49 protein-coding genes and 1 tRNA gene (1 of these 50 only partly in view) are annotated in these 57,111 nt (G+C 65.7%); 18 read left to right on the top strand and 32 right to left on the bottom strand.

Annotated features, from left to right (window positions below; translation table 11 throughout):
* Window positions 1-5,643 carry the 3' portion of a glucoamylase family protein gene (locus Q8P46_06360; protein ID MDP2619785.1) on the top strand. Its footprint begins 2,775 nt before the window's first position, so 5,643 of the gene's 8,418 nt are visible here — the last part of the coding sequence; the start codon falls outside the window, past its left edge; its stop codon occupies window positions 5,641-5,643.
* Between the two features lie 367 nt (window positions 5,644-6,010).
* On the opposite strand, the gene Q8P46_06355 is transcribed toward Q8P46_06360, so the two are convergent.
* The 3 genes from Q8P46_06355 to Q8P46_06345 form a co-directional block, all read right to left on the bottom strand.
* Complete coding sequence (locus tag Q8P46_06355; GenBank protein MDP2619784.1) at window positions 6,011-7,261, bottom strand: IS256 family transposase; 1,251 nt, start codon at window positions 7,259-7,261, stop codon at window positions 6,011-6,013.
* Window positions 7,262-7,998: 737 nt separating this feature from the next.
* Complete coding sequence (locus Q8P46_06350; protein ID MDP2619783.1) at window positions 7,999-9,279, bottom strand: integrase arm-type DNA-binding domain-containing protein; 1,281 nt, start codon at window positions 9,277-9,279, stop codon at window positions 7,999-8,001.
* Between the two features lie 210 nt (window positions 9,280-9,489).
* Window positions 9,490-9,579: transfer RNA gene (locus Q8P46_06345), tRNA-Ser, on the bottom strand.
* A 214-nt stretch (window positions 9,580-9,793) separates the two neighbouring features.
* Here Q8P46_06345 and Q8P46_06340 point away from each other — a divergent pair.
* Entirely contained in the window at window positions 9,794-10,105 is a 312-nt protein-coding gene (locus tag Q8P46_06340; protein MDP2619782.1) for a hypothetical protein, read from the top strand.
* Here Q8P46_06340 and Q8P46_06335 read toward each other — a convergent pair.
* The 8 genes from Q8P46_06335 to Q8P46_06300 form a co-directional block, all read right to left on the bottom strand.
* Complete coding sequence (locus Q8P46_06335) at window positions 10,098-10,622, bottom strand: hypothetical protein (protein MDP2619781.1); 525 nt, start codon at window positions 10,620-10,622, stop codon at window positions 10,098-10,100. The two genes, Q8P46_06340 and Q8P46_06335, sit on opposite strands and share 8 nt — an antisense overlap.
* Entirely contained in the window at window positions 10,619-11,815 is a 1,197-nt protein-coding gene (gene rlmN / locus Q8P46_06330) for a 23S rRNA (adenine(2503)-C(2))-methyltransferase RlmN (protein MDP2619780.1), read from the bottom strand. The genes Q8P46_06335 and rlmN overlap by 4 nt, the downstream gene beginning before the upstream one ends.
* 96 nt (window positions 11,816-11,911) lie before the next feature.
* Complete coding sequence (locus Q8P46_06325) at window positions 11,912-12,445, bottom strand: invasion associated locus B family protein (GenBank protein ID MDP2619779.1); 534 nt, start codon at window positions 12,443-12,445, stop codon at window positions 11,912-11,914.
* A 147-nt stretch (window positions 12,446-12,592) separates the two neighbouring features.
* Window positions 12,593-13,099: a TrmH family RNA methyltransferase gene (locus tag Q8P46_06320; GenBank protein MDP2619778.1), complete on the bottom strand. Its 507-nt coding sequence runs from the start codon at window positions 13,097-13,099 to the stop codon at window positions 12,593-12,595.
* Between the two features lie 45 nt (window positions 13,100-13,144).
* Window positions 13,145-13,561 carry a YkvA family protein gene (locus tag Q8P46_06315; protein MDP2619777.1) on the bottom strand — a complete coding sequence of 139 codons (417 nt, stop codon included), beginning with the start codon at window positions 13,559-13,561 and terminating at the stop codon, window positions 13,145-13,147.
* Between the two features lie 69 nt (window positions 13,562-13,630).
* Complete coding sequence (locus tag Q8P46_06310) at window positions 13,631-13,969, bottom strand: 4a-hydroxytetrahydrobiopterin dehydratase (GenBank protein MDP2619776.1); 339 nt, start codon at window positions 13,967-13,969, stop codon at window positions 13,631-13,633.
* Window positions 13,970-13,981: 12 nt separating this feature from the next.
* Window positions 13,982-14,518, bottom strand: coding sequence for an RNA 2',3'-cyclic phosphodiesterase (thpR, locus tag Q8P46_06305; protein ID MDP2619775.1), 537 nt, complete (start codon window positions 14,516-14,518; stop codon window positions 13,982-13,984).
* A gap of 32 nt (window positions 14,519-14,550) precedes the next feature.
* Complete coding sequence (locus Q8P46_06300; protein MDP2619774.1) at window positions 14,551-15,174, bottom strand: arylesterase; 624 nt, start codon at window positions 15,172-15,174, stop codon at window positions 14,551-14,553.
* A 138-nt stretch (window positions 15,175-15,312) separates the two neighbouring features.
* On the opposite strand from Q8P46_06300, the gene Q8P46_06295 reads away from it, so the two are divergent.
* From Q8P46_06295 to Q8P46_06280, 4 genes are all read left to right on the top strand, one after another.
* Complete coding sequence (locus Q8P46_06295) at window positions 15,313-16,005, top strand: ABC transporter ATP-binding protein (GenBank protein ID MDP2619773.1); 693 nt, start codon at window positions 15,313-15,315, stop codon at window positions 16,003-16,005.
* Entirely contained in the window at window positions 15,992-18,574 is a 2,583-nt protein-coding gene (locus Q8P46_06290; protein ID MDP2619772.1) for an FtsX-like permease family protein, read from the top strand. Before Q8P46_06295 ends, Q8P46_06290 begins: the two co-directional genes overlap by 14 nt.
* A gap of 127 nt (window positions 18,575-18,701) precedes the next feature.
* On the top strand, window positions 18,702-19,433 hold the full coding sequence (locus Q8P46_06285) for a Bax inhibitor-1/YccA family protein (protein MDP2619771.1): 732 nt from the start codon (window positions 18,702-18,704) through the stop codon (window positions 19,431-19,433).
* Between the two features lie 113 nt (window positions 19,434-19,546).
* Window positions 19,547-20,074 (top strand): N-acetyltransferase family protein, encoded by a 528-nt coding sequence (locus tag Q8P46_06280; GenBank protein MDP2619770.1) that lies wholly within the window; start codon window positions 19,547-19,549, stop codon window positions 20,072-20,074.
* Window positions 20,075-20,091: 17 nt separating this feature from the next.
* Here Q8P46_06280 and Q8P46_06275 read toward each other — a convergent pair whose 3' ends face one another.
* A complete protein-coding gene (locus tag Q8P46_06275) occupies window positions 20,092-20,472 on the bottom strand; it encodes a DUF2794 domain-containing protein (protein ID MDP2619769.1) in 381 nt (126 codons plus the stop codon).
* 570 nt (window positions 20,473-21,042) lie between these two features.
* Here Q8P46_06275 and htpG point away from each other — a divergent pair.
* On the top strand, window positions 21,043-23,007 hold the full coding sequence (htpG, locus tag Q8P46_06270) for a molecular chaperone HtpG (GenBank protein ID MDP2619768.1): 1,965 nt from the start codon (window positions 21,043-21,045) through the stop codon (window positions 23,005-23,007).
* A 43-nt stretch (window positions 23,008-23,050) separates the two neighbouring features.
* Complete coding sequence (locus Q8P46_06265) at window positions 23,051-24,493, top strand: mannose-1-phosphate guanylyltransferase/mannose-6-phosphate isomerase (GenBank protein ID MDP2619767.1); 1,443 nt, start codon at window positions 23,051-23,053, stop codon at window positions 24,491-24,493.
* 286 nt (window positions 24,494-24,779) lie between these two features.
* Here Q8P46_06265 and Q8P46_06260 read toward each other — a convergent pair whose 3' ends face one another.
* On the bottom strand, window positions 24,780-25,094 hold the full coding sequence (locus tag Q8P46_06260) for a hypothetical protein (GenBank protein MDP2619766.1): 315 nt from the start codon (window positions 25,092-25,094) through the stop codon (window positions 24,780-24,782).
* Window positions 25,095-25,467: 373 nt separating this feature from the next.
* A complete protein-coding gene (locus Q8P46_06255) occupies window positions 25,468-26,328 on the bottom strand; it encodes a fumarylacetoacetate hydrolase family protein (GenBank protein MDP2619765.1) in 861 nt (286 codons plus the stop codon).
* Between the two features lie 95 nt (window positions 26,329-26,423).
* On the opposite strand from Q8P46_06255, the gene Q8P46_06250 reads away from it, so the two are divergent.
* Window positions 26,424-28,232, top strand: coding sequence for an alpha/beta fold hydrolase (locus Q8P46_06250; protein ID MDP2619764.1), 1,809 nt, complete (start codon window positions 26,424-26,426; stop codon window positions 28,230-28,232).
* A 12-nt stretch (window positions 28,233-28,244) separates the two neighbouring features.
* Here the strand turns inward: Q8P46_06250 and Q8P46_06245 are convergent, their stop codons facing one another.
* Window positions 28,245-31,097 (bottom strand): caspase family protein, encoded by a 2,853-nt coding sequence (locus Q8P46_06245; GenBank protein ID MDP2619763.1) that lies wholly within the window; start codon window positions 31,095-31,097, stop codon window positions 28,245-28,247.
* 440 nt (window positions 31,098-31,537) lie between these two features.
* On the opposite strand from Q8P46_06245, the gene Q8P46_06240 reads away from it, so the two are divergent.
* On the top strand, window positions 31,538-34,063 hold the full coding sequence (locus Q8P46_06240; protein MDP2619762.1) for a methyl-accepting chemotaxis protein: 2,526 nt from the start codon (window positions 31,538-31,540) through the stop codon (window positions 34,061-34,063).
* A 177-nt stretch (window positions 34,064-34,240) separates the two neighbouring features.
* Here the strand turns inward: Q8P46_06240 and Q8P46_06235 are convergent, their stop codons facing one another.
* The 3 genes from Q8P46_06235 to Q8P46_06225 all read right to left on the bottom strand — a co-directional run bounded on the left by Q8P46_06235 (window position 34,241) and on the right by Q8P46_06225 (window position 35,420).
* Entirely contained in the window at window positions 34,241-34,474 is a 234-nt protein-coding gene (locus Q8P46_06235) for a hypothetical protein (GenBank protein ID MDP2619761.1), read from the bottom strand.
* A gap of 68 nt (window positions 34,475-34,542) precedes the next feature.
* Window positions 34,543-34,770 (bottom strand): hypothetical protein, encoded by a 228-nt coding sequence (locus Q8P46_06230; protein ID MDP2619760.1) that lies wholly within the window; start codon window positions 34,768-34,770, stop codon window positions 34,543-34,545.
* Window positions 34,771-35,207: 437 nt separating this feature from the next.
* Window positions 35,208-35,420, bottom strand: a complete 213-nt coding sequence (locus Q8P46_06225) for a hypothetical protein (protein MDP2619759.1) — start codon at window positions 35,418-35,420, stop codon at window positions 35,208-35,210.
* 260 nt (window positions 35,421-35,680) lie between these two features.
* Here Q8P46_06225 and Q8P46_06220 point away from each other — a divergent pair, with 260 nt between their 5' ends.
* Together Q8P46_06220 and Q8P46_06215 are read left to right on the top strand one after the other, a co-directional pair.
* A complete protein-coding gene (locus Q8P46_06220; protein ID MDP2619758.1) occupies window positions 35,681-36,619 on the top strand; it encodes a GntR family transcriptional regulator in 939 nt (312 codons plus the stop codon).
* A gap of 21 nt (window positions 36,620-36,640) precedes the next feature.
* Window positions 36,641-37,582 carry a GntR family transcriptional regulator gene (locus Q8P46_06215; protein MDP2619757.1) on the top strand — a complete coding sequence of 314 codons (942 nt, stop codon included), beginning with the start codon at window positions 36,641-36,643 and terminating at the stop codon, window positions 37,580-37,582.
* Between the two features lie 15 nt (window positions 37,583-37,597).
* Here Q8P46_06215 and Q8P46_06210 read toward each other — a convergent pair whose 3' ends face one another.
* The 4 genes from Q8P46_06210 to Q8P46_06195 form a co-directional block, all read right to left on the bottom strand.
* Window positions 37,598-38,878 (bottom strand): TRAP transporter large permease, encoded by a 1,281-nt coding sequence (locus Q8P46_06210; GenBank protein ID MDP2619756.1) that lies wholly within the window; start codon window positions 38,876-38,878, stop codon window positions 37,598-37,600.
* Window positions 38,875-39,474: a TRAP transporter small permease gene (locus tag Q8P46_06205; protein ID MDP2619755.1), complete on the bottom strand. Its 600-nt coding sequence runs from the start codon at window positions 39,472-39,474 to the stop codon at window positions 38,875-38,877. Before Q8P46_06205 ends, Q8P46_06210 begins: the two co-directional genes overlap by 4 nt.
* Window positions 39,475-39,658: 184 nt before the next feature.
* Window positions 39,659-40,663: a TRAP transporter substrate-binding protein gene (locus Q8P46_06200; GenBank protein ID MDP2619754.1), complete on the bottom strand. Its 1,005-nt coding sequence runs from the start codon at window positions 40,661-40,663 to the stop codon at window positions 39,659-39,661.
* Window positions 40,660-41,859: a mandelate racemase/muconate lactonizing enzyme family protein gene (locus tag Q8P46_06195; protein MDP2619753.1), complete on the bottom strand. Its 1,200-nt coding sequence runs from the start codon at window positions 41,857-41,859 to the stop codon at window positions 40,660-40,662. Before Q8P46_06195 ends, Q8P46_06200 begins: the two co-directional genes overlap by 4 nt.
* Window positions 41,860-42,090: 231 nt before the next feature.
* Here Q8P46_06195 and Q8P46_06190 point away from each other — a divergent pair, with 231 nt between their 5' ends.
* Window positions 42,091-42,906 carry a methyltransferase domain-containing protein gene (locus Q8P46_06190; GenBank protein MDP2619752.1) on the top strand — a complete coding sequence of 272 codons (816 nt, stop codon included), beginning with the start codon at window positions 42,091-42,093 and terminating at the stop codon, window positions 42,904-42,906.
* Window positions 42,907-42,927: 21 nt separating this feature from the next.
* Here Q8P46_06190 and Q8P46_06185 read toward each other — a convergent pair whose 3' ends face one another.
* From Q8P46_06185 to Q8P46_06165, 5 genes are all read right to left on the bottom strand, one after another.
* Complete coding sequence (locus tag Q8P46_06185; GenBank protein ID MDP2619751.1) at window positions 42,928-44,535, bottom strand: sigma 54-interacting transcriptional regulator; 1,608 nt, start codon at window positions 44,533-44,535, stop codon at window positions 42,928-42,930.
* 172 nt (window positions 44,536-44,707) lie between these two features.
* Window positions 44,708-45,928, bottom strand: a complete 1,221-nt coding sequence (locus Q8P46_06180) for a CoA transferase (GenBank protein MDP2619750.1) — start codon at window positions 45,926-45,928, stop codon at window positions 44,708-44,710.
* Window positions 45,925-47,121 (bottom strand): CoA transferase, encoded by a 1,197-nt coding sequence (locus Q8P46_06175; GenBank protein ID MDP2619749.1) that lies wholly within the window; start codon window positions 47,119-47,121, stop codon window positions 45,925-45,927. The genes Q8P46_06180 and Q8P46_06175 overlap by 4 nt, the downstream gene beginning before the upstream one ends.
* Before the next feature lie 38 nt (window positions 47,122-47,159).
* Entirely contained in the window at window positions 47,160-48,734 is a 1,575-nt protein-coding gene (locus Q8P46_06170; protein MDP2619748.1) for a UbiD family decarboxylase, read from the bottom strand.
* 75 nt (window positions 48,735-48,809) lie between these two features.
* Window positions 48,810-49,406: a UbiX family flavin prenyltransferase gene (locus tag Q8P46_06165; GenBank protein ID MDP2619747.1), complete on the bottom strand. Its 597-nt coding sequence runs from the start codon at window positions 49,404-49,406 to the stop codon at window positions 48,810-48,812.
* 40 nt (window positions 49,407-49,446) lie between these two features.
* Between Q8P46_06165 and Q8P46_06160 the strand changes: the two genes are divergently transcribed.
* Window positions 49,447-49,653, top strand: a complete 207-nt coding sequence (locus Q8P46_06160) for a hypothetical protein (protein ID MDP2619746.1) — start codon at window positions 49,447-49,449, stop codon at window positions 49,651-49,653.
* A gap of 124 nt (window positions 49,654-49,777) precedes the next feature.
* Here the strand turns inward: Q8P46_06160 and Q8P46_06155 are convergent, their stop codons facing one another.
* Entirely contained in the window at window positions 49,778-50,743 is a 966-nt protein-coding gene (locus Q8P46_06155; protein ID MDP2619745.1) for a cation diffusion facilitator family transporter, read from the bottom strand.
* A 20-nt stretch (window positions 50,744-50,763) separates the two neighbouring features.
* Entirely contained in the window at window positions 50,764-51,018 is a 255-nt protein-coding gene (locus Q8P46_06150) for a metal-sensing transcriptional repressor (protein ID MDP2619744.1), read from the bottom strand.
* 203 nt (window positions 51,019-51,221) lie between these two features.
* On the opposite strand from Q8P46_06150, the gene ykgO reads away from it, so the two are divergent.
* On the top strand, window positions 51,222-51,347 hold the full coding sequence (gene ykgO / locus Q8P46_06145; GenBank protein ID MDP2619743.1) for a type B 50S ribosomal protein L36: 126 nt from the start codon (window positions 51,222-51,224) through the stop codon (window positions 51,345-51,347).
* Window positions 51,348-51,440: 93 nt separating this feature from the next.
* Window positions 51,441-52,040 (top strand): tetratricopeptide repeat protein, encoded by a 600-nt coding sequence (locus tag Q8P46_06140; GenBank protein ID MDP2619742.1) that lies wholly within the window; start codon window positions 51,441-51,443, stop codon window positions 52,038-52,040.
* A 121-nt stretch (window positions 52,041-52,161) separates the two neighbouring features.
* Here Q8P46_06140 and pyk read toward each other — a convergent pair whose 3' ends face one another.
* From pyk to Q8P46_06125, 3 genes are all read right to left on the bottom strand, one after another.
* Complete coding sequence (gene pyk / locus Q8P46_06135) at window positions 52,162-53,604, bottom strand: pyruvate kinase (protein MDP2619741.1); 1,443 nt, start codon at window positions 53,602-53,604, stop codon at window positions 52,162-52,164.
* Window positions 53,601-54,053 carry a DUF1036 domain-containing protein gene (locus tag Q8P46_06130; protein ID MDP2619740.1) on the bottom strand — a complete coding sequence of 151 codons (453 nt, stop codon included), beginning with the start codon at window positions 54,051-54,053 and terminating at the stop codon, window positions 53,601-53,603. The genes pyk and Q8P46_06130 overlap by 4 nt, the downstream gene beginning before the upstream one ends.
* 300 nt (window positions 54,054-54,353) lie before the next feature.
* Window positions 54,354-55,643, bottom strand: coding sequence for a glycerate kinase (locus Q8P46_06125; GenBank protein MDP2619739.1), 1,290 nt, complete (start codon window positions 55,641-55,643; stop codon window positions 54,354-54,356).
* A 118-nt stretch (window positions 55,644-55,761) separates the two neighbouring features.
* Between Q8P46_06125 and Q8P46_06120 the strand changes: the two genes are divergently transcribed.
* A complete protein-coding gene (locus Q8P46_06120; protein ID MDP2619738.1) occupies window positions 55,762-56,580 on the top strand; it encodes an N-formylglutamate amidohydrolase in 819 nt (272 codons plus the stop codon).
* A gap of 44 nt (window positions 56,581-56,624) precedes the next feature.
* Window positions 56,625-56,930, top strand: a complete 306-nt coding sequence (locus tag Q8P46_06115) for a DUF1244 domain-containing protein (protein ID MDP2619737.1) — start codon at window positions 56,625-56,627, stop codon at window positions 56,928-56,930.
* Window positions 56,931-57,111: the final 181 nt, after the last annotated feature.

Here is a 57,111-nt window from a genome sequence, read left to right as displayed (position 1 = left end):
GGCCCCGACGACAACTGGTTGCCGCCTGACAGCTATCAGGCGAGCCCGCACGAGGAAATCGCGCACCGCTCCTCCCCGACCAATGTCGGGATGCTCTTCCTGTCGGCGCTGACGGCGTGGGATTTGGGCCACATAGGCCTCCGTGACCTTGCCGCGCGGATGACCGCCTCGCTGGACTCGCTCGGTCGGTTGGAGAGCTATGCCGGCCACACGCTGAACTGGTTCGACACGAAGACACTCAAGTCGCTCGAGCCGCGCTACGTCTCGACGGTCGACAGCGGCAATCTGGCCGTAAGCCTGCTAACGCTGCGCGAAGGTTGCAGGGAGGCCGCGAGGGGTCCAGTGCTGTCTCCAACGCTGTGGAGTGGCTTTGAGGATGCACTCCATCTTTTGCGTGAGGCCGTATCCGCACTGCCCGAGACCGATCGAAGGGTGATTTGCGATCAGCTCGATGCGATTCTCGGCCGGCTCCCCGCAATCCGGAGCGCGCCGCAAGACTGGCGGTCCGCACTGGTGGAGATCGGCACGGAAGACTGGCGGCAGCTTCACGTGCTCGTCGCCAAAGCGCCCGCGACCGACGTCGAGGCCGATCCGCACGAGGTCTATCTCTGGCTGGAGCGTGCCGATCACCATTTGATGAATATGCGGCGGGATCTTGACGCGCTGGAACCCTGGTGTGCCCTGACCGATACGCCGCCGGCCGGGCTTGAAGGCGTGTCGGCGCTGCTCGAGGCGCTGCCCCGACCCGATACCCCCCTCGCCCGGATAGCCGACAGGATCGGCCAGGCGCGCAGCGCGCTTTCGGGATTTGCTCCGGTCGATGCAGAGAGCCGACGTTGGGTTTCGGAGGTGATTGCGGCACTCGACCGGGGAGAGGCCGCTTGCGGCAATCTCCGCGAGAGCCTCGAGCAATGCGCGGTCCGGGCGGAGGCACGCGCCTTCGGCATGGATTTCCACCCGCTCTATGACGCGGAGACCAGAACCTTCTTCATCGGCTACAATCTCGGCTCCGACCAGCTCGACCAGCACCACTACGACCTGCTGGCGAGCGAGGCGCGGCTGGCCAGCTATTTCGCGATCGCCAAGCGCGACGTGCCCGTCGAACATTGGTTTCACCTCGGGCGCCCGATCACCCAGGCGGGCGGTGCGCTCACGACGCTGTCGTGGAACGGGTCGATGTTCGAATATCTCATGCCGGCTCTGCTGTTGCCGAGCGAGGCAGGGCGGCTGCTCGGTCAGAGCGAACGTGCGGCGGTGTCCGTGCAACGGCGCTATGGGGAGAAACTCGGCCTGCCCTGGGGTGTTTCGGAATCCGGCTATGCCGCCCGGGATGCCGCGCATCGCTACCAGTACCAGGCATTCGGGGTTCCCGGGCTGGGCCTCAAGCGCGGCCTGTCCGGGGACTATGTGGTCGCGCCCTATGCAAGCGCGCTGGCACTGGCCGTCGCGCCGACCCTCGCCACATCCAACCTCCGTCGGCTGGACAAGCTCGGCCTGCGTGAGCGGTACGGATTCTTCGAGGCAGCCGATTTCACGCCGGACCGGCGGCCGGCAAAAGGCGGCTTCACGCCCGTGCGCGCCTATATGGCCCACCACCAGGGTATGATTTCCGCCGCGATCGGCAACGCGCTGAACGATAACATCCTGATCAGGCGTTTCGGCCGCGATCCGCGCATGCGCGCCACCGAGCTGCTGCTGCAGGAGCGCGTCCCGTGGGAGTTCCCGCCCGAGCAGGCGACAGAGGCCGAAACCGCAGCGCCCGACCTCGCACGTATACCGACGCCGGCGCTGCATGGTTGGACGGCACCGAACCAGCCGGACCTTCAGCTCCACGTCATGGGCAATGGAAGCCTCGCCTCCTGGATCAGCGACGCCGGAGGCGGGGCGCTCTGGTGGCGCAACCAGGCGCTCACGCGCTGGACTGGCGACGACGTCAGCCGAGGCGGCGACACGCGTATCTATGTCAGCGAGCGCGAAAGCGGCGCGGTCTGGTCGCTCGGCGGACACGCCTCGAATCGGTCGTCGGACACGAACTTCCACGCCCACAAGATCGAGTTTCACGAGCGTGTGGAAGGTTTGTCGACAAACCTCGAAATCGCGATTGCGCCGAGCGACGACGTCGAGATCCGCCGCGTCACGATCTTCAACGACAGCGACCGGGCGCGCGAGATTGATGTGACGAGCTATGCGGAGGTCGTGCTTGCGCCTGCGGCCGCCCATGAGCGGCACCCCGCCTTCAGCAAGCTCTTCGTCCACAGCGAGCGGCTGGATGCCCAGAACGCGCTTGTCTTCAAGCGCCGCCCGAGACGACCTGCCGATCGACCGCCGGTCCTCATTCATGGCCTTCTGCCGACCGATGCCGCGGTGACGCCAGCCGGTTTCGAGACAGACCGCAGAAGGTTTCTCGGCCGGCACGGCGACCCCGAACGACCGCCGGGCGCGATCGACCCGCTGGATGGCGCCGTCGGATGGACGCTCGATCCGGTCATGGCCTTGCGGGCGCGCGTTATCCTGGCGCCTGGGGCGCGCGCGCAGGTCGATTTCGTGACGGTTGCGGCAGGTTCACGCGAGACGGCGCTTGATATCGCCGAGCGCTACGCAACCGCGCCGGCTCTCGACTGGGCGATGGAAGACGCGCTGCGATCTGCCGCGCTCGAAGCGCGACGCCTCGGGCTCGATTCCCGCGCGCTGGCTGAGGCGCAGGCACTGTGCCGCGATCTCGTCTATCCCCGAACGCCGCCGCTCGTATTGGCGGCGGCGTCGGAGACGGCTCTTCCGGCCCAGCCGCAGCTCTGGGGCATGGGGCTGTCCGGGGATCTGCCGATCGTCCTCGTGCGGGTTGTCGACGATGCACATGCGCAGCTTCTCCCGATTATCGTCCGGGCACATCAGTGGTGGCTCAGGCGGGGCCTTCGCGCGGACCTGGTAATCCTGCGCGAGGGCGCTTCCGGCTATCAGGAGCCGATCCGCGACTTGCTGTCCGCCGCTCTTCGCGAAGCTTTCGTGCCCGAGGGTCTGGGCGGACCGGGAGGCGTTCATCTCCTGGCGGCGGACCAGTTCGGCGCGGCGGAGCGGCGGGCGCTTGAGGCTACGGCGCGCGTATCGCTCGACGGAGCGGCGGGATCGCTCGCCGAGGCGATGACCGCGCCGCAGCCGGGACGCATCCCACCGCCCCGTTTCCAGCCGGTCGGACCACCGACGCCCTCGCGCACCGCGCCGCCACTCCTGCGCCCCGAAAACCTCGTCTTCGACAACTCCCTTGGCGGGTTCACCCCGGAAGAAGGAGACTATGCGATCCATCTCGAAGGCGGACGCGTGACACCGGCGCCCTGGTGCAACGTGCTGGCGAATGAGAGCTTTGGATCGATCGTCTCGGAAGCGGGACTGGGCTTCAGCTGGTGCATCAACAGCGGCGAGCATCGCCTCACGCCATGGTCGAACGACCCGGTGGTCGATCCGCAGACAGAGGCGCTCTACCTGCGCGACGAGGAAACCGCCGGCATCTGGACGCTGACCCCGCTGCCTGCGGGCGGCAATGCGCCCTGCCAGGTCCGCCACCGTGCCGGCGCCACAACCTGGCAGCGCAACGAGGAGGGACTGGAGCAGCGTCTCACAGTCTTCGTTCCACCCGATGCCCCCGTGAAGCTGGCGCTCCTCACCCTGTCCAACCCAGGCGACCGCGGCCGCCGGTTTACAGCGACCTATTATGCCGAATGGCTGCTTGGCTCGATGTCCAGCATGGCGCGACCGCATCTGGTTTGCGGCTATGATGTCGAAAGCCGGGCGCTGATCGCGCGTAATGGCTGGAATCCCGAATTCGGCGACCGCACGGCGTTTCTTGCTGCGAGCCGACCGCCGCACAGCCTGACCTGTGACCGCGCGGCGTTTCTCGGCCTCCGGGGTGATCCAGCCCGACCGGCCGGCCTCACGGCCTGGAACCTCGATGGAGCGCTCGACGGCATCGCCGATATCTGCGCGGCGTTTCAGGTCCACATCGATCTGGCCTCCGGCGAGACGGAGGAGGTCGTCTTCGTGCTCGGCGAGGGGAGCGACCTCGCCGAGGCGGCACACCTCGCCCTGCATTGGAGTGACGTCGAGAAGGCAAGAAAGGCGCTCGCCGAAAGCGATGCCGCCTGGAAGCGGCGGCTCGACGCCGTCAGGGTCACCACCCCGGATCCGGCTTTCGACCTCATGGTCAACCGCTGGCTCATCAACCAGATCTTTGCGTCGCGCATATTCGCACGGGCGGGGTTTCAGCAGGCTGGCGGTGCCTTCGGTTTCCGTGACCAGCTTCAGGACATGGTGGCGCTTCTTTTCACCGAGCCGCAGCGTGTGCGCGCGCATATTCTGGACTGCGCGTCGCGGCAGTTCGAGGAGGGCGACGTGCTGCACTGGTGGCATCCGCCTTTGGGAAGAGGCGTGCGAACGCGCTGCTCGGACGATTTGCTGTGGCTCGTCTATGCAACCGGCCGATATGTCGGCGCCACCGGCGACGTCTCCATCCTTGCCGAGGAAGTTCCATTTCTGTCCGCCCCGCCGCTGGGGATCGACGAGGAAGACCGCTACGCCTTGTTCGAGGCTGGCGCGGAGCACGCGACCCTGTTCGAGCATTGCCGGCGGGCGCTGGATCGTGGCGTCACCATGGGCGCTCATGGGCTGCCACTTATCGGCACAGGCGACTGGAACGACGGCATGGACCGGGTCGGCAACGAGGGACATGGCGAAAGCGTGTGGCTCGCCTGGTTCGCCGCGGTCTGCGCCGACGCCTTCGCTGACCTCGCCAAGGACTTCGGGCGCAACGATATCAATGGCATCTGGAATGCGCGCGCCGATGATCTGCGTCGGGCCGCCGACGCAGCCGGCTGGGATGGCGCATGGTACGCGCGGGCCTTCGCGGATGACGGTCTGCCGTGGGGCTCGAAAGATTCCGACGAATGCCAGATCGACAGCATATCCCAGTCCTGGGCGGCATTGGCCGGCGGACCTTCGCCCGAGCGAACCGCCACGGCCGTCGCCGCTGCGACCGAGCGTCTCGTCGATCATGACGCGCGGCTGGTGCGTCTGTTGACGCCGCCGTTCGACCGGACACCGCGCGATCCGGGCTATATTCGCGCCTATCCGCCAGGTGTGCGGGAAAATGGCGGCCAGTACACCCATGCGGCGGCCTGGCTGGGCCTGGCCCATGCGCGGCTGGGCGATGGCGACCGTGCCTACGAGATCTTCGATCTGATCAACCCGATCCGTCACACCGTCGGCCTCGCCGACGCCGAACTCTACCGAGCCGAACCCTATGTCCTGGCCGCCGATGTGCGCGGCGCCGAACCCGGGATCGGTCAGGCCGGCTGGACTTGGTACACGGGTGCGGCCGGCTGGACCTGGCAACTTGCCGTCGAGGGCATTCTCGGCCTGAGCCTCCAGCGCGGTTCAGTCAGGATTGCCCCTCGAATCCCGAGGAACTGGGGCGGTGCGGAGGTCAGGGTCAACGGCCCCGACGGGATTCTGATTATCACCATCGAGGATCCCGAACGGATCGGCACCGGCCGCGTCGAGCTTGCGGTAGATGGGCGCCCTGTAGGCGGCGATTGTATTGCCATCCCGACAGGCGGAATGGAACGCCGCGTCACCGCACGCCTGCGGCGCTGACCTCGGAACTTACGCGACGTTTGGCATCGGCCCATTCACTGATCGTCAACGTCGGCGGCGGGCACTGTCAGACTTGTGAAACAGCGCCGAAGCGGGACCCCGCCCAGCTTTCAGGTAAAGCCATTGAAATTACGGCAACATTGGTAAGAGACACGGGGTTCCCGTCGGCGCCGATCGGGACCCCTCTGCTGTCGTCGCTTTCCTCAGATGTTCAATGACTTAGATGCGATTGGCCCGGGGTCACGCATTCGTGCTGATCCACACTCATACGTTCTCATACGATCAATGCAACCCGCCTCCCGCGGGTGCCGTAGCAGATCGTGTTGGAATTCGGCGGAGCAGCCTCCGGTAGGTTGAGATTATCGGTTCATGCGGCGAGGTCAATCTGCTGATCGAGTGGTTTGACGGGAAGCGTCTGCCAGCCGTCGATCTTGCGCATCGAGATCTGGCCGGATGCCATCAGCGCCCAAAACAGCATTGCCGCAGTTTCCGCCGAAGGCAGAACGGTCTGGGTCTTGATGCGCCGCTTGAACTCCTCGTGCAGACGCTCGATCGCGTTGGTTGTCCTGGCGCTCTTCCACTGGCTCGGCGGCAGCCGCGTGAAGGCGAAGAGGCGCTCGCCGGCCTCCTCCAGGCTGTCGGCCACCGCGCGGCATTTGAGCCGCCATTTGCGCAGGAAGGCCTTGCGGCGGGTCTCGATCTCCTCGGGCGTGGCCGCGTAGATCATGTCGGTGTAATCGGCGCTGATCTCCTCGTGCAGGCGCTCGGGAGCATGAGCGAGCAGGTTCCTGTGCTTGTGAACCGTGCATCTTTGAACCGGTACCCCGTCCCACAGGGCGACAATCGCCTTGTCCAGGCCCGGCGCGCCGTCGACGATGAGGAACTCCGGCTGGCGCAGGCCGCGCCCGACGAGATCGTCGAGGATGGCCCGCCAGGCCTCAGTCGTCTCGCCACCCATGTTCTTGACCGCGAGCAGGATCTTCTGGCCGTCGGCGCGCACGCCAATGACCACCAGCAGCGAGATCGAGGTCGCCTTGCGGTCGAGCCTGACACGAACCACCGTGCCATCGAGGATCAGGCGCACGATCGGCTCGTCGGTAAGCTGGCGGGCATTCCAGGCATCCCAGTCGGTCTTGACCTTGCGCCAGGTGCGGCTGACGACATCCTTGCCGATCGCGCCGCCGAACAGCGCGGCAAGCGCCCGCCGCACACGGCGCGTGTTGGTGCCGGCAAGATAGACCGAGGCAATCAGCGCGTCGGCGGCCATCGTGCGCCGCTGGTAGGCGCGCAGGGCCTTGCTCTTCCACTCCACCGTCTGGCTGTCGCCGGCATCGAGGCGTGCCCGCGGCACCGTGATCTCGGTCGTGCCGAAGGTTCCCGTAAGCCGGCGCGTTCGACGGCCGTGGCGGTGGCCAGCGACACCGGTGGTCTCATCACTGCGCGCCGCCGGCTGCCGGCCATACCGGGGACGGGCAAGCACCGCATCCAGCTCGCTCTCGAGCATCGTCTCGATGAAGCCGCGCACCCGCTCGCGCAGGCCAGCTTCGATCGGATCAAACCAGTTGTCGAAAAGATAGTCCGTAGCCTCAGCCTCGGGATGAACGGCAGCGGCATTCATGGTAGTCCTTGTCATGGCGTAGTCTCCTTTCCGGCACCACAAGGCCGGATGATTCGAGGTTGAACACCCCGGAGACTACGCCAACTTTCAATTCCAACCACTTCCCGGACGGCACCCGGGTCATCGTCCTGACCGTCGTCTAGTTCGAGGGCCTTCGCAGTTTTGCTGACCTCTCCACGCAGCCCTCGAACATCATACCCAAGGCCTCGCCAGTGATCCATCAAATCCTCGAATGCTGCGCGGGCTCTGAGCTTCAGGATAGCTAAACCTTTCAGGTTCTCCGGATCGAATAATGCCGAGCGATTCTTGTCGCCGATCTCTCGCAAAACATCGGCTATTTGCTTATAGTCGCTTGGGGGTTTCTCGACTGAAGTCATGATTTCACCGCATCGCTAAACGGGTCGCGCATCTCGGCAGTCGCCGGCCATGAGTTAAGCTCATGCGGTGGGCGTTGTGGTCTCTCAACGGATGTCATGAACACATCTCCAACTTGTGCGGTGGCGGCCAGAGCAGTTGGAGAAACTCCGACCGCCACCGCTGTATTCCGGCTTGCTTGGGGATCGGGCCGGAACTCAATAAAACTCTCGCGGTCCCCAAGCATCCGTGCGGCTATTGACGGATGAATATCACACAGTCGTCAACCAACTATTTCCCTAGCCCGTTTAATTACCAATGGGAGACCCGCCACGGATGCCCGCTGATAAGGTAATTCGGCCACAGCGCCGCCCTGTGCCCTCTCAATCGGGCTCCTCGGCCGACGCGTTCGCCAAGTACCGCGCCCAGTCGCGCATCAACTCCCGCCGCTTCTCCAGCAAGTCACCCCTCCGATACGCGGCCTCCGCGCGATTTCTGATCGTGTGCGCCAGCGCCATCTCGCGGACCTCGGCAGGGAAGCTAGTCGCCTCCGATGCCCAATCTGAAAAGCTGGAGCGCATCCCATGTACCGTTGCGCCGTCGTCCCGCAGCCCGCGCAACACCATGGGCATGGCCATGTTCGAGAGGGACGCCCCCGCCCGTGCGCCGGGGAACACCAGATCATTTTCGCGATCTAGAAAGCGCAGAACCCCAACCGCTGCGTCGCTCAAGGGCACCCGATGTTCACGTCCCGCTTTCATCCGGCTCACGGGGCACGTCCAGATCTTCGCTTCAAGGTCGATCTCGCTCCACCGAGCACCGGTGACCTCGCCGGTCCTGGCCGCCGTCAAGACTAGGAACCGGAGCGCCTTGGCGCTCGTGCTGTCGAGCCGATTCAGCTTCTTCCAAAACGCAGGCATCTGCTGCCAGGGCACTGCCTTGTGATGCTGGACGCTGCGCGTGCGAGCTGCTCCACCGAGTAGGACAGGGAGTGGCCCGCGCCACGCAGCCGGGTTCGCGCCGGTGCGGTGCCCGTGCGCCTCGGCCCAGTTGAGAATCCGTTCTATGCGCCCGCGCAGCCGTCGAGCTGTTTCGTTCTTCTGGCGCCAGATCGGCTTCAGCACGTCAACGATGTGATCCAAGGTGATGTCGCTGACGGGCACCTTGCCGATCTTCGGGTGGACATAATCGCGGAGCGTCTGCCGCCACTGCGCAACGTGTTTTTCGTTGCGCCAGCTTGGCTCCTGTTCGGCGATGTATTCGCCGGCGCACTCGGCGAACGTCGGCGTGCTCACCGCTGTTGAAGAGGCGGTTGGCAACCGTGCAGGCGATGCCGCGATGGCCGGCACGGGCTGCCTCTTCGCTTCGGCCGCAGCGGCCTTCTCGGCCCGCCTCGCCTCGATGGGATCGATGCCGTCAAGCACAAGCCGCTGGGCCTTCAGGGCCCGGCGCTTGGCCTCGGTCAAGGAGATCAAGCGCAGCGCCCCCAAACCCATTTGCCGCGCGCGCCCGTTGATCTGGTACCTCAGGAGCCAGGAGCGGGCTCCGTTCCCCTTCACTTGGACATAGAGGCCGTGGTCGACGCGGAACACACCCACGGCGGCCTCGGTGTTGGGGTCGGCTAGGTCGGCGACTTGCGCCGCCGTGAGCGGGGCATTGGGCATGGGTCGATCCTCTGGTGAGGGAGGGCGACACTAGCTTCGATGGCGGGCCTAGTCCAGTCTAGAACCCACAGTTCGACCCACAAGGCACGGTTCGGGGGTGCCGGTGCCTTAAAGCCCGCAAGCTGGCGGTTTCCCTGAGGATATGCCGGCGGGCCGGTGAATTCCGGTGATCCGCCGATCATTGAATTTTTGGCTGTTATTGGCGATATTTGGCGGAGGGAGAGGGATTCGAACCCTCGATACGGTGTCCCGTATACACGCGTTCCAGGCGTGCGCCTTCAACCACTCGGCCACCCCTCCGCATAGAGAACGCCTCAGCGCGGGGCAATATAGCCGAGGCTTCCCACGGTGCAAGCCGGACAGACCCAGATCCAACGGCCGTCCCCAACGCCCATTGCCCGACCTTGGCAGGAAGGTCTTGCAGGGCCTATAAGGGGAAGCGGCGGCGTCCGCGCCTGCATCCGGTCAGCGGCAGGAGCGGGCCGCCATCGACATTCAAGAAGAGGCCGCTCCAATGATCGTCCTGCGCATACTCGGTTTTCTGTTCTTGGCTGGCGGCTTCGTTTCCCTGGTGGTCGACGGCGTGGCGAGCATCGCTTCGGGAAGTCTCGTGATGACGCCGCTCGGCCAAGCCTGGTTCAATGTCCATCCGGCAAGCCTCAACCTCACCCAGGCGGTGATTGAGCGCTACACCTTCCGGTTCCTCTGGGATCCGGTCTTCGTCTCGGTTCTGTTCCTGCCAAGCTGGATCGTGTTCGCGGTTCTCGGCGCCGTCCTCTACTATATCGGCCGCCGGCGCAGGCTCTCCGGCGTTGTCGTCAATTAGTGCCGTTCCGGCCGGCGGGAGCGGCAGGTCCGTCCTTGTCATCCGTCCCCGCCGTTGCGCGAAACAAGGGCAGCGTCACCGCGCCGGCGCTGCGGCCTACGATGAGCCAATAGGTGAGACCGCCGACAAGGCCGGCTGCGATGAATATGAGCGCTTCGAGATCGGCCATTTGTGAACTCCCCGCAGGCCCGCGCTCGCTTTCGAGCGCGACCAGGGCGAGCACGCCGATGAGCGCGCCGGCCGCCGCGTAATAGAGCCAGGAGCGAAGGGCGAAACTCTCCGCGACGATGATCGCGATCGCTGCCAATGTCAGCGAGAACTGGCTGATCGCCATCGCCGAGACCAGTACCGACAGCACCCAGGTGACGACAAAATCGCCGAACGGTTCGCCGGTGGCGATGGCAATGCCATAGGCGCGTTCAAGGCCGGCGGTGGCGGTCAGCGCCGCGGCGAGGCTCGCCAGGAAAAAACCGCATGCAATCAGGATCAGACGGCCGAGGAGGCGGAAGAAAATCATGACGCGGCTTGGCGTGCCCGGGCGCTAAGCCTTTGCGAAGCCGATTTGAGCTGGCCGCAGGCGGCCATGATGTCACGGCCGCGGGGCGTGCGCACCGGACTCGCATAGCCGGCCCGGTTGACGACCTCGGCGAAGCGCTCGATCACATCCCAGTCCGAGCATTCGTAAGGGGCGCCCGGCCACGGGTTGAACGGGATCAGGTTGATCTTGGCCGGGATGCCCGCGAGCAGCCGCACCAATGCCTTGGCATCCTCGATACCGTCATTGACGCCCTTGAGCATCACATATTCGAAGGTGACGCGCTTGGCGTTGGAAAGGCCGGGATAGGCGCGGCAGGCGTCGAGCAGTGCCGATATCGGATATTTTCGGTTGATCGGCACCAGTTCGTCGCGCAGCGCATCGCGGGTCGCGTGCAGCGAGATCGCCAGCATGGTGCCGGCCTCCGCGCCCCAGCGGACGATCTCCGGCACGACGCCGGAGGTCGAAAGCGTAATGCGCCGCTTCGACAGGCTTAAGCCCTCATGATCGGCGGCGATAGCGACCGCGTCGCGCACATTATCGAAATTATAGAGCGGTTCGCCCATTCCCATCAGAACGATGTTGGTGATCGCCCGCTCCGCGTCCGGCAGGGAATCGTCGGCAGGCCGCGTGGCGCCCGGCCATTCGCCGAGCGCATCGCGGGCCACCAGGATTTGGCCGACAATCTCGGCCGCGGTCAGGTTGCGCACCAGGCGCTGCGTGCCGGTGTGGCAGAAGGTGCAGTTGAGCGTGCACCCGATCTGGCTGGAGATGCACAGAGTGCCGCGGTCGGCCTCGGGGATATAGACGCATTCGACTTCGCCGGGCGGCCCGGCCGGAGTGGCGGGGGCAACGCGCAACAGCCATTTGCGGGTGCCATCGGCGGATTTTTGCGTCATGACGATCTCGGGCCGGTCAAGCGACCAACGCCCGGCCAGGGCCTGGCGCAACACCTTGCCCATGTCGGTCATCTCGTCGAACGACTGCGCGCCGCGGCCATAGACCCATTTCCAGAGCTGTCCGAGGCGCATGTTGAGCTGCCTCTCCGGCACGCCGAGGGCGGCGAGCGCCACGCGGATCTCGGCGCGCGTCAGCCCCGCAAGGGACGGCTTGGCGGGAATAGAGCATACCGCCGCCTCATCCCGGGCCTCGGGAATGTCGAGCGTCAACGCCATTAGGGTCTCGTGTCGTTCAGGTTCTCCGCCTCATAGCACGCGCGGTGCACTGCGCGCGAGCCCCGCCGCGGGCCGGAGAATCTGCAATTGAATGATTTACGGGCAGGCCTTGGCCATTCGTTCGAGCGCGGCGGAGACGCCCGCCAGCGAGTACTGATCCGTCGTGTTTGTGCCGCGCTGCGAGGTGCCGCGCACGATCATGGTCGCCCCCCCCTTCATCGCCTCGACCAGCTTGTCCTGCTCGCTGACATCCTCGATCCACGCCTTGTCGTCGCGCGTGAACAGGGTGAACTTGGCCGAACCGATCTCGATGGTGGCGCGGCTGTCATTCTTGTAGGGATAGCCGGTGATGACGCTGATCTGGTTGCGGATATTGTCCTTGGGCCGGGCGGTGACGAAGAAATAGACCGGGTCGCGGCGCACATTCTTCGGGCTCTGGTCCTTGGGGCGGGACAGGACGTAGCAGGTGGTGCCGCCGTCCACCTCGGCGGTATAGGCGCCCCAGTCCTTGTCCTGGCCGAGAAGCGTTGGCGTCTGCGCCGCCGCGCCGGTGGTGCCGAGTGCCAGGGCAACCGCAGCGGCCAGCAGAATTCGTAGCTGTTGAACGCGATCAAGAGGCTTCGAAATCATAATCATTCCATATGCGCCGGATTTGTTAATACACCGTTAATCAATTCGCCGCGTCGGAAGGCTTCAATTCCATATCATCATATTGTCTCTCTCAATTTCCAGCCTGCCGGCCAATGCGGCGAGAATTTGGCGCGGTTGTCGGCACCGTTATGGCCGTCTCGGGGGCATCGGGCCGCCGGCGCGCACCGGCCGTTCGGCGAAGGAGCCGAGTGTGCACAGCCGGTCATACATGATGATGGCGCCGGCGGTCGCGAGATTGATGCAGAAGGCGGTCCGAATCCCTACCACGAATTCGCAGCCCTCCAGCATCTGCGGCGACAATGAGCCCCTCTCCCGGCCGAGCAAGTGGGCCGTGCGCGACGGGTGGCGGAAGCTCGGCAGGTCGATCGCGTCTTCGGTCAACTCGACTCCGACAAGGCGGCAGTCCTTGGGAAGCTGCATCTCGGCGACGGTGTCCCAGGCATAATGGGGCAAATGGTGCGGCGCCTTGGAGGTGTCGGGCCGGGCCCGGCGTGCCGTGGAATGAGCGCCGACGGTAAAGATGAAGCTGGCGCCGAAGGCGCGCGCCGAGCGCATCGGGTTGCCCAGATTCATCGGCTTGGAAATGCCTTCCGCACCGATCGCGAAATAGCCTCTGACGGGCTTGATCGACAACGATTCGCTCGCCGGTGCCGACATCCGGTAGCGACCTGTCCTGCGTCAAGCCGCGGCGTCCTTTTCGAGGTCGTCGAGCGCCTTGCGCGCGGCGTGGCGATGCTCCGGTTTCATATGGCTGCGGATCATCGCCACCGCCATCATCAGCACGGTGGCGTCGTCGGAAAAGCCGAGGCCGGCCAGAAAGTCCGGAATGAAGTCGGTCGGCAGGATGAAATAGGCGAGCGCCGCGAACAGGAGCCCTTTGGCCCGAATCGGCGTCTCGCCGTCGGTGGCGCAGTAATAGGCGGCGAGCAGATCCTCGGCGAAGGGAATGCGCCCGAGATAGCGCTTGACCTTGCTCCAGAAATCCCGCTTCACCCGCGCTTCGTTGCGCGCCACGACCATCGGCAAGGCGCTGCCGAGCAGCGTCTTTTCCGCATTCTCCTCAAGATCCCGGTCAAACGTCCGGTCGGTCGTCATCGTTTGGTCCTCTATGGCCATTGCTTAGGATCAAGATGGGACCAATGGCTGTTCGACGCAAGTCTGCGGTTACGCCGCAAATTCGTCCATGGCTTTGGCAAGCGCGATGTCGCGTTGCGTCACCCCGCCAGCGCTGTGGGTCGCAAGCGTCACCTCGACCGTACGGTAGACGTTCTGCCATTCCGGGTGATGGTCCATTTTTTCGGCCACCAGCGCGACCCGGCTCATCCAGCCGAATGCCTGGTTGAAGTCTTGAAACGTGAACGTCTTGGTTATGGCGTCGCGGCCCTCAACCTCGCTCCAGCCGCTCAATGCGCCCAGCGCCTGCCTGCGCGCCGCGCCTTCCAGTCTCTCGGTCATCCTCTCCTCTCCCCCTCTTTTTCGTGATCGTTCAACACAATCAGACATTGTGCCGCAAAATCAGTCCCCAAACAGCGGATAGGCCTGTTCGACGATATAGGGGCCGCCGCCGCGCGACGGCTGGGAAGAAAACAATACGAAGCGCGTCACTTCGAACGGCGTGCCCAGAAAGCTGCGGCTTTCCAAATATTCGGCGAGCGAACGACTCTTGGTGTCTCTGAGCCGAGCCAACGTCACGTGCGGGGTGAATTTGCGCGTCTCCGGCGGCAGGCCGGCGCGTTGCATGAGCTGTTCGTTCTCGCTCTGCAGCGCCATCAGCGCGGGCGTCGCCGGCACCCGCGCCCAGACCTGCCGCGGCCTGGAGCCGCCGAAGGTGCCGAGCCCGTCGACCGCAAGGGTGAAGGCACGCCGCCGGATGCGGGCGAGAAGGTCCGCAACGTCGTGGGCGCGGGCGACGTCGATGTCGCCGAGAAAGCGCAGGGTAATGTGGTAATTCTCCGGGTCGATCCAGCGGGCCCCAGGCAGGCCGCCGCGCAGCCCGCTCAGCCTGTCGGCGATCTCGTCCGGTATCTCAATGCCGGTGAACAGGCGCGGCATGACGGCTTCCCCTCCTTATTCGTGGACCGGACCTATGAGCCGTTGGCCCGGATGCGGGCGATCAGTGCCTCGACCTTGGGCAGAATACGCTTAACGACGACCGCGACGCCGGCGGCGTTCGGATGCATGCCGTCCGACTGATTGAGCTCCTCGCGCGCCGCCACGCCGTCAAGAAAGAAGGGATACAGCAATAGGCCGTGCTCTTGCGCAAGCGCCGGGTAGACGGCATCGAAGGCGGCGCTGTAGATCGGCCCCATATTAGGCGGCGCCCGCATCCCGGCGAGCAGAATCTCGATGCCGCGCGCCTTCAGTCGCGCAATTGTCTTTTCGAGTGCGGCGCGGGTGGCGGCGGGATCGATGCCGCGCAACGCATCGTTGGCGCCGAGTTCGAGAATGACCCCGTCGGCGCCTTCGCCGAGCGACCAGTCGAGGCGCGCAAGTCCGGCTGCCGCGGTATCTCCCGACACCCCGGCATCGACGATCCGGACGTCATGGCCCTTGGCCCGCAGGGCGGCCTGAAGCTGCGCCGGAAAGGCCTCTTCCCCGGCCAAGCCGAGCCCTGTCGTCAGGCTGTCGCCGAAGGCGAGGATTTTGAGCGTCTCGGCGCGCGCACTTGCTCCCTGCGCCACCGCCATCAGAAGCAGGGCCAGTAGCATCGCCAGTATTGCGACTGGCCGTGCCAGGCGGTACCTGCGACGATGTGACTGGACATTGCCGCAAACCGCCTTATCTGAGGTCAGTTGCCGCGTGCCGCGACCGGGCAGCGGCAGGCGCAATAGAGGGTATCCTGTCACGTGCCCGAGGCGGCGATCGATCTTGCGAATGTGCATTTGAGCCTCGGCAGCGGTGCGGGACGGGTGCATATTCTGCGCGGAACCAACATGCGGCTTGCGCCCGGCGAAGCGGTCGGCCTGATCGGTCCCAGCGGCTCGGGCAAGTCCACCCTGCTATCGGTTATCGCCGGTCTGGAGCGGCCCGATAGCGGCAGCGTGCGGATCGCCGGCCAGGACATTACCGACCTCGACGAGGACCGTCTTGCGCTTTTTCGTGGCCGTCATATAGGCATCGTTTTTCAATCCTTCCACCTCATCGCCAACATGACGGCGCTGGAGAACGTGGCCGTGCCGCTCGAATTCGCCGGCTCGCGCGACGCATTCGCCCGCGCCGAGGCGATGCTTGCCAGGGTCGGTCTATCCGACCGACAAGCCCACTATCCGGTCGAGCTTTCCGGCGGCGAGCAACAGCGCGTGGCGCTCGCCCGGGCGCTCGCTTCCGAGCCTGCGATCCTGCTCGCCGACGAACCGACCGGCAACCTCGACGGCGACACCGGCCGGCTGATAACCGAATTGATGTTCGATCTGCGCCGCGAACATGATGCGACCTTCTTGCTGGTCACCCACGATGCCAGCCTGACCCGGCAGTGCGATCGGGTCATGGAGATGGCGGATGGGCGCGTCCGCCCGCTGAAGACCCATGCGCGCGTTTGACGCTCCGGAGCCGATACGGCGCCCGCGCATATTCGGCCTGGCGTGGCGCATGGCGTTGCGCGAATTGCGCGGCGGACTGCGCGGATTTTACGTGTTTCTAGCCTGCTTGGCGCTCGGGGTCGCGGCGATCGCCGGCGTCGGCTCGCTGGCGCGGTCCCTGTCCGAGGGCTTGGCCTCCCAGGGGCAGGCGATCCTCGGCGGCGACGTCGCGCTGGAGCTCATCCATCGCCGCGCCAACGCCGAAGAGCGGGCCTTCCTCGCCCGCTCCGGCGACGTCAACGAGGTCGCAACGGTGCGCGCCATGGCGCGCGTCCCCGACCTCTCCGATCAGGCGCTGGTCGAGATCAAGGCGGTCGACGGCGCCTATCCGCTTTACGGCGACTTCCGGCTTCGAGACGGCGCGGACCTTGCCTCCGTGCTCGCCAGGCGCGACGGCGTCTGGGGTGCTGCAGCCGAACCTGCCCTTCTCGAGCGCCTTCAACTGGCGCCGGGCGCACGCATCAGTGTCGGCGACATTGCACTGGAGATTCGCGCCGTCATCACGCAAGAGCCGGACCGGCTGTCCTCCGGTCTTACCTTCGGCCCGCGCCTGATGATTTACAGCGCGGCGCTCGCCGAGACAGGTCTGTTGCGACCGGGCAGCCTTGTCCACTGGCACTATCGTGTCCGCCTTCCCGAGGGCCAGCGCGGCGATACCGCGCTTGAGCGCTTCGTCGCGCAAGCGACCGCGGCGGCGCCGTCGGCGGGCTGGCAAATCCGTGACCGCGCCCATTCCTCGCCCAGGTTGCAGACGTCCATTGACCGCTTCACCCAGGTGCTGACGCTGGTCGGGCTGACCGCCCTGATCGTCGGCGGCGTCGGCGTCGCCAATGCGGTGCGCGGCCATCTCGAGTCCAAGCGCCAGACCATCGCCATTCTCAAATGTCTGGGGGCGCCGGCCGGCGCCATATTCCTCATCTATCTTATCGAGATCGTCCTGATCGCCATCGCCGGCATCGGAATCGGCCTCGCCTTCGGCGCCGCCCTTCCGCTCGCCGGCGGGCCGCTGATCGCAAAGCTGGTGCCGCTCAGGCTGGTGGAGGGTCTGTATCTGGAGCCGTTGCTGCTGGCGGCCGTCTACGGATTATTGACGGCGCTCTCCTTTTCCCTTTGGCCGCTCGGCTCAGCCCGCGACGTGCCGCCGGCGGCCCTGTTCCGTGACCTCGTCGCCCCGGAGCGCCGATGGCCGCGCGCGCGCTATCTCGTCGGCATCGCGGTTGCTGTCGGCGCGCTCCTCCTGCTCGCCGTCGCCACCGCCGCTGAATCGCGCATTGCCCACATCTATATCGCCGTCGCGGCAGGCGCGATCGTGCTGTTGCGGCTGGTCGCGTTGGCGGTCATGGCGCTCGCCCGCCGCGCACCGGCGCTTGGAAGCGCAGAGGCGCGACTTGCGCTCGGCAACATCCACCGGCCAGGTGCGCTGACGCCTTCCGTCGTCCTGTCGCTGGGGCTGGGACTTGCACTGCTGGTGGCGCTGGCCTTGATCGACCGCAATCTGGTCCGCGAGCTGACCTCGGAGATCCCCGAGCAGGCGCCGAGCTTCTTCTTCGTCGACGTGCAACGCGACGAAACGTCGGCCTTCACCCGCCTACTTGCCGCAATCGCGCCCGACGGCACCATCGAGACCGTGCCGATGCTGCGCGGGCGGATCATCTCGCTTGCCGGCGTGCGGGCGGAAAATATCGACCCGCCGCCGGAGGCCCGCTGGGTGCTCAACGGCGATCGCGGCATCACCTATTCGGACACCATTCCGGAAGGCTCGCGGCTTGTCGTCGGCCAATGGTGGCCGCCCGACTATCGGGGCGAGCCGCAGGTCTCCTTCGACGCCGAGCTTGGCCGGGCGCTCGACCTGGCGCCCGGCGACGAGGTCACCGTCAACGTGCTCGGCCGTCAGGTAACCGCCAAACTCGCCAATCTGCGCACCGTCGACTGGCAATCTCTCGGCATCAACTTCGTCATGATCTTTTCGCCCAATACGTTCGCCGAAGCGCCTCACATGATCCTGTCGACGCTGACTCTGCCGGAAACCCCGGGCAACGACCGCGAGGGTGAAGTGATGAGCGCGGTCGCTCGCGCCTTTCCTCACGTCACCATCATTGGCGTCAAGGAAGCCCTCGATACCGCGAGCGCGCTGCTCAGCCAGATCATGTGGGCGGTCCGCGGCGCCAGCAGCATCACCATCGTCGCCAGCGTGCTCGTGCTGGCCGGCGCGCTGGCCGCGGGTCAGCGCGGGCGCATCCGTGAGGCGGCGATCCTGAAAACCTTCGGCGCCACCCGCAGGCGGCTGATGGCCGCCTTCGCGCTCGAATTCCTGCTGCTGGCGCTTGCGACCGCCATTTTTGCCGTTTTCGTCGGCACGGCCGCCGCCTATCTGGTGCTGACCCAGGTGATGCATGCGAGCTTCATTTTCGCCCCCACCGTGGCAATCGGCACGGCGGCGGGCGCCACCCTGGCGCTGATCGCCCTTGGCCTTGCTGCCAATTGGCGCGTTCTCGGCCTCAAACCGGCGCCAATCCTGCGGACGCTTTGAGATTCGGTGGAATTCGGCCGGCAAATGCCACTCAGCACCGCATACCCTTGTGCGGCGGTGACAAAATGCCCATATTGGGGCGACGATAACGGATTCGTCACGAAATTTCGAACGAGGGTCCGAAAAAATGGCAGAGTTTGAAAGAAATTACGCGCGCGCTGCTGGTCGCGTCGGCGAGATTCAGGCCGTCGACGAAGGCCTGCGCGGTTATATGCTGCGCGTTTACAATTACATGGCTATCGGCCTGGGGCTCACCGGCGTGGCGGCGCTGGGGACGTTCACGCTCGCCCTCAACAATCAGGCTTTCGCCGAGCTGATCTATGTGAGCCCGCTGCGCTGGGTGATCATCCTGGCGCCTCTGGCCATGGTTTTCCTGCTGAGCTTCAGAATCAACCGGATGAGCGTCGCAGCGGCGCAGACGACCTTCTGGGTCTACGCGGCTATGGTCGGCCTGTCGCTGTCGTCGATCTTCCTCGTCTACACGACGACCAGCATCACCCGGGTGTTTTTCATCACCGCCGCCACTTACGGCGCGCTGAGCCTTTACGGCTATACGACCAAGAAGGACCTGTCCGGCTGGGGCTCGTTCCTGTTCATGGGGCTGATCGGCATCATCATCGCCATGCTGGTCAATCTGTTCCTGGTGAGTTCGGCGCTGCAATTCGCCATCTCCGTCATCGGCGTCCTGGTGTTTGCCGGCCTTACCGCCTACGACACCCAGCAGATCAAAGAAATGTATTATGTCGGCGACGACGGCACGGTCGCGGGTCGCAAGGCGGTCATGGGCGCGCTCAGGCTCTATCTCGACTTCATCAACCTGTTCCTGATGTTGCTGCAACTGTTCGGCAACCGAAACTAAGGGTCAATCGCAGCACCAATTGACCTTGGGCCCCGGCGAGAGCCGGGGCCTTTGTCTTTGGCCATTTGGCGCTAGGATCGGCGCGCTGAAGGGATGGCGGCTGGGGCAGGGGCATGAGTCTGGTCATTCGCGACAGCGTGGATGAGGACATCGCGGACATCACGGCGATCTACCGCGACGCGGTCGAATCCGGTACCGCCTCCTTCGAGCTGGTCGCCCCTGACGAAATCGAAATGGCGCGCCGTCGCGCGCAGCTCGTGCACGGCGGCTATCCCTATCTCGTGGCCGAATTATCTGGCAGGCTTGCAGCTTACGCCTATGCCGGGCCATACCGGCCACGTCCCGCCTACCGCTATACGGTGGAGGATTCCGTCTATGTCGCCGACTGGGCGCGCCGGCTGGGGCTGGCCCGCGCCCTCCTCCTCAGGCTGATCGAGGCCTGCACGGCGCGCGGCTTCCGCCAGATGATCGCCATCATCGGCGATTCGCGCCACTCAGCCTCGATCGACCTGCACCATGGGCTCGGCTTCGAAATGGTGGGAACGATCAGGGACGTCGGCTACAAGTTCGACCGCTGGCTGGATTCCGTCGTCATGCAGCGTCCGCTCGGCAAAGGCGCTTCGGCGCCGCCCGACGACTGAACCGCCTGCCTTCGCGCCTAGGCTTCGACCAGGCGCAGCCGCCTGTCCAGAACCTTCAGGACATTCTCCAGACTGTGGCCGCGCCGAACGATGACGCCGGAGGCGGCAACCACCGCGTAGGCACCCTGGCGGCGCGCCAGACGCGGGTTTTTCTCGATGCGGAACAGCGGAAACTCGCAGGCCCGGCGGAACACCGAAAAGACGGCGCGCTCTCCCAGCATGTCGATGGCATAATCGCGCCATTCGCCGGCGGCGACCTTACGGCCGTAAACTTGCAGGATCTGGTCCAGTTCACCCCTGCTGAAAGAGGTTCTTCCGGCGGGAAGAACCGGGCCGTGCGCGGCTTTCGCCCTGGCGGCGATGCCGCGCGGAAGCACTATTGGATCAGTTTCGCTCATGGCGCCTCCTTGTCGCGTCTGGCTCAATGTTCCTCCGCGTTTGCGCGGATTGCAAGCCCCAGGGCCTGTTTACAGCTATGTTGCGGATCGGGCGGGAGCCAATTTTTCCGCCCGCCGGGAGCAGGCGCCGCCGTGGTGCCGGCCCGCCACAAGGCGTCTGCGACGCCGCGGTCGGGAAAGTGGGGCCCGTCCCCGCAGGATTTGGCGCAATCCAGACCTAGCAAGATAACCGTAAACGGGCCTCGGGCCGCGAACTTGTCCCAACGAAATCATATTTTCGCCCAAGTTCGGCCTTTGGCACGCCCAAAACACACCCGATAGTCTCGACCGTTGCCCCTGTGACCCGGTTCGAGGAGTGCCTCGGAACTCTCAGCCCCCCAAGCCCCCCGGGGCTGCTCCGATGAACCGGGTCGCCGTTTTCAAGTGACCTTTGAGAAATCAAAGATCGGGTACAAATCGGGTCGGTTCGCCGGCCCGATTTTTTTCGGCCGATTTCCGCAGGCTTCCGCAGGCTTGAAACCACGCCTTCAGTGGGCAATATCAAGGGCGTTCTTCCATGCACGAGCGCCCATGAGCAAGCCACGCAAATCACCAAAGGCTGCATCTTCGAAGACCGTCGCAAAGGCGGAGAATCACGCGTTCAAGGCCGAGACGGCGCGGCTTCTGCAGCTCCTGATTCATTCCGTCTATTCCGACCGCGAGGTGTTCCTGCGCGAACTGATCTCCAATGCCGCCGACGCCTGCGACAGGCTGCGTTACGAGGCAATCCAAAACCCGAAGCTCACCGAGGACGAGCCGCATTTTCGCATCAACATCATTGTCGACCCGGCGGCCAAGACGTTGAGCGTCGAGGATAACGGCGTCGGCATGGACCATGACGCGCTGGTCGCTGATCTCGGCGTCATCGCGCGCTCCGGGACCCGCGCCTTCATCGACAGGATCGCGGCCGCCGGAGAGGGCGGGAACCTGATCGGCCAGTTCGGCGTCGGCTTCTATGCCGCCTTCATGGTGGCCCGCGAAGTCGAGGTGGTGAGCCGGGCGGCCGGTTCCGGCGAGGTTTGGCGCTGGCTTTCGGCGGGCGGCGAGAGTTTTTCGGTCGAACCGGTGACCGGAGAACGGGCCAGGATGCACCGGCGCGGCACCCGAGTGACGCTGCATCTTGCCGAGGATGCCGCCGAGTTTCTCGAAGTTCCCCGCATCGAGCGCGTCATCAAGACCTATTCCGGCCACGTGCCGGTTCCGATCTCGCTCGTCGAGGTCAAGGAGGGCAAGCCCGGCGAGGCTCGCGCCGTGACCGATGCGTCCGCCCTGTGGCGCAAGCCGAAGAGCCAGGTGAGCCCCGAGGCGTACAAGGAATTCTACGGCCATGTCAGCGGCCAGTTCGACGAACCGGCTCTGGCCATCCACTACCGCGCCGAAGGAAGGCACGAATATGCGGTGCTGCTGTTCGTTCCCTCCGCACCCCCCTTCGATCTGTTCGACCCGGAGCGCCGCGGCCGGGTGCGGCTCTATGTGCGCCGGGTCTACATCACCGACCAGGCGGAGCTGTTGGCCCCCTATCTGCGCTTTGTCCGCGGCGTCATCGATTCGGAGGACATGCCGCTCAACATCTCGCGCGAGATGCTGCAGAACAACCCGCTGGTGGAACAGATCCGCAAGGCGGTGACCAACCGGGTCTTGAGCGAGCTCGGCAGGCTTGCCGAGGCAGAGCCCGAGAAATTCATCAAGATCTGGGAGTCTTTCGGCGCTGTCATCAAGGAAGGCCTTTACGAGGACGCCGAGCGCCGCGACGAGCTTTACGAGCTGACCCGCTTCCGCACCACCCGTAAGCCCGAGGGCTGGCGCAGCCTGAAGGACTATGTCGCCGATCTGAAGGACAACCAGACGGCGATCTATACCATCGCCGGCGAATCGCTCGACCAGCTAGCGGCAAGCCCGCAGCTTGAAGGTTTCCGCGCCCGCGGGATCGAGGTGCTGCTGTTGAGCGATCCGGTCGACAGCTTTTGGACCGCCACCGCACTCGGCTTTGCCGGCAAGCCGTTTCGCTCGGTGACCCAGGGCGCAGCCGACCTGGACGCCATCCCGCTTAAGGAGAGCGCGGCGAAAGACGAGAGCAAGGACAAGAAGGCGGAGCCCGGCAAGGCGAAGCTTGCGACCCTGATCGCCATGGTCAAGGAGACGCTGGGTAGCGCTGTGAGCGACGTCGCCCTGTCGCAGCGGCTGACGTCGAGCCCCTGCTGCCTGGTGGCACCCGCAGGCGGCCCGGACCGCCAGCTCGAAAAGCTCTTGGCGCGCCATGCAGGCCAAGCGGCGCTGTCGGCCCCGGTGCTGGAGATCAACCCGGATCACGCGCTGATCGCGGCGCTCGCCGAATCGGCCGCCGCCGGCGGCAACGCCGAGCCGGTGAAAAGCGCCGTGTGGATGCTTTTCGACCAGGCGCGCATCGCCGAGGGCGAGGGGCCGCACGACGCCGCAGCCTTCTGCAACCGGTTGACCGACATTCTGGTCAAGGCAATGGCCGCGAAGTCCGGATAATGCTCTAATCGCAAGGCAGCATTGACCGGAATTCGAGGCGGGGATGGCCGAGTTTTCTCAACCGGTTCAGCCGGTGATCATGTGCGGGGGCTCCGGCACGCGCCTGTGGCCGGTCTCGCGGCAAGACCTTCCCAAACAGTTCTGCGCCCTGTCGGCGGATCGAACCCTGCTTCAGCAGACCCTGCTGCGCGTCCGTTCGGATGGCTTCCTGGCGCCGGTCCTGGCGTGCAACACGGCGCAGAAATTCATCGTCGCCGATCAGGCCGCCGGCGTCGGCGTCGAGCCCAGTGCCTATCTCTTGGAGCCCGTCGGCCGCAACACCATGGCGGTTGCCGTGACCGCCGCCCTGCATGCGCAGAAGGCGGCACCCGGCGCGCTGGTGCTTCTGCTGCCGTCCGATGCCCACATCGCCGATGCCGAGGGCTTTCGCGCCGCAGTCGCCGGATTGGCCGCTTCGGTCGTCTCCGAGGGCGGGATCGGCCTTCTCGGCATGACGCCTGAGCGTCCCGAGACCGGCTATGGCTATGTGCGCTGCGGCGCGCCGATTCCGGACACCGATGGCGGGGGAAGTGTGTTTCGCGTCGGCCGGTTCATCGAAAAGCCCGACGAGAACGCCGCCCGCGAGTTTGTCGAAGCGGGCGACTTCGTCTGGAACGCCGGCATTTTCCTGTTTTCTCCCGAAACGCTTCTCGCCGAGGCCGAACGCCTCAAGCCCGACATCGTCGCAGGCTGCCGGGCGGCCTATGGCGAGGCAACCGTCGCCGCGCCGTTCTGGACCCTGGAGCCGCGCGCCTTAGCCGCGCTCGAAGCCATCTCCCTCGACCGCGCGGTCATTGAGCATACGAGCCGCGGCCTTGTCGCCCGGGCGGCGATCGGCTGGAGCGATCTCGGCTCGTGGGCGGCCATCGGCGAGATCATGCCGCACGACGAAGGCGGTAATGCCATCCATGGCGAGGTCATTGCGGTCGACACGAGGAAATCAGTGATCTGGGCCGAGGACCGGCTGGTCGCGACCCTCGGGATCGAGGACCTCGCCGTCATCGCGGTCGACGACGCCGTGCTGGTGGCAGGGCGCGGGCGGGCACAGGAGGTGAGCGAGCTGGTAGCCGCGCTCAATCGCTCAGGCCGTCCCGAGGCCCGCGCCGGCACGACGGTACTCCGCCCCTGGGGCAGCTTCACCAATGTCGCCGCCGGTCCCGGCTTCCAGATCAAGCGCATCCTCGTCAAGCCCGGCGGACGCCTGTCCGTGCAGAGCCACCAGCATCGCGCGGAGCATTGGGTCGTGGTGCGCGGCAGACCGCGCGTCACCTGCGGCGAGATCGCACGCGAGCTTGGGGCAAACGAGCATATCTTCATCCCGCTCGGTGCCCGGCACCGGATCGAGAACCTCACCGACGAGCCGGCCGAGATCGTCGAGGTGCAATTCGGCGATTATCTGGGCGAGGACGACATCGTCCGCTACGAGGACATTTACGGGCGGATCTAGCGGTCAAGTCCAGACCGAGTGGCCGCCGATGGATTTCGCATCGTGGGCTTCCGGCGGCAGTGGCGTTTCTCAGCCCCCGAGATCCCTCATTGTGGCTTCATAGAACGAACGCCCCCAAAGGTAGCGATCCTTGTCGCGCAGGTTGAATCCTCCGGGTGCAGTGGCTTTTACGGTATTCAGAAATCTCTGATAATCTTTCCAAAGACCGTCTGAAAATTGCCTGCCAGCAAGTTCCTTGAACGCTCCCAGTTGCTCGCAAACGCGAACGTCATAGACGCCAAAATCGTCAGGATAGAACACTGTCAGAATGGCGGAAGCCATGGGAAGGAGGAACCCCCCACTTCTTCATCAGTACTTCGAGCCTGCCCATCGGGCAGGCGCTTGTGTGCAGAGATGCGGCTATACCTTCGACAGCTTCAGCAAAGCCACCCGGCTGCTTATTCAGCCGGTCACGGATCCGCGTTTTGGCCCGGTTAGCCTTCCAGATAATAATCAGGTAGAAATCGATTGGGCAGATGACCCTGGTCTCTCTAAAGCGGGGGCCGACCTCGGCGAGCAGGTATTTTTCGAGATCGTAGAATTTGCGGTAGTCGAAGGTCATCAGGCGGCTCCTGTCGGTACCATCCGTCGGATTCTTTCTGTTAACGCACCGCGACGTCCATGCGGCCGATGCCCTCGACCCAGGCGGACAGGGTGTCGCCCGGGCGCACCGGGCCGACGCCCAAATCATACCTCCTCCCCCTTGGTGGCGGAGGAAGAGAAATCAACGACTTGGCGGCGCGCAGGCGGTGCCAAGCGTTAGATTTCTCAGAAGGGGGGGTGCCGACCACCCCCCTCTTGCAAAATTCAAGGGTTAGCCTCGCTACGGCTCGGCTAACGCCTTGATTTTGCCTTCTCCCCCGCAAGGGGGGAGAAGGAGATTAGGCATGCCGCAGCTCTATGCATCCATCCGATCAACCCAGTCGCGTCCCACTTCAAGGCGTTCCTCGAACCGCGATGTCCATCCGGCCGATGCCCTCGACCCAGGCCGACAGCACGTCGCCGGGACGGACCGGGCCGACGCCCGCCGGCGTTCCGGTCAGGATCACGTCGCCGGGATCGAGCGTGTAGGCGGCGGACGCATAGGCGATGAGCTTCGGGATCGTGTAGATGAGATGGCTCGTGTTGGAGGCCTGCCGCACCTCGCCATTGACGGAAAGCCCCAAATCGAGCGCGCCCGGATCGTCGATCTCGTCCGCGGTGACGAGATGCGGCCCGAGCACCGTGAAGGTGTCCAGCGACTTGCGATAGGAGCGGTCCTCGGTGCCGCGCACCGACATGTCGAGGCCGATCGTGTAGCCGGCGACGTGGGACAGCGCGTCTTCCTCCGCGATATCGCGCCCGCCGGGCCCGATGACGACGGCAAGCTCGACTTCATGGTCGATGCGCCGCTCGCCGTGCCCCACGACGACGCCCTCGTCGCAGCCGACAAGCGAGCTCGACGCTTTCAGGAACAGGCCATAATCGTCGATGGTCTTGACCGGCTGTCCGAAATTGATGCCCGCGTCGGCCCGCGCCTCGTCGAGATGCGCTTGATAGTTGACCGGCGCGGCGATGATCTTTCCGGGATTGGCGACGGGGCTGAGCAGTTTCACGGCCTCAGGCTCAACGCTGCGCGCGTTCGCCACCAGCTCCGCGATCCGTTTCCGCAGCGCGCCCAGATTGGCGATCATCAGATCGCCGCGCGGCAGCGGCCAGCGCACCGCGGGAAGGACGTCGAGCGCGGGCGTAACGTTGCGGATGTCCTCGCCCAGAAAGAGCCCGAGGCGGTTGTCGTCGAAGCGGCAAAGGCGCATGAGTCCAGCTTCCGTTCAAAGCAGCTTCCTGCCCGCGTGACAGGGGGTGCAATCGTCTAGTAACCTCTTAGTCGGTCGAACCGGAGGAGCGCAACGTGCCCGAGCGCACATTCGCTGCAGCCTTTGCCGCAGTCGCCCTTGCCATCCTGTTCCTGGTGCTGGGCTGCATGTCGGCGCGCGCGGCCGCCGCCGACATTCTGCTGATGTCGCGGGTGCGGGCGGAAATCACGCGCGGCGCGACCGGGAACGCCATCGTGCTGCTCGAAGCGGCGGTCAAGGATCAAGGCGCCCGCGCGGAAGTGCGCCTTGCCCTGCTGGGAGAGCTGGCGCCGCTCTATCTTTCCGCCGGCAAGTTCGCCGACGCCGGCGAGGCCTTCGCCTATGAGGCGGAGCTGACAGCGCGGCTCAACGGCGCCGCCGACCCGCGCCTGTTCAAAATCTACGAGTCGGCGGGCGATGCCTATGCGCGGGCCGGAGACGCCCGCAAGGCGATCCATTTTTTCGAAGAAGCGCTGCGCATCGACATGCTTTACGGCGACTGCGCCGGAAACGCGACGGCGCGCCTCCACGAGCGGCTGGCGCGGGCCTATGGCGCGCTGAACGAAACCGAAAAGGCCAGCCGCCACCGCAGGCTTTCAGAAGACGCTGGCCTGCGCTGCGCCGAGCCCGGCGCCGCATCGGGCACGCGCGGCATCGTCGTCACCAGCGAATTCGCCGCCGCTGACCGCGATAGCTTCACCCGGGTCAAGGTTTTCTATGCCACCGACCGGGCGCGCACCGGCAGCGACCGGCCCAACGATTTCTATGGCGGCGCGCGGGGCGACCTCGACTTCGGCACGCTGGACGTCACCGTGCCGCGCATCCACAAGCCCGGTGCCCTCGAGGCCCCGTCGCTCACCAAGCTGGAATGGCGGGAGAACCCGGAGCGCCACATCGTCATCATGAGGCTCGAGACCATGAGCGGCGACGAGCTGTTCGCCGACATGGCCCGGACCCTTGGCGGACGCGGCGCCGAGGAGGCCTTCGTTTTCATCCACGGCTACAATGTCTCCTTTGCCGACGCCGCCAAGCGCACAGCCCAGATCGCCTATGATCTGAACTTCGAGGGCGCGCCGATCCTCTATTCCTGGCCGTCGCGGGCAAACCTCTTGTTCTATCTCTCCGACGAGGCGGTCGTGCGGCTCAGCGGCCGGCGCCTGCGCGGCTTTCTGGAGGATGTCGTCGCCCGGTCCGGCGCCAAACGGGTCCACCTCATCGCCCATTCGATGGGCAACCGGGCGCTGATCGACGCGCTGGAGCTGATCGCCGCGGAACGCCGCGGCATGGCGGACGGCGTGTCCCCGATGTTCGAGCAGATCATCTTCACCGCGCCCGACGAGGATGCCGGCCTGTTCGCGGAAATGATCCGCTCGGTGCGGCCGCTGGCCCGCCGGCTCACGCTCTACACCTCGGACCAGGACTGGGCGCTCGCCGCCTCGCGGGAGCTGCATGGCGACGCGCCGCGCGCCGGCGAGGCGGGAGAGAAGATCCTGATCGCCGATGAGATCGACTCCATCGACATGTCGGCGCTCGGCGAGGACATGCTCGGCCACAGCTATTTCGCCAACGATACCTCGGCGCTGACCGACATTCTGTGGCTGTTCTGGAAGGACGCAGCACCCGAAGGACGCTGCGGTTTGCAGCCGCTGGCCGCCCCGCGCGGCCGCTATTGGGTGTTCGACGCAGTGCGGTGCAACGGCCCGGTGGCGATGTCGGCGCTGACGCTCGCCCGCGCCAAGGGGGAAGCGGCGTTCAGCACGGTCGACCGCGCGCTGGCCGAGCTCGCCGGCCGGCCGAACAGCGCCGAGGCGGTTCAGGAATGGCGGGCGATCCGCGGGATGCTGGCAAGGATCGTCGGCCGGTAGCAGGCGCGTGCGCTAGCGAAAATCGACCAGGATCCGGAACGGCTTCGGCGAGCGGGAATCGCTTCTGCCGTCGCTGACTTCCAGCCGGTATGTGCCGGCGCCCGGAACGGCGATGGCCGCTTCCGTGACGCCGCCGGGCCGCGGCGGGCCGACCCAGTCGCGGATCACCTGCGCCTCGGCATTCCACAGCCTGACCCAGATATCGAGGGCGGGGTCGACCTCGTCGACGATGACGGTGAACTCGCCGCTGCGCGGCGCTTCCAGCAGGTACCAGTCGGTGTCGCCTTGCGGCAGGATGTGGGCGTCATGCGGGGTGCCGAGCTCGAGCGGCTTTGCGGCGCCGAAACTGTCGTTCGGCTCCAGCGGGTCGTCCGTCGCGATGAATTTGGTTGCCAAGGTGGCGTGCTGGACCGAACGTTCGTCGCTGCGCCCGTCGCTGACCTCGATGAAGTAGACGCCGGCTGAGGGCAGATCGGCGAAACCCTCGGTGACGCCACCCTTGCGGTAGGGGGCTACCCAGTCGCGGATCACCTTCTGATCGGCGTTCCAGACCCGGTAGTGCAAGTCGAGATTGTCCGGCCCCTCGTCGATGACCGCGGCAAGCTCGCCGGCGGACGCGGTCTCGACGCGGAACCAGTCGGTGTCGCCGCGCGGCAGGATGTTGAACAGGATTTCGCCACCCGGCGACAGCGCCGCGGCCTCCGCCGCACTGTTATTGGGTTCGTACTGGTCGGGCTGCGGCGTGAAGGCGAGCACCAGGTCGAACCGCTCCGGGCTCGCCGCGTCGGAGCGGCCGTCGGAGATCTCGATGAAATAGCGTCCCGGCCCCGGCAGGTCGGCGAAGTCGTCGACGTCGCCGCCCACGCGCAGCGGACCGAACCAGTCGCGCAGCACGTCCTTTTCCAACGTCCAGACGCGCATATAGATGTCGAGATCCTGGGGCGAATTGGTGACCGCCAGGCGCATCTCGCCGGGATGGTCTACATCGATGCTCAGCCAGTCGGTATCGCCGCGCGGGAAGATGGCGATCTTGTGGGCGCTCGTCGGCTCGACCGCGGCCGCGGCGCCGAAGGAATTATTGGGCTCGGCCACATCGGGGACGGGGTGAAAATCGAACGACAATTGCAACGGATCCACGGTGGCGGCGTCGCTGCGGCTGTCCGCGGTCTCGATGATATAGACGCCGGGCTCGGCCAGCTCCGTCTCGTGCAAGGTGTCGCCCCCCGGACGCGCCGGCACCGCCCAGTCGCGGACCACCTTGCCGTCGAGGTTCCAGACGCGAATGGCGATGTCGAGCTGTTCGGGCACCTTCTCCGCAAGAACGGACAGGAGGCCAGGCTCGCCGACCCAGACCTGGTACCAGTCGGTATCGCCGCGCGGATAGATCGTCGCCAAAAACTTCGACGGCACCGGCACCGGGTGCGCCGCCCCGATGGCGTTGTTGGGCTCGAAGGGGTCGTCGGCGGCGGCGAAATCGACCTTGAAGGTGAAGGGATCGGCGCTCTCGGCATCGCTGCGGCCGTCGCTCATCTCGATCCAGTAATTGCCGGGGCCCGGCAGGGGATAGCGCCCGTCGAGCGCGCCGCCGGGACGTCCGGCGCCCTGCCAATCGGCGACCACCATGTGGTCGTCGTTCCAGACCCGCGCGAACAGGTCGATCTGCTCGGGCGATCGTTCCGCGAAAACGTGCAATTCGCCGGCGACCGGAACGTTGATCCGATACCAGTCGGTATCGCCACGCGGCGTGATCCGCGCCGTGACGTCGGCGGCGAGCGGCACCGGCTGCGCCGTCCCGTATGAGTCGTTTGCCGCCGCTTCGCCAATGCCGCGCGACGGCGCCGGCCGGAAGCCGGTCGGTTGCGGCACCGCGACGCTGCCGGCCCAAGCGGGGTGGAAGATCACCCTCTGGCCAAAGAAGCGGTCGTCGGCGCGCGCGCCGCCGCGCGGCTTTCCGTTTCCGGCCGCAGCGACCTTTGCCGTCGCCAGCCCGGTTTGCGCCTCCGCCGTGCCTTCTGCGGGCGTCGTCGCGGCGGCCCCGGCCGCGCCAGGCGCGGTCACGGCCGGGAAGGCCGCGGCGGGATGCGCCTCCGCGATCGCCTCGCCGGGATTGAGATAGACCTCGTCGACCAGCCGCACCAGAAGCTCCGGGCGCTGCTGGCCGCGGGTTGCATCGATGACCCGCTTGGAGACGCGGCGGAACATCAGCCCGACCTCGACGCCCGGCGCGCCGATCTCCTCGAGCAGCGCCGCCGTGTAAGGGCTGTGCTCGGCGTCGCCGTCGCTGGCCACCGCGCCCGACGCCGCGGCATAGGCGATGATGGCGCCGCGGCCGCGCAGCTCCATCGGCCCGAGGCCGCGCTGCACCTGGGTCGAACGGCTGGCGGCACGATCCGGCAATTGGTCGAGGAACGGGTTGTCGCGGCAGGAATCGAGGATGACGATGCTCACCCCGGCGCGGCGCTCCATCTCGGCGACGACTTCCTGGATGTCGATGGAGCTGTAACGCAGGGCGCGCTCGCTATCGACCGAAACGTCCGTCGGCAGGAGGAAATTGCGGCCGCCGATCTGCACCGCGTGGCCGGCGTAAAAGACCAGCGCCGTTGCCTGGTCGGTGAGCCTGCGGCCGAACTCGTCGATGGCCGCGATCGCCTTGCGGCGGTCGATGTCGGTGGCCAGCAGCACCGAAAAGCCGAGCTCTTCGAGCGTGGCGGCAAGCGCGGTGGCGTCGCGCACCGGGTTGGCGAGCGCGGCCGTTCCCGAGTAGGCGTTGTTGCCGATGACGAGCGCCACCCGATCCGCCGCCTCGACGCGCAACGCTCCCGCGAGCAATGCCAGGAGCAACACGATCTTTGCGAAAAAACGCAACGGAATTCGCCCCGTATCGCCCTTCGACGCTGCGCCGGCGGGCCGCTCGCGCCGGCACCCGATCATGAAACCATGCCGCAGGGGAGGGCGCAAGCCGTTCGGCCGGCAATCGCGCACGCATTTTACCAACCATTCATCTCCGCTCCGCATAGTGGCGGCGGCGACCGGCTCGGGTGAGGCGGGGCGAACCGAGCGGCCTCCGTCTGTCCGTCCCGTGTTGCGTCAACCTTCCTTAGCGAGGCTCCCGGCTGTCGGTTGTCCTGGGCAAGCGACCGGAACGGGGGGATGGGCAGGAGAAGAGCATGTGTCGCGGTCAAACGGCTCAATCGGGCACGTGGCACCGGCTTTACCCGTTGGGCCAATAGAAACGTGATGTGAGCATGGACAAGGGCGGCAATCGGGCATTGGGCCGGTCAATCGTATTTGGCTGGATGTGGCGAATGGGTGTGCGGGGCAAGCTATTTGCCGCCTTCGGCGCCAGCGCCATGCTGACCTTGTCGGCGGTCGCGATCGGCATTTATTCCTTCCAGGCGGTCGCCATCGCGTTCTCTCACCTGTCGAAACAGGAAATCCCGGCCATCCGCAGCGCCGCGGCGCTGGCCATCCGCAGCACCGACGTGACGATCGCCGCGGCCGATCTCGCCGCGGCCGAAGCCGAGGAAGCGCGGGCAGCGGCGAGTGCGCGACTGCGCGAGGCCATCGGAAAGTTGCAGGCCGACACCGCGAAGATCGAAATGAACGCCGCCGCCACCTTCGTGCTCGAGGACCTGAAAGCCGGCGCCAGTTCCTTCGCCGCGAAACTCGATGCGCTCGACGACGTCACCAAGGCGTGGCTCGCCCTGCGCCGCCAGAAGCTCGACTGGCTGCACAAGCTGTTCGCCTATCACGTGGCCGCCACCGCCAAGCTCGGACCGATGGTCGACGACGCCTATTCCTCGCTGATCGAGGGCGGCAAAGCCGCGGCGCAAAACAGCAACGAGATCGTCAACACACTGGTCAACAAGGAGATGGTTGGCCTGTGGTCATTGTTCGAATCGCGTCCGCAGATCAGCCTGCTGGCCGGCCTCATCACCTCGCACGCGCTGGCCGATGACCCACAACGGGCAATGAGCCTCGAAAGCAAATTGACCGCCGTCCGCGGGCACCTCACCGCGTTCCTGGGGAGGTTGCCGCAGGACGCCACCGCGGCCGACGCGGAGGCCGGCATCAAGAACCTTCTGGCCCTGGCCGAGGAGGAACTGAGCGGCAAGGGCAGGCTGTCTCTCGCCGGGGCCGACGCCTCCGACCCAAGTCACACATTGGCCAAGGTGATCGATCTGCAGCAGTCGGTCGACAATGCGCTGTTGAAGGCCATCGACGATCAGATCTTCAAGCTGACCAGCGCCGCGGACAGCGCGATCGAGTCCAACAGCGCGGCGATGGCCGATCTGCTCGACAACCAGCTCGGAAAGATAAGGGCCACCCTGGAGGCGGACACGAGCCTTCACCATTATGTCGCCCTCGTCGTCCAAGGTGCGCTCGCCGAGGACCGCCGCCGGATCGCGCCGTTGCAGGACAAGGTGACCCTGGAAGCCGCGCGGATGCGGCGGGCAATGCGGGTCATCATGAACAATGAGATCGCCGGCCTGGTGGAGGATCTGATCGATTTCGCCGATCCGGACCGGGGCCTTCTCGGGCTGCGTCTCTCGGAATTCGATGCCGCCGAGCGAGCCAAGTTCATCGTCCGAACCGTGTTTGTTGCCGGCGAAGAGCTTGGGCGCCAGATCGACCGGCTGATCGATTTCGAGCGTGGCCGGATTGAGGTGCAGGCCATCGGCATCGAGCGGCAGTTCAAGGGCAGCGGATGGGCCTTGATCCTGGTCGGGGTCGCGAGTTTCGCGATCGCGGTGGCCATCGGCATCTTCGTCGTCGATCGCGGCATGGCCAAGCCATTGGCGCAACTCGTGGCCAATATGCGTCGCATGGCGCAGGGCGATCTTTCGGTTGAACTCGACGCCAACACCCGCCGCGACGAGGTCGGCGACATGATCGACGCGGTTGCCATATTTCGCGAGAACGCCCTGGTCCGCAATCGCCTCGAGGAAGCAGCCCGCCGCGATCAGGCCGGCAAAGCTCGGCGGCAGGAAAGCATCGATGCGCTGGTGAACGAATTCCGCGCTGAAACGGAGGAACTGATCCACAAGGTCGGGACCACCATGGATGAGATGCAGGCGACCGCGACAGCGCTCTCCCGCACCTCCGACGAGACCTCCGGCCAGGCGTCGAATGCGGCCGCGGCCTCGAAGGCCGCCTCGATCAATGTCGAAACCGTTGCCTCGGCCGCAGAAGAGCTGAGTTCGTCGATCACGGAGATCGGCAAGCAGGCGGTCAGGGCTTCCGAGATCGTCGCCGCGGCGACCAGCGGCGCGCATTCAACCAACCACAAGGTCGCAAGCCTCGTCGAGGCCACATCCAAGATCGGCGAGGTTGTCACCCTGATCAAGGAGATCGCCGAACAGACGAACCTGCTCGCTCTCAACGCCACGATCGAGGCGGCACGGGCCGGCAAAATGGGCAAGGGCTTCGCGGTCGTCGCCGCGGAGGTCAAGTCGCTGGCCAACCAGACGGCCAAGGCCACCGAGGAGATCGCCTCGCAGATATCGGCAATCCAGATGTCGACCGAGGACGCCGTCGGCGGAATCCAGGCGATCGCCGCGACCATGGAAGAGGTCAATCACTACACCCTGTCGATTGCCGCGGCGGTCGAGGAGCAGGGCATGGCGACAAACGAAATTTCGCAGAACGTGCACGAGGCGGCCGCCGGCACGCGCGGCGTGGCCAGCAATATTTCCAGGGTTCAGGACGCCACAGTGGAAACCAACGGCTCGGCCGCGCAGCTGGCCCAGGCGTCCGCCGAAGTTGCCGCCCAAACCCGGCGCCTGAGCGGCGTGGTCGGGACATTCCTGCGCAAGGTTGCGGCGGCCTAGACCGATTGCCGGTCTTACGATTCCAATTTTTCGGGAACCGGCGCGGGCGCGACGGAAATTGCGTCAACCCCACCCTTCAGAGCGGCCTCGAACGAGGACGATCTGTCCTCCCAAATCACCCGACTCTCGCAATCAAGCACGGCCACGAGGGCCGAGCGACCGCGCCAAAACCAATTTTCAAGTGACGGCTTTCTTGTTCCACCAAATCAGGACCGCAATCAGAACGGCCACCGCGATGGATGACGGCGGCAGTCCGGCCAAAAAGACGCTGACGTTCAGATATACGGAATTTGCGACGCTGCCGGCCTGGTCGCCGATAAGTATGGCGAGGAGAGTCAGAATGAGGATCGCCTGGACGAGCAATTCGATGACACGCCATGCGATCTGGGCGATCTTGGCAATGTTGTCCATTTCGCCTCCGAGAAGTGAGGGGCAATTGGCCCCTCACCTCGAAACGACTACTTGGGCTTTAGAGTCCCTCAGGTGTACCTGCCAAACAGCCACAGAATGATGCCAAGGACGATCAGCCCGACAAGCCCGTTACCGCCCAGCGAGCCGACGAGGGCCATGAGGTTGTCTACGACGGAACCGAAGAACGGCAAAGTTCCGCCTATGAGCAACGACAGCACGATTGCCAAGGCCAGCAAGGCGATACCGATTTCGATCAGCTGACCAATAACAGTGCTGGTTCGTTTCATGATCTCCATGATGTATTCCCTCACTATTTCCCCTAATTCGCACATGGTGCGAATCACGGCGGAACTATGCCACAGATTTGTCAACGATGCTTATGGATAACGGGAGGCTGTTGATACGCTGCTACAAGCTCGGCGAGGACGGGGCGCCACCTCTGCGGCGGTCCGTCGGCTCCCCGATGCGGGCGATTTCCCGGCCATACGATATCGATCCGACGGACCGGATCGATACCCTGATGCCCTATCGGCCGATCATGCTTGAACAAGGACTGGAGGAGAGGTCGTCGCCGGCGCGGTTTCCGGTCTTGTGCCTGCGCGCCGGCCGCCTCGATGGTGGATCTGGGACGATTTTTGCCGGGCGGATACGATCATGGCCCTTCGCGGCCGGCCGGGGCCGGCTCGCGGGCCGTCGGGGCTGGTGTTCTTGCTCCGTGTCTGTTTGGTGCCGATTATTCGACGGCCGGGACTGAGCGCTCGGCCGCCAGAACGCGGTCGAAATCGCTCGGCTTGAGGCTGAGGGCGCGCAGGTCTGCCTCGCTGGGCCTGTTGCGCTGCTCGACGGCGCGGGCAACGCGGATAGCCGGGCCGATCAGCGAGAAGATATTGCCCCACGCGCTGCGGCCTGCGGCGCCGAAATGGGTTAGGCCAAGGGTATGCGACACGGGTGGTCTCCTTTGTATTGTTGTTCGATGGATGCCTATTTGCGTTTCTTTGTTGGTTGATAGATGACGTTTTGCGCTGCGCTGCACAATGTGCAATTGCGGATGCCAGCCATGCAGGCGCTGCATGGCTCGAAAGAGAGATGGCGGCGACGGGTGGGAGACCGGCGAGGTTATCGTAAGTCGAGGATTTGATTGCCATTTGCGTGCGGGCCGGTATCGTGGGGCCGGCCCCGCCGCGCTCACGACGGTGAACAAGGACAATGACGGTCGTATCGGAAAGAGAGATCAATGCCAGCCTGACGAATCAGGTGGCGCTGAGGATCGTCGACTATATCGAGCGCAACCATCTGCAGCGCGGCGAGCATCTTGCCGCCCAGCGCTTCGCCGACGCTTTCAAGGTCTCCCGTTCGCCGGTGCGTAACGCCCTGCTCAAGCTGTCGAGCCTCAATGTGGTCGAGGCGCACAGGAACCGCGGTTTCTTTCTCGCCGCCGCGCGATCGGCATTGCCGGAGGTGCGGCGGCTCATCTCCGTGCCTTTGGAGGACGAGCTATATTTAGGCGTCGCCCAGGACCGGCTGATCGGCCGGCTTGCCGACCGCGTCACCGAGGCTGAGCTGGCGCGCCGCTACCCGGTCACCCGGTCGCAACTCCGGCGCATGCTGGCGCGCATGGCCAAGGAAGGGTGGGTTGCCCGCAAGCCCGGCTATGGATGGCAGTTCCTGCCGGTGCTCACCTCCCGCGAAGCGGTGTTTCAGAGCTATTCCTTCCGCAAGGCGGTGGAGCCAGCGGCGATCCTCGAGCCGGGCTATCACATGGATGAGAAGATCTACCTTCACTGTCGGGCCCAGCAGTCCGAGCTATTGGGTGCCGACATGGAGCGGTTGACGCCGGTGCACGTGTTCGAGCTCGGTTGCGATTTCCACGAGACGGTGGTCGGCTGCTCCGGCAACCCCTATGCCTTGGATGAGCTCAGGCGCCAGAACCGGCTGCGGCGGCTCATGGAATATCGCATCACGCTGGACAAGGATCGGATTCAGCGCCAGTGCCGGGAGCATCTGGAGATCATCGATCGGATCGAGGCCGGCGACTGCCCCGGGGCGGCGGAGCTGATGCGCCGGCACCTGGACATTTCCGGTTACGTGAAGGCCAAGTATCACGACGAGCACCCGCTGCCGCCGCCGGCGCCGGCTAACCTTTGACGCGGCGCGATGAGCAAAGCCATGCGGCCGCCCACAAATCTCGCCCCGGCAGGATTGGCGCCGGAACTTGCCCGCCGGATCGTCGAACAGGCGCGCGATAACGAGTGGACCGTCGGCGATCATCTGCCGGCCTCGCGCCTGGCGCAGGCGTTCGGCGTATCGCCGTCGCCGATCCGCGAGGCGCTCGAGCTTCTGAAGCGCCTGGACATCGTCGAGAGCAGGCCCAATCGCGGCTTCTTCCTGACCGCCGACAGGGCCGGTCTTGCCCGCGCGCGCGATGCCCTCAAGCCGCTCGATGCCGACGATGAGAGCTTTCTGTCGCTGGTCGCCGACCGGCTTGCCGGGCGCCTCCCGGAGGCGTTCCGGGAGGCCGACCTGATGCGCCACTACAACATCTCCCGCTCGCAGCTTCAGGCCATGCTGTTGAAGATCGAGCAGAATGGCTGGATCGAGCGCAAGCCGGGCTATGGCTGGGCCTTCCTGCCTGTCCTTACCTCGCAGAAGGCCTACGCCCAGAGCTACCAGTTTCGCATGGGGATCGAGCCGGCGGCGTTGCTGGAACCTGCATTCAAAGTCGACAGACGGGCCTTCGCCGAGGCCCGCCTGGCCCAGGAACGGCTGCTGGCCGAAGATGCGAGCCGGGCAAGCCGCGAGGAGGTGTTCGAGACCGGCGCGGCCTTTCACGAGATGCTGATGCGCTGCTCGGGCAACCCGTTCTATCTCGAGGCATTAAAGCGGCAGAACCGGCTGCGCCGGCTAATCGAGCATCAGGGCGCCATCGACACCGACAGGCTCGCGCGCCAGTGCCGCGAGCATCTGCGCATCATCGACCTGTTGGAGGCAGGCGAGAATGAGCGCGCCGCCGAGATCATGCGCGAGCATCTCGGCGACGCCTCGCGCGCGGCGATGCGCCTGCGCGAGACCAGCCGCGCCGCCGCGCCGCTCGGCGAGCTGCATCTTTAGACCGCGGCAAACGCCTCACCCCCGCATCAGCGAGGGCAGCCAGGTCGCCACCCCCGGCACGGCGATGGCGAGCAGCAAAAAGACGACGATGCCCCAGAAGAAGGGCATGTTGGCCTTCAGCACCTCCATCTGGTCGACATCGGCGATGCGCCCGGCAATGATCAGCGCGATGGCCATCGGCGGCGTCACCTGCCCGATCACCACCGCGATCACCATCAGCACGCCGAAATGGATGAGGTCGACATTGAAGGCGAGGAGCGTCGGCAGGATGATCGGCACCAGCACCGGGATCAGCGGGTCGAGGATCATGCCGGCAAGGATGGCCAGGAACACCAGCGCCAGGAGGCGCAGATACTCGCTCTCGCCGACGACGAAAAAGTCGATGAGGTGAACCAGCGCCTCGGGAACGTGGGCGTTGGTGAGGCCCGCGCCGAGCGCGAAAGACAGGCTGACGATGATCAGCAATTCGCCGGTGAGCTGCACGGAGTTGACGACGACGCGGTAGAGCGCCTTCAGATCGAGATGGCCGTAAACGAAAGTTGCCAGGACAAAGGCGTACATGACCGCGAAGGAGCCCGCTTCCGTCGGCGTGAACACCCCGACGACGAGCCCGCCGACGATGATCACCGGCAGGCCGAATGACAGGAAGGCGCGCTTTCCCGTCCGCAAGACCTCCGCGAAGGCGAAGGCGGAATAGGGCTTCCAGCCGCGCCGCCGCGCCAGATAGGCGATGATCAGCATCTGCGACAGGCCGAGCAGGATGCCGGGAATGAGGCCGGCGAGGAACAGCGCGCCGAGCGACACGCCGGTCACCGCCGAATAGAGGATCATCGGCGAGCTTGGCGGGATCATCGGCCCGATGCCGGCCGACGACGCGGTAACCGCGGCGGAGAAGGCGGCCGGGTAGCCGTTCTCCTTCATCGCCGGAATCACGATCGAGCCGGTGCCGGCGAGATCGGCCGTCGAGGAGCCGATCATGCCGCCGAAGAACATGCTGGTCACCACGTTGACGTGGGCGAGCCCGCCGCGCAGCGGCCCGACGATGGCGCGGGCGAACTCGAACAGCCGCGCCGATATGCCGCCGGCGTTCATCAGCCCGCCGGCGAGCACGAACAGCGGCAAGGCGATGAGCACGAAGCGGTTCATTCCCGACATCATGGTCTGCGGCAGGGTCAGCGCCCAGGCGCCGGAGAAGTAGAAATTGAGGATCACCGCGGCGGCGATGGAGACCAGCATCGGCACGCGCAGCACCAAAAGCCCGCACAGAAACGCGATCGAGATGAGCGCGCCGGTCATGACCGCAACGCCCTGCGCTTTTCCCTGCGACGCTCATGGTGGAACGCGACCAGGAAGGCGAGCGCCGCGCCGAAGGCGCCGAAGCTGAGCGCCGAGGTCGACCATCCAATGCGGATGTTCAGATAGACGGCGACGTCGCCGCCGAACAGCCGCAGGAAATCGAATGAGACCCAGCCCATGAAGAGGAGGACGGCGATGCTGATCGCATAGCCGGCGGCACCGATCGGGCGGCGCCACTTGGCCGGCAGTTTCTCGAAGAAGAAGTCGATGCGGATCATGGAGCCGCGGCGCACCGACAGGAAGACGCCGGTCATCGCCAGCCACGGCACCAGAAGCAGCACCACCTCCTCGGCCCACAGGAAGCTGGTGTTCAACAGGTAGCGCGCCAGCGCGTTCGAAAACACAACGGCGACGATGCCGCACAAGGCCAACGCGCCGATGGCCTCGACAGCTCGGTTGACCAGGCGCTCGATGAGCGGCAGGCCCTGGTCCGGGTCGTAGAGTTCAAACCGACGAGTCGCTTCGGCGATCCGGTCGGCAAGCGCGCCGGCTTTCGGCGCGGCGGCGCCCGCCTCGCCCTGCGGTTCGTCGCTCATGATCTGCCCCTCTTTTTCCCTGGCCTTGCTGGATTCAACACCAAAGCGCCTCCTTGTCTAACGCTTTGCTCCGCTCGCACGGCCGCCGCGACCGGCGAAGGACGGCACATGCCCGCTTGCGGGGCAATGTCGGAAAAAGTGGCGGCATGCGTCCCGTTGCATGCCGCCACTTGCAAGGCGGTGCTTATTTGCTGACGGCGGCCATTACCGCGTCGGTAAAGTCCTCGCCGGCGATCTTGGCGATTTCCTTCGCGATCGGCTTGGTTGCCGCCTTGAAGGCCGCAGAATCGATGTCGTTGAACTCCACCTGGCCCTTGGAGAGCGTCTTGATCTCGTCCAGGAGCTTGGCGTCGTTGTCGGCACCGTACTGGCGGCTTGCCACGGCCGCCTTCGCACCGGCGCGGAGGACCGCGCTGCGCTGCTCGTCGGTCAGAGAGTCATAGCGCTTGAGGTTCATGACGAGCGTAATCGGCGTGTAAACGTGGTTCGACATGGAAATGTATTTTTGCACCTCGAACCAAGACCATTTGCGGATGTTGCTGAGCGGGTTCTCCTGGCCGTCGATGACGCCTTGCTGCAGGGCGAGATACACCTCGCCGATGTTCATCGAGATCGGCGAAGCGCCGAGCATCTCGAAGGACAGGACGCGCGTCTTGCTGCCCGGCGTCCGCAATTTCAGACCTTTCAGGTCATCCGGCACCCGGACCGGCCGCTCATTGTTGGAGATGTGGCGAAAGCCGATCTCGCCGAAGCCGATGACCTTGAGGCCGGCCTTTTCCTGAAACGACTTGTCGAGCTGCTCGCCGATCTCTCCGTCCAGCACCGCGACAACCTCGTCGCGGTTGGAGAACAGGAAGGGAATGTCGAATACGGCGAATTTCGAGTCGAGCTGGACGGCGTCGGAACCGATCGGGATGACGTCGAGCTGCCCGGTGCGCACCTGCTGCATATGGACGATCTCGTCGCCCAGGGTCCCGCTGTCGAAGAACTCGATATCGACGCCGTCGCCGAGCTCCTGCTTCAGAAAGTCGCGGAACTGGGCCAGCATGTGCTGGGTGGATGCGCCGGGCGTGCTTTCCACCGAAAGCCTCAATTTCAAGGCCTGCGCAGAGGCCTCCGGCGCGGCGATGAGTGCGGCGGCGGTCACAAGCGCCACCAGCAAAGCGGTCTTCTTCAGATAAGTGATCACTGTCTCCTCCCATTTGCTCCCACTCGAGCGATGTCCTGATCCGGGGCTTCCGGAGCCGCTTCGGCGGCCGGGGCGCGCCGCGCGGCTTTTGGCACCGATGGCTTGTCGATGCGGCTATCCTTCAACAGATCCCGGTTGACCTTGAGGCCGAAACCGGGGGCATTTGGTACTTTCATTTTTCCCTGCGTCGGCTTCGGCGCGTCAACGAATAGATTCTCCTCCATGAATTGGGACTTGAAATGGCATTCCACGTGGGTCCCGTTGCGGAACGCCGCCACGTGGTGGAGGCTGAAATAGGTCGCGCCGCCAGCGTCGGACAGCGGCTTGTTGTAGATCTGCGCCAGAGCCGCCACTTTGCGAGTCTCGGTCATGCCGCCATTGAACATCGGGTTCGCCAGCAGGATATCGATGGCGTCGTTCTCGATGAACTCGCGGAAGCGCAGGGCGTAGCCCTCCATCTGTCCGGCGGCGAGCGGGATGGTGCTGTGCCGGCGCAGATGGGCGAGGTCCCTGACTTCGTTGCGGTGGACGGGGTCCTCGAGCCAGGCAATGTCGCAATCCTCGACCGCGCGGCAAAGCTTCATGGCCTCGGCCAACGAATAGGATTCGTTGGCGTCGAGCGCGAGATCGATGTCGGCGCCAATGGCGTCGCGGACATGGCGTACCCGGGCTGCGTCCTCGCGCCAGCCCAGTCCCGGCACCCCGACCAGCATCTTCAGCCGCGTGTGGCCTTGCGCGATCAGCCGGCGCGCCAGTTCGACAAGCTGGTCCTTGTCGTAGTTGCCGAAGCCGTAGGTCACGTAGACGGTGGCGTGGTCGCGGTAGCCGCCGAGAAGCTGCGCCACGGTGCGGTTGGCCTCGATGCCGATGATGTCCCACAGCGCCAGGTCGAAGCAGGATGCGGCGGCGAGATTGGCGCCGGTGACGAAGCCGCGCTCGCTGACAACGGCGCGCACCCGCTCGTGGATCCGCTCAAGATCCCGCGGGTCCATGTCCTTGACCGCCGGAAATATGTCGCGGGTGAGGATGCTGACGACGGCGCCGGCCACGAAACGCGTCGTCATGCCGAAGCCGACCACGCCCTCGTCGGTCTCGACCTCGCAGAAAACGTGGTCGCGATGATCGATGGGCGCGTCGAACAGGGGCAGATAGATGGGCAGCCGGTGCACGCTTGCCCGGATGTCCTTGATCTTCATCGTCTCCCCTGGTTTTTTTGCTTATAAAATGCAACTTTAGGCTATGAGCTAAGCCATTTCTTGTCAATCCTCAAGGAAACGGCGTTACTTCCATCTTTGGGCTTCGGCTGCAAAAATCGTTTTTTGCGCTGAAAATGCAGAAATTGGCGGAATCCCGGTGGCTATGGAGACCTTCACCGGGACAGGGGGGCGGCCCCCGGCAAGGAGCGGGCAAGACCCTACGAGGGCAATATGCGGGACGGCGAGACGGCGAGCGCGATCGGTGCGGCGGAAGCGGCGGCCGAAGCCTATGAAACCCATCTGGTAACGCGGATTTTCGGCCCCTGGGCGGCGCGCGCCGTCGACATCGCCGCGCCCGAGCCTGGCGAGACGGTGCTCGATGCGCCCTGCGGGACCGGCATCGGCGTCCGCCTCGCCGCGCCGCACGTCATGCCGGCGGGCCGGCTGGTGGGCGTCGACAACGACCCGGGCATGGTCGCGGTGGCGCGCCGGATCGCGGAGCAAGAGGGGATCGTTGCCGAATGGCATTGCGAAAGTGTGCTCGAACTTCCCTTCGCCGATCGGACCTTCGATCTCTGCCTGTGCCTGCAGGGTCCGCAATTCTTCTCCGACCCGGCCGCGGGCCTGAGCGATCTGCGCCGCGTCCTCAAGCCCTCGGGCCGGCTCATCGCGAGCATGTGGTGCTCGATCGAGCACAATAAGGGCCATTACGCGATCGCCCGGGCGCTGGAGCGGCAGAACATCGCGCCGGCATCGCGCCCCTTCTCCCTCGGCGAGAAGGAAAGGGTCAAGGCGTTGATGCTTCAGGCTGGGTTCCGCGGAATTACGGTGCACGCGGAAGAGCGGCAGGCGCGTTTTCCCTCCGTTTCCGCTTTCGTGGACGGCGTCGCGGCAGGTGCCCCTGCATCGCGCCACGCGCTCGCTCAGCTTCTCGAGGCGCGCAAGCGCGACTTCCTCGCCGATGTCGAAGCGATCCTCGGCCCTTACCTGACCGGCGAAGGCGTCACGCTGCCGACCCGCGCCCACATCGTCGTCGCAAGGCCGTAGCCGGTCGCAATGGGCCCCAAGTCAGCGCGGCGCCGGGCGTCCCCCTGCCCGCTCGATCTTGCGCAGCCTGCGCCACAGGGTGGTGACGCTGATCCCCAGCTGCTTGGCCGCGCGGGTGCGGTTGCCGTTGCAGCGCTCAAGCGTGCCGAGCAGAAGCTGCCGCTCGGTCGCCGAAAGCAGCGTGCTCAGCCTTGTGTCGGCCTCGCCGCTCGCGCCGGCGGGCGCCGCCTGCGCCCGGGCGGCCAGAAAGACCGGCAGGTGCGGGATAGCGATCGGCCCGTCGCCCGCGAGATTATAGGCCCGGTCGAGCACGTTCTGCAGCTCGCGTACATTGCCCGGCCAGTCATAGCCCTTGAGGTTTTCCACGACCGGCGCCGGGATCGGCGCCAGGGTCCGCCCGTCGCGGTCCGACAGCTTGGCGCGGATCGCCTCGACCAGCACCGGGATATCCTCCTTGTGCGCACGCAGGGGCGGCAGGTGAATGTCGACCACGTTGAGCCGGTAGAACAGGTCGGGCCGCCAGGTGCCGTCGGCGACGCATTGGGCAAGGTCCCGGTTGCTGGTGCAGATAACCCGGACGTCGACCGCAACGGGCCTGGCGCCACCGATAGGGGTGACCTCGCGCTCCTGCAAGGTGCGCAACAGCTTGGCCTGGAACTCGAGCGGCATCTCGCTGACCTCGTCGAGCAGCAGCGTGCCGCCGTCGGCCTGCTCGAACAGGCCCTTCTGGCCGCCGCGCCGGGCGCCGGTAAACGCGCCTTCCAGATAGCCGAAGAAGGTGGTCTCCACGAGCGTTTCCGGCAGCGCCGCGCAGTTGATGGCAACGAACGGCTTGTCTGCGCGCGGCGAGGAATTGTGGATCGCCTGGGCGAACAGCTCCTTGCCGGTGCCGCTTTCGCCGTAGATGATCACCGGCGAACGGGTTGCCGCCGCTCGCCGTGCCGCGTCGAAGGGAGCCCTCAAGGCGCCGTCGATGCCGACCACGTCGTCCCATGAATATTTCGCCGCCCGCTCGCGCCTGACCTGGCTCAGGAGCTTGGCCCGCTGGCGGATCGACTCGGCGTTGTTGAAGCCGAAGCCGAAGGCCGCGCAGATCGGGATGCGCACCGCGGTGGCGCCGATCTCGGTCGTCGACGGGCTGATGTCCGGCTTGCCCGAGCGCATCACCTTGAGGCAGCTTTCCGAGACTTCGCCGGTGCCGGGGCTTGCCTCCTTCATGCGCGGATTGGCGGCAAGCAGGCGGCGGCCGCCATGGTCGAACAGCACCGCCTCGCCGCCGGCCACCGTGGCGATCAGCGGCAACGTCTCCTTCAGGGTCTCGAACAGCCGGCTCTGGCGGTCGGCGCGGCGCTCATTGGAGGCGGCGAGCACACAGCCGCCTATGGGTATGGCGAAGAAGCGGTGATTGAACTCGCCGGAGACGGCGCCGATGGGCTTGCCCTTTGCCGCCGCGTCGCGGCAGGTCGCGTTGACCTGGCCAATGAGATCCGGGCGCGGGTCGCCGTCGAAATCGACCGCGTGAAGACAGCACCCCTCGCCGTCGGTCACCATCGCCACGCCGCCCGCCACATCCGAGATCAAAGGCAGCGCGCGGCGCAGAACCTCCACCCCCTCCTTGCCGTCAGCCATGGCCGGAACCTTTTTCACGTTTGAAAAGGCCAGTCTAGGCGCGGCAGGGACCGGATTCAATCCTATGTGGAAAACCGCCTAAAATCGCGGTGTGGCGGGGACATGTTGCGGGCGCCGATTTCAGATCTGAAATGGCCGCGGGGTTCGAAAGGGCCCGTTCGCCGGTCGCCGCCTAATCGAAGGCGCCCTTTTCGGCGTAGGCGGCATACTCGGCGTCGGACAGGCCGAGAAACCGTTTGAACACGGTTTCGTTGTCGCCGCCGAGAATGGGCGCGGCGCGGGTCACGTCGCCGGGGGTCGCGGTGAGCGCGAAGCCCGGCATTTCATAGCTCTGCTGGCCGATTTCCGCATGCTCGCGCCGGCGCCAGAGCCTGCGCTCGACAAGCTGCGGGTCGGTGAAGAGGTCGGCCATGCTGTTCACCGGATAGGCGGCGATGCCCGCCCCCTGCAGCGTCTCGGCGGCGGCTTCCGCGTCGCGCTCGCGCAACAGGGGCGCAAGAGCGGCATCGAGCGCCTTGACATTTTTGAGCCTTTCTTCGGCGCCGGCGAAGCGCGCATCCGCGGCAAGCGCCGGTTTGCCGAGCGTTTCGGCAAGGGCCGAGAACTCGGCGTCCGACCAGCACGACAGAGCGAGCCAGCGGTCCTCGCGGCAGCGGTAGGCGCCGTGCGGGGCGGCCTTGTCGTCGCGGTTTCCCCGGCGCTCGGCGATGACGCCGTCGCGGTGATAGGCCAACAGTGCGCCGGCCATGAAATGAAGGCCGGTCTCATATTGCGAAAGATCGATCAGCGTCCCCTTGCCGGTGGCCCGGCGGCGCGCCAGCGCGGCGAGCACGGCGGACGATCCCATCATCGAGGCGACGAAGTCGATATAGGGGCCGTAGAGAAGCATCGGCGAGCCGTCCGGCTCGCCGATGGCGCCGCAGAATCCGGCCAGCGACGACAATTGGGTGCCGAATCCCGGCGTCTGGGCGCGCGGGCCGGTCTGGCCCATATTGCAGGTCGAAAGCATGACGAGGCCGGGGTTCGTCCTGCACGCCACCGCATAGCCGAGGCCGATGCGGTCCATGACCCCGGGTCGCATATTCTCGATCACCACGTCGGCCCAGTCCATCAGCCGCCGCGCGATCTCGAGGCCCGCCGGGTTCTTGACGTCGACGGTGACGCCATATTTGGAATCGTTGAATATCGAGAAGCAGCCGCTGCGGTTGACCCCGACGACGCCGTCCTTGTAGGGCGGATATTGCAGTCGAAAGCCGTCCGGGCGCTGGAACGATTCCACGTGCGCGACGACGGCGCCGAAATTGCCGAGCAGCTTGCCGATGTGCGGGCCCGCGGCATAGGCGCCGAACTCGACGACCTTGACGCCCGCCAGCGCCTGTGGCGTGTCGCTCATGCCGCGCCCGCCGCGCTCTTGTCGAGCAGGACCTCGATCTCGGCATCCGAAAATTCAAGGTCCTTGAGGATTTCGTGGGGCTCTCCGCTGCCGTCGAGCGCCGGATTGCGCAAGCCGGGGCGCGCGCCGTCGGCGATGTAGAACGCGCCGCAGTGGCGCTCGCTGCCGCCGCCGGGCAAGGCCAGATCCTGCCAGAAGCCGCGCGCGTCGAGCTGCGGGTCGGCGGCGATGTCGGCGACGTTCGAGACCGGATAGCCGAGCATCTCGCGCTCGCAGGCGCCCTGCAGGAACTCGAACTTGGACAGGCTTGCGAAGAATGCCGTGAGCGCCGCCTCGATCCGATCGACCTCTTCCTGCGTAACTCTCGTCGGGTCGAAGGTCCTCCAGTCGAGGTCTGCGAGCGGACCGAGGTCGAACCCCTTCGCGCGCATCCACGCGGTGAGGCCCTCATTGGTTCGACAGCCCGCCACCCCGCCATAGAGGACGAAGTTGATATAGCCGTCCTTGCAGCGCCAGAAGGCGCGGAACACGGCGCCGTGCACCGAGCGGCCGGTAAGGCGCGAGCCTGCCCGGCTCGGCGCCACGCCCAGCATGTCGGCGAAGGCCGGCGCGTGGGCGAGCGCGATGATGATCGAAGCCTGGGCGGAGACGTCGACATGCTGGCCGCCGCCGCCCGCCTGGCGGTGCAACAGCGCCATGAGGGCGCCGCTCGCGGCATGCGCGCCGGCCCATGAATGAGCCTGCGGCACGGAGATGCGCAAAGGCTCCCCGTCGGGCTCGCCGGCGAGCCCCATGGCGCCGCCGGCGGCCATGATTTCCAGGTCCGTGCCGCGCCAGCCGGCGCGCGGGCCGGTATGCCCGTAAGGGGTGATGGAAACATGAATGAGGTCGGGATTGAGCGCCCTGATCCGCTCCGGGGCAAGCCAGTCGCTCGCCGGATCGCCGGGCTCGGCGGTCTCGATGAGAATGTCAACCCGGGTGATCATCGCCAATATCGCCCGGCGGCCGGCCTTGCTCGCCGGGTCGATCTGCAACAGCCGCTTGGAGACGTTGAAGGGGCGCCAGTCCGCGTCATCAAGATCGGCGCCCGGCGGTTCGATCTTGATGACGTCGGCGCCAAGGTCGGTGAGGATGTGCCCGGCCGGCCAACCCAAGCGGCTGCTGAGATCGAGAACCCTGATACCAGCAAGCATGGGGTCCCTCTCCGGCCGGGCCTGCATTTTGCGCCGTCCTAGCGGCCGGTCCGCGCCAGCGACAACATCCAGCCATGCATGCGGCTCTTGGCGTTGGCGATGTCCTCGGGCGAGAAGAAGTCGGCCGGGTCCACCTTGTCGACCGGATAGACGGGCCGGTGGAAGTCCGACTCGTAGCCGAACGGCACCGTGGCGTCGATGCCCATGCCGCCCTCGAACTCGGTGTTGGACGCGGTCCATTGCTTGTCGCCGGCGGTCAGCCGTTCGGACGGCATGAAGGTCTGGCCGATGCCGCCCGGTAGCGGATTGAGGATGTCGGCGCGCGGGTTCACGCGGGTCGTCAGGCACCACATGATGTCGTCCATGGAATACATGTCGACATCCTCGCTGACGGCGATGGCCAGCCGCATGCCCTGCGAGCAGGACAGGATCGCGGACAGGAAGTTGCGCTGCCATCCCTCCTCGATCTTGTTGCGCTTCTTCACCTGGATGATGCAGCCGCCCCAGTCGGTCATGCAGTAGGGGATGTGCGCATCGACGACGATGCCCGGCTGCAGCCGCTCGCACAGCTCGAAGATCGCCGCCTCGCGCACCGTGGTATCGATATTGTTGTCGTCGGCCGTGTGCACGCCGAGCGGGAAGATGATCGGCTTGGATTTCGGCTTGCGCATGGTGATCGCGGTGACGTGGAAGGTCGGCGCCTTGTAAGCCTTGCCCATATAGCCGGCCCATTCGGGATGGAAATGGAAACGGCCCTGTACGCCGGCCTTCTCGGACTCGGCCGTCTCGTAGCGCTTGTCGCGCGGGTGGATATAGCCTTCCAGCACATATTCCGACTCGGCGATCGCCCAGGCGTCGACCGTGCGCGCCTTGACCAGCTTCACCGGCTCGCCCTGGATGGCGCCGGCGACCGCCAGCTCGTTGGCCCCCTTGGGCAGGATCACATAGTCGAACGCGGCGCCGGCGAGCAGCGTGCATGCCGGCGGCACGCCGAAGCACATGGTAATCGGGATCGGCTCCTCGTCGCGATAGTGCTTGGTGATAACCTGCCACATATGCGAGCCGGGGGAGATCTGGAAGGTGCCGACATTGCCCCAGCGGAAGTTCATTCGGTTGTAGCCGACATCGGCGCCGCCGTCGAAATAGTCGCCGACCACGCAGCGGATGCCGGAGCCGATGGTCAATTCGCTCTCGAGCGCCGTGTGGCGGATCGCCACGATCCACTTGTTGACGTCGACATCGTCGGTGATCACATGCTCCTGGCACGGTGCCTTGTTCTGGCTGACTTCGACGGTCGGCAGCGGCTTCTTGAAGGCGGCTGCGATCTTGCGGGTCCGGTCGGCCGGGCTCTCGAAGCCGAACATGCGGTTGACCACGTTCATGTCGGAGAACAGGTTGGTGATCGCGCGCGCGTGCGGATAGCCCTTCACATTCTCGAACAGCATCGGCGGGCCGCCGTCGAAATGCTTCTGCAGTCCGGTGATCTCCAAATCGGGATTGACCTCCTTGGAGGTCTCGATGAGATCGCCGTTGGCGCGCAGCCACTCGACGGTGGAGCGCAGGCTGGTAATCTCACCGGACTTAGCCACTTTCTTCGGTGCGTTGATGTTCATGGGGTGGTCTCTCTGGCTTGCTGTGACGATCTCGGTTTCAGATGGCTTTGGCTCTTCGTTCGTCCGCCGACCGGATCATTTGATCGGCCGGACGCGCTGGCTGCGGCTGCGGACCTTGCCGTCCCAGCGCTTCATCAGGTCCCGCGGCATGTCGAATTGGTCGAGGATGCGCATGACGATGTGGTCGACCATGTCCGCGAGCGATTTCGGCTGATTGTAGAAGGCCGGCATGGGCGGCAGGATGGTGACGCCCATGCGCGACAGCTTGAGCAGGTTTTCCAGGTGGATATCGTTGAGCGGCGTCTCGCGGGCTACGAGCACCAGCTTGCGCCGCTCCTTCAGGATCACGTCCGCGGCGCGGTGCACCAGGTGATCGCCATTGCCGTGGGCGATGGCTGCGACCGTGCGCATCGAGCAGGGCACGACGACCATGCCGTCGGTGCGGAACGAGCCCGAGGAGACCTTGGCGCCCATGTCGGCAATGCCGTAGGTCTCGGTGGCGAGCGCCCTGAGGTCGGCAACGGTCATGGAGGTCTCGTGCTCGACGGTCCGCTGCGCCCATTTGGAGATGATGAGATGGGTCTCGCAATCGGTATCGGCCAGAACCTGCAACAGGCGGACGCCGAAAATGGCGCCGGTCGAACCGGTCATACCAACCACGAGTTTCTTCATTGGTCCTCCCAACGATTTCTTATGGCGACGATGACCGCGCGTGCGGCTCGGGCTCTTTATGATCTTCACTTTCCATACCGACACCCGGGGGCATTTGCAACCAATGGTCGGCGGCGGAAACGAGCCGTTTTTCGTGGAAGTCAGCGCCGCATCACCGGAACGCAACATGCATGCCAGGCGCCAAAGGGGCGGGAAACCGGCGCATCTCGCCGCCGCTGACCCGGAACGCATTTCAACATTGCATTGAAAAGCGCCCCGAACTGAAAAACGATTTCAGGATTGAAATGGAGATCTTGGGGCGGCGGCCGGCGGGCGGCAAATGACCGCAACGCCGATGCGGGAGTTCGCGGCCGGCCGCGGCCGCAACAAGCTCACTCGGCGGGCACCGCCTCGATGACCAGGCGTTCCAGCGCCGGCAGACGGCCGCGCGCACGGGCGCGGATCGCCTCGCCGATCTCGGCGATCTCGTGCGCCGTCACCGCGGCGTCGAGCCTCAGCGTCAGCTCGCCGTGCAGCCGGTGGCCGATCCAGCGCGCCCGGGCGCCGACGACCGAGCGGACGCGCGGCTGGGTTTCGGCCGAGTGACGAAGCAAGTCGAGCACCGCCGCGTCGATGCCATCCAGCATGCGGGTGAGGACCGCTCTCGCCGACTGCCAGACGATGACGAAGATGACCGCGGTGATGACGAGGCCGACGACGGGGTCGGCGAGGGGATAGCCGAACCAGACGCCCGCCGCGCCGAGGACCACGGCGAGGCTGGTCAGGCCGTCGGTGCGCGCGTGATAGCCGTCGGCGATCAGCGCCGTACTGTCGATCTGGCGGCCGACGCGGATGCGGAAGACCGCAACCGCCTCATTGCCGAGAAAGCCGATGACGCCGGCCACGGCGACCCAGCCGAGGTTGAGAATGACCTGCGGGTGGACGAGCCGGTCGATCGCCTCGTAGCCGGCAACGAGGGCGCTGGCGAGAATGATCAGGACGATGGCGACGCCGGCCAGGTCCTCGACCCGGCCAAGCCCGTAGGGAAACCGCGCGCTCGGCTTGCGCCGCGCCAGCACGAAGGCGATCCAGAGCGGGATCGCCGTGCCGGCATCGCCGACATTGTGGATGGTGTCGGCCAGGAGCGCGATGCTCCCCGAGACGACGACGACGATGGCCTGCAGGGCCGCGGTCGCGACCAGCAGCACGAACGACCATTTGACGGCCCATATGCCGCGCTCGGTGGCGGCGATCGACGGGTCGACGACGCCGTGGGCGTGACTATGATCGCCGTGGGCGCTACCATGGTGATGGGCGCGGTCGTGTCCGCCGCCCGAAAGGCCGAGCCAGTCTCCCATTCTGCCGAGCACGAACCGCATTACAGATATTTCGCCAGCGCCTTCAGCTCTCTCAACGTGCCCTTGTCGTTGGCGCGCGGATCGTCGAGGCAATTCTCGATATGGTCGTGAATGAGTTCCCGCTTGGCGCTCGACACGGCGCTCTCGACGGCATGGAGCTGCTGCGCGAGATCGTTGCAGCTGCGCCCCTGAGCGAACATTTCGATTACCGAGCGCAGATGCCCCTCGGCCCGCTTGAGGCGGTTGATGATGTTCGGGTGGCTCGCGTGCAACATTCTTCCTATCCTATCCCCCTGGATAGGATAGTCCCGACAGCGCGGCGTTGGCAAGCCCCTCCGGCGGCTGGAGTGGTTCGCGGTCAAATGGTTCCGCATGAGCGGGAACCGCTTTGGGTTGACAGGGCGGTATGGGCTCAATAAGGTCCGCGCCGGCTCGGGTCGTGGCCGCATTGCGCGGCATGGCCGGCGAGGATAGAGCGATGAAAATAAGAAATTCCCTACGTTCCCTGCGCGCCCGGCATCGCGGCAATCGCGTCGTGCGCCGCCGCGGCCGGGTCTATGTGATCAACAAAACCAATCGCCGCTTCAAGGCGCGCCAGGGCTGATCTCCGGGCGGCCGCATGCCGGCTGTCCCGCGTCATCGCTTATCCCGGATAATTTATTTGACCGCTCCGGCGGGCTTTTTCACAATGACCGGCATGAGACGAATCTGTGCACTTTGCTTTGCGCTGTTGCTGACGGCCCCATCCGCGGCGCGTGCCGCGGAGCCGGAGGAGCAACCCGACTCGGCCAAGCAGACCGCACCCGCCGACGACAGGGAGATCGCCCTCGACGCGCTGCTCAAGCAGCTCAAGGCAGCCACCGACGAGAAGGCCGCCTCGGTGATCGAGGAGGCCGTCTGGCAGCTATGGCTGCACTCGGGCAGCGACACGGTCGATCTGTTGATGAGCCGGGTGATTGCGGCGATGAAGGCGGACGACTATTCGCTCGCGCTCGAGCTTTTGAACCACGTCGTCACGATCAGGCCTGGCTATGCGGAGGGTTGGAACAAGCGGGCGACGGTGTTCTTTTACTTGCACGATTATGCAAGCTCCCTGCACGACGTGGAGCGGACCTTGAGCCTGGAGCCGCGCCACTTTGGTGCGTTGGCAGGGCTCGGACTGATCCTGGAGGAACTCGGCCACCACGAACGCGCGCTGAAGGCGTTCCGCCGGGCGCTTGCCGTTCACCCCTATCTGTCGGTGGTGCGCAAGGCCGAGAAAAAGCTCTCCGAGGAGCTCGAAGGCCGCGGAATCTGAGCCGAACCGACCGGCTTTGACCGGCCGCAACACCATCCGTGCCGACGGCTCCAACGCCTCACCCGGCTTAGCCTAGCGCATTTGCCCATCGAGGCGGAGCGGCAGAGAACCGGATCGCACGTTACGAAGAATGGCTCGCCGCGCCGTCCGCGCCGACGAAGGCGAGGCGGATCATATTTGTCGTCCCGGGCGTTCCGAACGGCACGCCGGCGGAGATGATGATGCGCTCGCCCGGCTTGGCGAAGCCGTCGCGAAAGGCCAGCCGGCAGGCGCGGTCGACCATGTCGTCCTGGTCCTTGGCATCCTCCGTCAACACGCAATGCAGCCCCCAAACGACGGCGAGCCTGCGGCCGGTCTCGGGCCGCGGGGTCAGCGCGATGAGCGGCGGCTGCGGGCGCTCGCGCGCGGCGCGCAACCCCGTGGCGCCGGAAGAGGTGTAGCAGACGATGGCAGCCAGATTCAGCGTCTCGGCAACCTGGCGCAGCGCGGCGGAGATGGCGTCGGCGCCGGTCGCCTGCGGCTCGGGGCGCTGGGCGTTTATGAACAGCCGGTAGTTGGGGTCGCGCTCGACCTCCTCGGCGATGCGGCTCATGGTGGCGATCGCGTCTGCGGGAAACTCGCCGACGGCGGATTCCGCCGACAGCATCACCGCGTCGGCGCCCTCGAACACGGCGGTGGCGACGTCGGAGACCTCGGCGCGGGTCGGCACCGGCGCGTGGATCATCGATTCCAGCATTTGCGTCGCCACGACCACCGGCTTGCCGGCGCGGCGGCACGCCCCGATCATCCGCTTCTGCAGGCCCGGAACCTTTTCCAGCGGCATCTCGACGCCGAGGTCGCCGCGCGCCACCATCAGACCGTCCGATGCCTCGATGATTTCATCGAGATGGTCGATGGCGGCCGGCTTTTCGATCTTGGCCATGATCGAGGCGCGCCCGCGGGCGATCTTGCGGCCCTCGGCCACGTCCTCCGGCCGCTGAATGAAGGACAGCGCGATCCAGTCGACGCTCTGGTCCAGCGCATACTCGAGATCGCTGTGGTCCTTGCGCGTCATCGCGGTGAGCGGCAGCACCGTGTCCGGCAGATTGACCCCCTTACGCGCCGACAGGGGGCCGCCGACCTCGATGTCGGCCTCTATCTTCGTCTTGGTGGCGCGCTTGACCCGCAGGCGGATCTTACCGTCGTCGACGAGAAGCGCGTGTCCGGGCTCGACGCTGCGGAAGATCTCCGGATGCGGCAAATGGACGCGGCGCGCATCGCCGGGCGCCTTGTCCGAATCGAGCGTGAAGCTCGCTCCCTGTTCGAGGGTCACCTCGCTGCCGGCGAAGGTGCCGATCCTCAGCTTCGGCCCCTGCAGATCGACGAGGATGCCGATCGGCCGCTCGAAGCTGGTCTCCACGGCGCGAATTGCGGCCACCAGCTCGCGCAAGGCGTCATGGCCGGTATGGCTCATATTGATGCGGAAAACGTCGGTGCCGGCCTTGAACAGGCGCCCGATCATGTCGGGTGACGATGATGCCGGACCGATCGTGGCGACGATCTTGGTCCGGCGGTCGCGCTTCATCGACCGCCGGTTCCTCGATCGCTGGGTTCTGTCAGTTGAACGGTCCAGGTCTCGGCGTCGCCGGTGTCGATCTCGAAGAAGCCGGTCGGCTGCAAGCCGCGCTTTTCGCAATCGGCAACGCCGCGGATGGTGAATTCACGGTCCTGGGTGCACATGAAGGCCTCGCCGCGCCATTCGCCGCCGAGGTCGTAATCGACGGCATAAATATAATAATAGCGCGATACCAGGTTCCCGCCTAGCAGCACCTCGCAGGCGCGCGGGGGAAGGTTCCACCAGCCTTCCGTCTTCCAGCCGGTCCTGTCCTTATAGCCGATGGCGACGCCGATATTGCTGGCGGACTTGTTGCACAGCCTGAAGTCCGCCGCGGCTTCGTCCGGAACGGCGATAAGAAGACCCACGCCGCATATTGCGGCTCCGATATGATTGAAGAATGCCCCCCTCGGTCCCATACGCACGCCACTTTGATGGAGAACTGCTCGTTCCAAAGGCTATATCCACTCTCGCAGATCAATATGGCTGAAACGAGGCTACGGTCCGCTTTCTTAACCGTCCGGTTACCATACTGCCCCGGCGTTTGTTAACATTTCGGAAGCCCGCCTCCAATGCGACCAATCTTCCCACCCGAAGCGAAGAATCGGCCCGTCCCTTATCCGCAAGATGTGCCTGGCGGTCAAGGGGCGAGCCTGCGCGGCGTCTCCTTTGCCGCGCGGACCGGGGAGCGATGGCCTGAGGGGCGGTACTTGCCCCCCTCATCTCCCGCTGACCAAAATCGCGCGGAAATCGTTGACGTTGGTAAAGGTCGGGCCGGGAACGACGAGGTCGCTTAGGCCGGCGAAGAACGAGCCGGAATCGTTTTCGGCGAGATGGGCCGCGGGGTCGAGACCGAGGGCGGTTGCGCGGGACAAGGTGTCGGGCGTAATCACGGCGCCGGCAGGATCGGTGGCGGCCCCCGAGCCGCCGTCGGTACCGTCGGTGTCGCAGGCGATGCCCGAGATGCCATCGGCACCATGAAGCGCGATGGCGAGCGCCAGGGCAAATTCCTGGTTCGGCCCGCCCCGGCCCTCGCCCTTGAGTGTCACCGTGACCTCGCCGCCGGAGATGAGCAATGTCGGCCGGCCGGTCCGGCGCGCGGCAAGCGCGCGGGCGGCATGGTCGCGGGCAAGGTCGCGCGCCTCGCCCTCCAGCGCCGCGCCGAGCTCGACCACCTCATAACCCCTTTCGCGGGCGATCCTGCCGGCCGCCGCCAGCGCCATGGCGGGCGTCGCCACGAGGCTATAGCGGGCCGCCGCAAAGCACGGCTCGCCGGGTTTGGCGCTTTCGTTTTTCGGGTCGGCAAGCACCGCCTCGGCTTCCGCCGGAAGCTCGACATGATGGCGGCGGCAGATGGCGAGCGCGTCCTTAAGGCTTGTCGGGTCGGGCACCGTCGGGCCGGAGGCGATCACCGACGGGTCGTCGCCGGCAACGTCGGAGATGGCGAGCGTCAGGAGCGGCGCCGGGTAAACGGCGCGGGCGAGCCTTCCGCCCTTGATGCTCGACAAGTGCTTGCGCACGCAATTGAGCTCGGAGATGGTGGCTCCCGAGCGCAGCAGTTGGCGCGTCACCGCCTGTTTGCCGGAAAGGTCGAGCGGCTCAAGCGGGGCCGTCCACAGCGCCGAGCCGCCGCCCGACAGAAGCACCAGCACCAGATCGCCGGGCCGGGCTGCGCGGGCAAGCGCCAGGCACATCTCGCTCGCCTCAAGGCTCGCGGCGTCGGGCACCGGGTGGCCGGCCTCGATCAGCGGCAGCGGCGCGGTGTCAAGGCCGTAGCCGGGCCGCGTCACCACCAAGCCGTTCAGCTTGGCCGCGTTAAGACCGTACGCGTCGCGGTAGTGGCGCAGGGCCGCCGTGGCCATCGATGCGGCCGCCTTGCCGGCCGCAAGCACGATCAGCCGGCCTTGCGGCGGCGGCGGCAGGTGGGCGGCCAGGCACACCTCCGGCCGCACCGCGGCGACCGCCGCCCCGAACAGCTCCAGCAGCAGGGCCTTCGCCTCGGCTCCCATTCACGCCCCTTCCCTCTTCGCGCGACAAGCGCCATATGCCCCTTGACCGGCGCGCGCAAAGGCGCAATGCACGGGGCCGGTCTCAAAGTCGGTTGCTTGGCTCACGGTATCTCACGGAATGGCGGACAGGAACGCGCAATCACGCGACACGGCGCTTGCCGCCCGCTTCGAGCCGGTGGAGGAGATCGCGGGCGATCTTTCGACCGGGCTCATCCTGATCTGCGACCATGCGGAAAACGCGCTGCCCGAACAATATGGCCGGCTCGGGTTGCCGGATGAGGCGTTCGGGCGCCACATCGCCTATGACATCGGCGCCGGGGCGCTCGCCCGGACGCTGGCCCGACGCCTCGGCGTGCCGGCCGTGCTCGCCTCTTTTTCGCGGCTTCTGATCGATCCCAATCGCGGCGAGGACGACCCGACGCTGATCGTGCGCCTGTCCGACGGGGTGGTGGTGCCGGGCAATGCCCTTATCGATGACAGCGAGCGGGCGAACCGGATCTCGCGCTACTACCGGCCCTATCACGACGCCATCGGGCGCGCGATCGACCGCGCCCTTTCCCGCGACATCGTGCCGGCGATCGTCTCGATTCACAGCTTCACCGCCAATTGGCGCGGCTTCCCGAGGCCCTGGCATGTGGGAATCCTCTGGGACCGCGACCCGCGCCTTGCCGCGCCGCTGATCGAGGCACTACGGGCCGACGGCGATATCGTCGTCGGCGACAATGAGCCCTATACCGGCCGGCTCAGGGGCGATACGCTCTACCGCCATGGGACCGGGCGCGGCCTCGCCCACGCGCTGATCGAGTTGCGCCAGGACCTGATCGCCGCGCCCGAAGGCGTCACGGACTGGGCCGGGCGCTTGGCGCCGATTCTGTCGCGGTTGGCGCTCTCGCCGGATTTGCGCGAGATCCGCGATTTCGGCTCTCAAACTCAGTGATGGCCGGCCGACGAACGGACACGACGAACGAGACGAGGAGCGTGATGAGTCAATTCGACGACAAGACCCGAACCGAGCTGGAGGCGGCCGTGTTCCGCCGCCTGGTCAAGCACCTGCGCGAGCGGACCGATGTGCAGAATATCGACCTGATGACACTCTCCGGCTTTTGCCGCAACTGCCTATCGAACTGGTACCAGGAGGCCGCCGCCGACAACGGCCTCGATCTTTCCAAAGCCGAGGCGCGCGAGATCGTCTACGGCATGCCCTATGAGACCTGGAAGGAAAAGTACCAGAGCGAGGCGACGGACGAGCAGAAGGCCGCCATCGCCGCCGAGCACAAGGGTCACTAGAGCGGTTCATGGTTATAGGGGATCGATTCGATGGGCCAAGTCGGTTCATCCGGGCAGGCGTGGGCCGCGACGCGCGATACGGGATATCGGGCGAGCGCCGCAACGAACCCGGTGGGCCGATTTGGCCCACCGAAGGCTAAGGTTCTTTTGCGCCGTGGCGGTGTTGCGGCTGTTGGCCGAT

The sequence above is a fragment of the Hyphomicrobiales bacterium genome, from assembly GCA_030688605.1.
Taxonomy (GTDB): domain Bacteria; phylum Pseudomonadota; class Alphaproteobacteria; order Rhizobiales; family NORP267; genus JAUYJB01.
Note: the sequence above shows the minus strand (reverse complement) of the source record. Positions and strands in the feature narration are given on the sequence as shown.

Excerpts from the sequence above, each read along its gene's own strand:
- Q8P46_06310 (MDP2619776.1), bottom strand. The coding sequence starts at position 13,969 with ATGTCTGATTGTGTTGAACGATCACGAAAAAGAGGGGGAGAGGAGAGG.
- Q8P46_06325 (MDP2619779.1), bottom strand. The coding sequence starts at position 12,445 with ATGATTTCGAAGCCTCTTGATCGCGTTCAACAGCTACGAATTCTGCTG.
- Q8P46_06230 (MDP2619760.1), bottom strand. The coding sequence starts at position 34,770 with ATGGAGATCATGAAACGAACCAGCACTGTTATTGGTCAGCTGATCGAA.
- Q8P46_06180 (MDP2619750.1), bottom strand. The coding sequence starts at position 45,928 with ATGAGCGACACGCCACAGGCGCTGGCGGGCGTCAAGGTCGTCGAGTTC.
- Q8P46_06130 (MDP2619740.1), bottom strand. The coding sequence starts at position 54,053 with ATGGGACCGAGGGGGGCATTCTTCAATCATATCGGAGCCGCAATATGC.
- Q8P46_06300 (MDP2619774.1), bottom strand. The coding sequence starts at position 15,174 with ATGCTACTGGCCCTGCTTCTGATGGCGGTGGCGCAGGGAGCAAGTGCG.
- Q8P46_06155 (MDP2619745.1), bottom strand. The coding sequence starts at position 50,743 with ATGGGAGACTGGCTCGGCCTTTCGGGCGGCGGACACGACCGCGCCCAT.
- Q8P46_06205 (MDP2619755.1), bottom strand. The coding sequence starts at position 39,474 with ATGAGCGACGAACCGCAGGGCGAGGCGGGCGCCGCCGCGCCGAAAGCC.
- Q8P46_06210 (MDP2619756.1), bottom strand. The coding sequence starts at position 38,878 with ATGACCGGCGCGCTCATCTCGATCGCGTTTCTGTGCGGGCTTTTGGTG.
- Q8P46_06195 (MDP2619753.1), bottom strand. The coding sequence starts at position 41,859 with ATGAAGATCAAGGACATCCGGGCAAGCGTGCACCGGCTGCCCATCTAT.
- Q8P46_06260 (MDP2619766.1), bottom strand. The coding sequence starts at position 25,094 with ATGACCTTCGACTACCGCAAATTCTACGATCTCGAAAAATACCTGCTC.
- Q8P46_06120 (MDP2619738.1), top strand. The coding sequence starts at position 55,762 with ATGGCGGACAGGAACGCGCAATCACGCGACACGGCGCTTGCCGCCCGC.
- Q8P46_06275 (MDP2619769.1), bottom strand. The coding sequence starts at position 20,472 with ATGAGCGAAACTGATCCAATAGTGCTTCCGCGCGGCATCGCCGCCAGG.
- Q8P46_06265 (MDP2619767.1), top strand. The coding sequence starts at position 23,051 with ATGGCCGAGTTTTCTCAACCGGTTCAGCCGGTGATCATGTGCGGGGGC.
- Q8P46_06240 (MDP2619762.1), top strand. The coding sequence starts at position 31,538 with ATGGGTGTGCGGGGCAAGCTATTTGCCGCCTTCGGCGCCAGCGCCATG.
- Q8P46_06115 (MDP2619737.1), top strand. The coding sequence starts at position 56,625 with ATGAGTCAATTCGACGACAAGACCCGAACCGAGCTGGAGGCGGCCGTG.
- Q8P46_06355 (MDP2619784.1), bottom strand. The coding sequence starts at position 7,261 with ATGAATGCCGCTGCCGTTCATCCCGAGGCTGAGGCTACGGACTATCTT.
- Q8P46_06170 (MDP2619748.1), bottom strand. The coding sequence starts at position 48,734 with ATGAACATCAACGCACCGAAGAAAGTGGCTAAGTCCGGTGAGATTACC.
- Q8P46_06220 (MDP2619758.1), top strand. The coding sequence starts at position 35,681 with ATGACGGTCGTATCGGAAAGAGAGATCAATGCCAGCCTGACGAATCAG.
- Q8P46_06215 (MDP2619757.1), top strand. The coding sequence starts at position 36,641 with ATGCGGCCGCCCACAAATCTCGCCCCGGCAGGATTGGCGCCGGAACTT.
- Q8P46_06350 (MDP2619783.1), bottom strand. The coding sequence starts at position 9,279 with ATGCCCAATGCCCCGCTCACGGCGGCGCAAGTCGCCGACCTAGCCGAC.
- Q8P46_06190 (MDP2619752.1), top strand. The coding sequence starts at position 42,091 with ATGCGGGACGGCGAGACGGCGAGCGCGATCGGTGCGGCGGAAGCGGCG.
- htpG (MDP2619768.1), top strand. The coding sequence starts at position 21,043 with ATGAGCAAGCCACGCAAATCACCAAAGGCTGCATCTTCGAAGACCGTC.
- pyk (MDP2619741.1), bottom strand. The coding sequence starts at position 53,604 with ATGAAGCGCGACCGCCGGACCAAGATCGTCGCCACGATCGGTCCGGCA.
- Q8P46_06165 (MDP2619747.1), bottom strand. The coding sequence starts at position 49,406 with ATGAAGAAACTCGTGGTTGGTATGACCGGTTCGACCGGCGCCATTTTC.
- Q8P46_06290 (MDP2619772.1), top strand. The coding sequence starts at position 15,992 with ATGCGCGCGTTTGACGCTCCGGAGCCGATACGGCGCCCGCGCATATTC.
- Q8P46_06235 (MDP2619761.1), bottom strand. The coding sequence starts at position 34,474 with ATGGACAACATTGCCAAGATCGCCCAGATCGCATGGCGTGTCATCGAA.
- Q8P46_06315 (MDP2619777.1), bottom strand. The coding sequence starts at position 13,561 with ATGACGACCGACCGGACGTTTGACCGGGATCTTGAGGAGAATGCGGAA.
- Q8P46_06175 (MDP2619749.1), bottom strand. The coding sequence starts at position 47,121 with ATGCTTGCTGGTATCAGGGTTCTCGATCTCAGCAGCCGCTTGGGTTGG.
- Q8P46_06280 (MDP2619770.1), top strand. The coding sequence starts at position 19,547 with ATGAGTCTGGTCATTCGCGACAGCGTGGATGAGGACATCGCGGACATC.
- Q8P46_06185 (MDP2619751.1), bottom strand. The coding sequence starts at position 44,535 with ATGGCTGACGGCAAGGAGGGGGTGGAGGTTCTGCGCCGCGCGCTGCCT.
- Q8P46_06340 (MDP2619782.1), top strand. The coding sequence starts at position 9,794 with ATGATCGTCCTGCGCATACTCGGTTTTCTGTTCTTGGCTGGCGGCTTC.
- Q8P46_06150 (MDP2619744.1), bottom strand. The coding sequence starts at position 51,018 with ATGTTGCACGCGAGCCACCCGAACATCATCAACCGCCTCAAGCGGGCC.
- rlmN (MDP2619780.1), bottom strand. The coding sequence starts at position 11,815 with ATGGCGTTGACGCTCGACATTCCCGAGGCCCGGGATGAGGCGGCGGTA.
- Q8P46_06140 (MDP2619742.1), top strand. The coding sequence starts at position 51,441 with ATGAGACGAATCTGTGCACTTTGCTTTGCGCTGTTGCTGACGGCCCCA.
- Q8P46_06335 (MDP2619781.1), bottom strand. The coding sequence starts at position 10,622 with ATGATTTTCTTCCGCCTCCTCGGCCGTCTGATCCTGATTGCATGCGGT.
- thpR (MDP2619775.1), bottom strand. The coding sequence starts at position 14,518 with ATGCCGCGCCTGTTCACCGGCATTGAGATACCGGACGAGATCGCCGAC.
- Q8P46_06255 (MDP2619765.1), bottom strand. The coding sequence starts at position 26,328 with ATGCGCCTTTGCCGCTTCGACGACAACCGCCTCGGGCTCTTTCTGGGC.
- Q8P46_06125 (MDP2619739.1), bottom strand. The coding sequence starts at position 55,643 with ATGGGAGCCGAGGCGAAGGCCCTGCTGCTGGAGCTGTTCGGGGCGGCG.
- ykgO (MDP2619743.1), top strand. The coding sequence starts at position 51,222 with ATGAAAATAAGAAATTCCCTACGTTCCCTGCGCGCCCGGCATCGCGGC.
- Q8P46_06285 (MDP2619771.1), top strand. The coding sequence starts at position 18,702 with ATGGCAGAGTTTGAAAGAAATTACGCGCGCGCTGCTGGTCGCGTCGGC.